38 protein-coding genes and 1 tRNA gene are annotated in these 48,360 nt (G+C 43.4%); 25 read left to right on the top strand and 14 right to left on the bottom strand.

The features are described from left to right. The 6 genes from Q5866_RS16135 to Q5866_RS16110 form a co-directional block, all read right to left on the bottom strand. Positions 1–283 (bottom strand): hypothetical protein (locus Q5866_RS16135; RefSeq protein ID WP_303181318.1); only part of this gene is annotated, 283 nt, incomplete at its 3' end. A gap of 11 nt (positions 284–294) precedes the next feature. Then, positions 295–3,984: a SusC/RagA family TonB-linked outer membrane protein gene (locus Q5866_RS16130; protein WP_303181317.1), complete on the bottom strand. Its 3,690-nt coding sequence runs from the start codon at positions 3,982–3,984 to the stop codon at positions 295–297. A gap of 98 nt (positions 3,985–4,082) precedes the next feature. Continuing rightward, positions 4,083–5,285, bottom strand: coding sequence for a FecR family protein (locus Q5866_RS16125; protein ID WP_303181316.1), 1,203 nt, complete (start codon positions 5,283–5,285; stop codon positions 4,083–4,085). A gap of 65 nt (positions 5,286–5,350) precedes the next feature. Beyond that, entirely contained in the window at positions 5,351–5,923 is a 573-nt protein-coding gene (locus Q5866_RS16120; protein ID WP_303181314.1) for an RNA polymerase sigma-70 factor, read from the bottom strand. 82 nt (positions 5,924–6,005) lie between these two features. Then, positions 6,006–6,608, bottom strand: coding sequence for a lysine exporter LysO family protein (locus Q5866_RS16115; protein ID WP_099290685.1), 603 nt, complete (start codon positions 6,606–6,608; stop codon positions 6,006–6,008). A 9-nt stretch (positions 6,609–6,617) separates the two neighbouring features. Beyond that, a complete protein-coding gene (locus Q5866_RS16110) occupies positions 6,618–6,887 on the bottom strand; it encodes a LysO family transporter (protein ID WP_303181313.1) in 270 nt (89 codons plus the stop codon). Between the two features lie 138 nt (positions 6,888–7,025). Here Q5866_RS16110 and Q5866_RS16105 point away from each other — a divergent pair, with 138 nt between their 5' ends. Continuing rightward, positions 7,026–7,463 carry a DoxX family protein gene (locus Q5866_RS16105; RefSeq protein ID WP_099290683.1) on the top strand — a complete coding sequence of 146 codons (438 nt, stop codon included), beginning with the start codon at positions 7,026–7,028 and terminating at the stop codon, positions 7,461–7,463. Between the two features lie 24 nt (positions 7,464–7,487). Here the strand turns inward: Q5866_RS16105 and Q5866_RS16100 are convergent, their stop codons facing one another. Further along, positions 7,488–7,637 carry a hypothetical protein gene (locus tag Q5866_RS16100; RefSeq protein WP_303181311.1) on the bottom strand — a complete coding sequence of 50 codons (150 nt, stop codon included), beginning with the start codon at positions 7,635–7,637 and terminating at the stop codon, positions 7,488–7,490. Between the two features lie 235 nt (positions 7,638–7,872). Between Q5866_RS16100 and Q5866_RS16095 the strand changes: the two genes are divergently transcribed. After that, positions 7,873–8,358: a hypothetical protein gene (locus Q5866_RS16095; RefSeq protein ID WP_303181310.1), complete on the top strand. Its 486-nt coding sequence runs from the start codon at positions 7,873–7,875 to the stop codon at positions 8,356–8,358. Here the strand turns inward: Q5866_RS16095 and Q5866_RS16090 are convergent. The 3 genes from Q5866_RS16090 to folB form a co-directional block, all read right to left on the bottom strand. Next, positions 8,326–9,309: a DNA adenine methylase gene (locus tag Q5866_RS16090; protein ID WP_303181309.1), complete on the bottom strand. Its 984-nt coding sequence runs from the start codon at positions 9,307–9,309 to the stop codon at positions 8,326–8,328. The two genes, Q5866_RS16095 and Q5866_RS16090, sit on opposite strands and share 33 nt — an antisense overlap. A gap of 114 nt (positions 9,310–9,423) precedes the next feature. Then, positions 9,424–9,494 (bottom strand) — tRNA-Cys (locus Q5866_RS16085). A gap of 64 nt (positions 9,495–9,558) precedes the next feature. Continuing rightward, positions 9,559–9,912 carry a dihydroneopterin aldolase gene (gene folB, locus Q5866_RS16080; RefSeq protein WP_186976953.1) on the bottom strand — a complete coding sequence of 118 codons (354 nt, stop codon included), beginning with the start codon at positions 9,910–9,912 and terminating at the stop codon, positions 9,559–9,561. Positions 9,913–10,336: 424 nt separating this feature from the next. Between folB and Q5866_RS21110 the strand changes: the two genes are divergently transcribed. From Q5866_RS21110 to Q5866_RS15990, 17 genes are all read left to right on the top strand, one after another. After that, complete coding sequence (locus tag Q5866_RS21110; protein ID WP_368502043.1) at positions 10,337–12,526, top strand: M18 family aminopeptidase; 2,190 nt, start codon at positions 10,337–10,339, stop codon at positions 12,524–12,526. 68 nt (positions 12,527–12,594) lie between these two features. Further along, a complete protein-coding gene (locus tag Q5866_RS16065) occupies positions 12,595–12,975 on the top strand; it encodes an MmcQ/YjbR family DNA-binding protein (protein WP_303181307.1) in 381 nt (126 codons plus the stop codon). 53 nt (positions 12,976–13,028) lie between these two features. Then, complete coding sequence (locus Q5866_RS16060; protein WP_099290814.1) at positions 13,029–13,580, top strand: RNA polymerase sigma factor; 552 nt, start codon at positions 13,029–13,031, stop codon at positions 13,578–13,580. Between the two features lie 75 nt (positions 13,581–13,655). Then, positions 13,656–14,801, top strand: coding sequence for a FecR family protein (locus Q5866_RS16055; protein WP_099290677.1), 1,146 nt, complete (start codon positions 13,656–13,658; stop codon positions 14,799–14,801). Positions 14,802–14,877: 76 nt separating this feature from the next. Further along, positions 14,878–18,465, top strand: coding sequence for a TonB-dependent receptor (locus Q5866_RS16050; protein WP_303181306.1), 3,588 nt, complete (start codon positions 14,878–14,880; stop codon positions 18,463–18,465). Between the two features lie 11 nt (positions 18,466–18,476). Next, positions 18,477–19,904, top strand: a complete 1,428-nt coding sequence (locus tag Q5866_RS16045) for a RagB/SusD family nutrient uptake outer membrane protein (RefSeq protein WP_303181304.1) — start codon at positions 18,477–18,479, stop codon at positions 19,902–19,904. A gap of 22 nt (positions 19,905–19,926) precedes the next feature. Next, a complete protein-coding gene (locus tag Q5866_RS16040) occupies positions 19,927–20,829 on the top strand; it encodes a hypothetical protein (RefSeq protein WP_141560887.1) in 903 nt (300 codons plus the stop codon). 194 nt (positions 20,830–21,023) lie between these two features. Beyond that, a complete protein-coding gene (locus Q5866_RS16035) occupies positions 21,024–21,605 on the top strand; it encodes an RNA polymerase sigma-70 factor (protein ID WP_099290673.1) in 582 nt (193 codons plus the stop codon). Between the two features lie 54 nt (positions 21,606–21,659). Beyond that, positions 21,660–22,820, top strand: a complete 1,161-nt coding sequence (locus Q5866_RS16030) for a FecR family protein (protein ID WP_303181303.1) — start codon at positions 21,660–21,662, stop codon at positions 22,818–22,820. A 91-nt stretch (positions 22,821–22,911) separates the two neighbouring features. Next, entirely contained in the window at positions 22,912–26,199 is a 3,288-nt protein-coding gene (locus tag Q5866_RS16025) for a SusC/RagA family TonB-linked outer membrane protein (protein WP_176554933.1), read from the top strand. Positions 26,200–26,210: 11 nt separating this feature from the next. Next, entirely contained in the window at positions 26,211–27,647 is a 1,437-nt protein-coding gene (locus tag Q5866_RS16020) for a RagB/SusD family nutrient uptake outer membrane protein (RefSeq protein WP_176554932.1), read from the top strand. A 10-nt stretch (positions 27,648–27,657) separates the two neighbouring features. After that, positions 27,658–28,413, top strand: coding sequence for a DUF4843 domain-containing protein (locus tag Q5866_RS16015; protein WP_176554931.1), 756 nt, complete (start codon positions 27,658–27,660; stop codon positions 28,411–28,413). 17 nt (positions 28,414–28,430) lie between these two features. Beyond that, the gene (locus Q5866_RS16010) at positions 28,431–29,936 is read left to right on the top strand and encodes a hypothetical protein (RefSeq protein WP_099290668.1); all 1,506 of its coding nucleotides are present in this window, start codon (positions 28,431–28,433) and stop codon (positions 29,934–29,936) included. Positions 29,937–29,958: 22 nt separating this feature from the next. Continuing rightward, positions 29,959–32,025: a hypothetical protein gene (locus Q5866_RS16005; protein WP_303181301.1), complete on the top strand. Its 2,067-nt coding sequence runs from the start codon at positions 29,959–29,961 to the stop codon at positions 32,023–32,025. Positions 32,026–32,133: 108 nt separating this feature from the next. Continuing rightward, a complete protein-coding gene (locus tag Q5866_RS16000) occupies positions 32,134–33,222 on the top strand; it encodes a peroxiredoxin (RefSeq protein ID WP_303181300.1) in 1,089 nt (362 codons plus the stop codon). Beyond that, entirely contained in the window at positions 33,219–34,472 is a 1,254-nt protein-coding gene (locus Q5866_RS15995) for an amidohydrolase family protein (protein ID WP_303181298.1), read from the top strand. The genes Q5866_RS16000 and Q5866_RS15995 overlap by 4 nt, the downstream gene beginning before the upstream one ends. Before the next feature lie 17 nt (positions 34,473–34,489). Continuing rightward, complete coding sequence (locus tag Q5866_RS15990; RefSeq protein ID WP_303181297.1) at positions 34,490–35,170, top strand: hypothetical protein; 681 nt, start codon at positions 34,490–34,492, stop codon at positions 35,168–35,170. A 10-nt stretch (positions 35,171–35,180) separates the two neighbouring features. Here Q5866_RS15990 and Q5866_RS15985 read toward each other — a convergent pair whose 3' ends face one another. Together Q5866_RS15985 and Q5866_RS15980 are read right to left on the bottom strand one after the other, a co-directional pair. Beyond that, entirely contained in the window at positions 35,181–35,819 is a 639-nt protein-coding gene (locus Q5866_RS15985; protein WP_303181296.1) for a hypothetical protein, read from the bottom strand. Positions 35,820–35,927: 108 nt separating this feature from the next. Continuing rightward, on the bottom strand, positions 35,928–36,572 hold the full coding sequence (locus Q5866_RS15980; RefSeq protein ID WP_099290663.1) for a hypothetical protein: 645 nt from the start codon (positions 36,570–36,572) through the stop codon (positions 35,928–35,930). Between the two features lie 555 nt (positions 36,573–37,127). Here Q5866_RS15980 and Q5866_RS15975 point away from each other — a divergent pair. Then, entirely contained in the window at positions 37,128–37,268 is a 141-nt protein-coding gene (locus Q5866_RS15975) for a hypothetical protein (RefSeq protein ID WP_303181294.1), read from the top strand. Positions 37,269–37,378: 110 nt separating this feature from the next. On the opposite strand, the gene Q5866_RS15970 is transcribed toward Q5866_RS15975, so the two are convergent. After that, positions 37,379–38,311: an Rpn family recombination-promoting nuclease/putative transposase gene (locus tag Q5866_RS15970; RefSeq protein WP_303181292.1), complete on the bottom strand. Its 933-nt coding sequence runs from the start codon at positions 38,309–38,311 to the stop codon at positions 37,379–37,381. Between the two features lie 444 nt (positions 38,312–38,755). Between Q5866_RS15970 and Q5866_RS15965 the strand changes: the two genes are divergently transcribed. After that, positions 38,756–40,099, top strand: coding sequence for a site-specific integrase (locus Q5866_RS15965; RefSeq protein WP_303181290.1), 1,344 nt, complete (start codon positions 38,756–38,758; stop codon positions 40,097–40,099). Positions 40,100–40,454: 355 nt separating this feature from the next. Here the strand turns inward: Q5866_RS15965 and Q5866_RS15960 are convergent, their stop codons facing one another. After that, positions 40,455–41,330: a helix-turn-helix transcriptional regulator gene (locus Q5866_RS15960; protein ID WP_303181289.1), complete on the bottom strand. Its 876-nt coding sequence runs from the start codon at positions 41,328–41,330 to the stop codon at positions 40,455–40,457. A 349-nt stretch (positions 41,331–41,679) separates the two neighbouring features. Between Q5866_RS15960 and Q5866_RS15955 the strand changes: the two genes are divergently transcribed. From Q5866_RS15955 to Q5866_RS15940, 4 genes are all read left to right on the top strand, one after another. Beyond that, a complete protein-coding gene (locus Q5866_RS15955) occupies positions 41,680–44,880 on the top strand; it encodes a fimbrial protein (protein WP_303181286.1) in 3,201 nt (1,066 codons plus the stop codon). Positions 44,881–44,882: 2 nt separating this feature from the next. Further along, positions 44,883–46,577, top strand: a complete 1,695-nt coding sequence (locus Q5866_RS15950; RefSeq protein WP_303181285.1) for a hypothetical protein — start codon at positions 44,883–44,885, stop codon at positions 46,575–46,577. Between the two features lie 25 nt (positions 46,578–46,602). Next, positions 46,603–47,175: a DUF3575 domain-containing protein gene (locus tag Q5866_RS15945; protein WP_303181283.1), complete on the top strand. Its 573-nt coding sequence runs from the start codon at positions 46,603–46,605 to the stop codon at positions 47,173–47,175. 9 nt (positions 47,176–47,184) lie between these two features. Continuing rightward, positions 47,185–48,360 (top strand): DUF3868 domain-containing protein (locus Q5866_RS15940; RefSeq protein ID WP_303181281.1); only part of this gene is annotated, 1,176 nt, incomplete at its 3' end.

Below are 48,360 nucleotides of genomic sequence, written 5' to 3'. Positions count from 1 at the left end.
CCGGGTTCGCTTCCCAGTTGTAGAATTTCAAGTATAGTTGGGTGGAAGTCGAGACGGCGGTTACGGTTCGGGTGTATTCCACGTCATCGTCCATGAGATTGAGCCATTTGCCGATGTCCCATCTGGTAGGTCCGGAGAGGTAGCCGTCGCCGATGAGAAGTTCATGGAAATCGTCGGTGCAGGATGGGTACACGGTATCCTTCGGGTATTTGGTAAGAAAATCGTGACAGGAGGTTAGTACCAGCACGATGATGAGCGATATGTAAAGTATTCCTGTTTTCATAAGTGGTTTGTTTAAAATGAAATATTCAGGTTGAAAGAATAGGTCGGACACAAGGACATGTTGATTTGTGGTGCCGAACCGTTCTGTGTTGCGGGATCTTGCCCTTTGAGTTTTTTGCTACAGAAAGTATGCAGGTTTGTTGCCGAGAAGCCCACGTAACAGTTTTTTAAATTTAGTTTGTTGCATAGTTTGTCGGACAGGTTGTAGCGTAGTGACAGCGATTGGATTTTGACGTAATTGCCGTTTACGACTCTCAGATCGGAGTTGTCGTACATTTGCCATAGGTCTGATGCGAAGCTGTATGAGATTCCCGCTTCATTTTTGGCGTTGTAGTTGTTCCACCATACTTTGTCATGAAGCGTGTTCACGAATTCGGGACCGGAAACAACTCCCGGGATGTCCGTGCGTAGTTCGTCACCGGGGACTTGCCAGCGTTTCAGAAATTCTCGGCGTACGTTTTCCGTCGGTCGGGGTGCGATGGTGCCATATCTGGAGGATACATTGGAATACATTTTTAACAGACGGATTTTAGCTCCGAAGCTGTAAGCCACGTTGATTGCCATGGTGAAGCGTCGCCATGCAAACGTGTTCTGGATTCCTCCCTGTATGTCGGGTACCCGGCTTCCGGAGTAGACCATGATTTCTTGCCACACGTCTTGCCGGTCGCTCGTTTTGTTGAATTTTTCCATGAGATCGGTTTTTTTGCCGTCGATGTAAGTGGTTTGATCGGAACCGAAGAATATGGGTAGCCCGTTTTCCGGTTCGAGCCCGATGTATCGGTATGAGAAGAAGGAGTTGAGCGGGCGACCGGCGATGTCTGCCGAGCCGTTGAGGTACATATCGTATGTGACGGTTTGTTCGAAGGATCTGTCCTTGCGTGACCGCCGGTTTACGAGTTGGTTGACGACTTGCCCGATGTTGGGGTTGAATGTCCAGCGAAATCCGTTGATGTTGACGCTCCGGGTGTCTATCGGGGTAAAGTTCATGGAAACTTCGATACCCTGATTGGTGATGACTCCTTGGTTTACCGTCCAGTTGTTCAGCCCGTTGATTTTGGATACGTTTTTAGTAAGGAAGGCGTCTTGCGTTCTTTTGTAGAAGTAGGATACGGAGCCCCGGAGGAAATTTTTGAAGAAGGAGAAGTCGAGCGTGGCGTTGTAGGAAGCTGTCTTTTCCCATTTCAAATCCGGGTTCGGGTAGTTTTGCACGGTGGAGTAGAATTCTTTCCACGTGTCTTGTATGCCTTCTTTACGGATGACGAGTTTTGCCGAGGCGTTGTCTAGCATATTTCCCTGGTAACCGAATGAAGCTCTTAGGTCTAAGGTGGTGATCCAATTGGCTTTTGGCAGGATGCTTTCTTTGATGTTCCAGCGTCCGGATACCGACCAGATGGGAGCTAGTTTCTCGTTTGCCCGGGAACCGAAACGATTGGAGGCGTCTATGCGGATGTTGGTATTTAGGGAATACATATTTTTGTAACTGTAGGAGATGGTGCCATAGAAGGAAGCCACGTTGGTCAGTTTATCTGTCCATTCGCCTATAGCCGCAGAGGTCTTGCCTCTCCATTTCATGAAATCCTCGTATTGGTTCCAATCGGTGATTTCTGCCATCTTTTTTCCCCTTTCCCGCAGATAGCCCCGGTAGGTTTGATTCAGCCCGTAGTATTGCGTGGAAGATATTTCTCCCCCCGCGGAAGCGGTGATGAGGTGAATTTGTTCGGAATCGATGAATTTGTTGAAATCCAGTTGCGCCCGTATCACGTAGGAGTATTTTTCGGAGTTTTGATAGATGAGTTCTCCCCCGAACGGAAGTTTGTTCTGGATTTGAAGAGATTTGGCGTAGAATGATTTTTCTCCATGCCAGGTTTCCTGGGTGGTGTTTGCCGTGGAGTAAGAACCGGTAATGGCGGCTTTTAACGGTTCGAGGATTTTGTAGTCTACGGTTGCCCGGATAGTCATGCCCGTGGAACGGATGTCTTGCGAGGTATTGGCTACGTCCTCGAGGATGTTGAAGTCTACGGGTTGGTTATTTGACGTGTAACGCTGGTAGTACCATAGTTCTTTGTTTTCGTTGTAGACGGGAAGTGCCCGCGTGGTGTTGTAGGCATACGTGGTGACGCCGACGTCGCCGGGTGTGTATTTCCGTTTACCCACGTCTGCGGTTATTCCCATGCGGAAGGTGAATTTGTTGTAGTTTGCTGTCAGGTTTATGTTTGCCGTGTAGCTTTTGTTGTTTTCTCCTTTTATGCTTCCGCTGGCATCGCTGAAACCGATGGACGCGTAATACCTTAAGCTACTGCTGCCCCCGGAGATGCTTAGCGTGTGTTTGTGGGTGAAGGAGTTGCGCATGAGCAGGTCGAACCAATCGGTGTTCACGGATTCGTAGTACCCGACTTCTTTCTGCATTTCTTCGAAAGTTATTTTGTTTTCCCAATAGTCCCGGAGCGGTTTCTCGTATCCCATCCAAGTTTGTAAATCACCGAAAGGTACTCTTTTTTCGATGAGTTCCCGGGAATAGGCGATTCTTTCGCGGGAGTCCATCATGTTCACGCTGTTGTCCCCGTAGTGCGGGCGGCGCATGAAGCTTCCCGATAAGGAGTAAGAGATGGTGGGTGGTCCGGGTTTGCCTTTTTTGGTCGTGATGACGATAACCCCGTTGGCGGCACGAGCCCCGTAGAGTGCGGTTGCCGAGGCGTCTTTCAGTACGTCGATTTGTTCGATGTCTTCCGGGTTAAGTCCGGATATGGCGTTGCCGACCAGATTGACGAAGTCTAGATCGTTGATTTGTTCCGGATCGACATCCACGGGGTTCTCCTGTACGATGCCGTCGATGACCCACACGGGTTCCTGTGAACCGAGCACGGTGGATGTTCCTCGGATGCGGATGCGTGGTGCGGCTCCGATTTGACCTGAGTTTTGCATGAAGGTCATGCCGGGAATGTAGCCTTCCAGCATTTGGTCAATGGATTGCAATCCGGCGACAACGATGTCCGAGGCTTTGATGGATTGTATGGCACTGGTCGTTTTGCGCAGGTCGATTTGTTGGTAACCGGTGTTTACGATGACCTCGTCCAGCATTGCCGATGATTCTTTCATCACGACGTTTATGGTGTCCTTGCCTTTGTACTTGATTTCTTGGGTTTCCATGCCGATAAAGGAGTAAACCAAGATGATGGAATCCAGTTTCGGAAGTACGATTTGGTACCACCCGTTGATGTCGGTGGAGGTGCCCATCTGACCGGGTTTCAAGCGAACGGTTACACCTGCCAGTGGGTGTTTTTGTTGATCCGTTACTTTTCCCACGATACGGATTTCTTTTTTACCTTCCGGTTCGATGGGTTTTTCACGAATGATTACCACGTTGTCGTCCCACAAGTATTCCAGCCCGAATTCGGGTAGGAGTTCGTCCAGAATCTGTTTGAGTTCTTTGTTTTTAGCAACGAGGTTGACTGTTCCTTTGTTTTTGATGAGGTTGTGATTGTACAAGAAATCACATTTTGCCTGTTTCCCGAGTTCTTTGAACACGGCGGTCAAGGATACATTCTGCATATTCGCGTTAATTATCACTCGTTGAGAGAAGACGTTTGCTTGTACTGTCATGAATGTACAACATAAGATGAACCATGCGAATTTCATAAAGATTAACATTTTACGCAACGAAATCCAAGGTATGGTTTTCGTTCCCATTCGTTTTTTTTCCATAAATTTGTAGTTGATAGTTATACATGTTACACCTATTACTTGCAAGGCTATAAGTGTAATTTAACTTGGAGATTGGGAATTGATGGATTCCCAATTTTTTATTTTTTCTTTATCGTTACACTCCTTTCTTTAATAATGAATTCAATTTCGTTGGTTTGTTCAAATTTTTTCAAGAGGTTTTCTACATTCTCGTATCTTTTCAGTCGACCGGTGAAGAGAATGTCTTTTGTTTCCGGGTTTTGGTAGAATATATTCAAATCATACCATAATGCCAGCGTGGACATGATCTCTTGCAAAGACATTTGTTCGAATTTGTAGTACCCTGATTTCCATGACGTGTAGAGTTCCGTGTCTACTTCTTTTATTTCGGTTTTCCGGTTTGTCGTGTTGTAGGTGATTTGATTGCCGGGGGTGATGTCATAGCTTTTACCCCGGCAGGTGACTTGTATTTTCCCTTCTTCCAGTGTTGCTGCCATTTGTTCCTGTGTCGGGTAGGCTTTCACGTTGAATGAGGTTCCCAGTACGCGGATGGACATCTGTCCTGTTTTCACGATGAAGGGGTGAAGGGTGTCTTTGGCAACTTCGAAATAGGCTTCCCCGATAAGGCATACTTCTCTGTTTTTTCCCGTGAATCCGGTGGGATAATGGAGTCCCGAACCGGAGTTCAAATATACTTTTGTCCCGTCGGATAGTATCACTTTGTATTCGGCTCCCATGGGTACGGAGAGGGTGTTGTATGTGATATTCTTGGTCGTGGAGTCCTTTGTGTCGTAAATTAGGGTATGGGCTTGGTTTTTGATCTCAAAAGTGCTGTCAACCACGATGTATTCCTGTTGCTGGGCGTCTAATGGTATAATTTCTCCCGTAGCTAGTTGTAACAGGGCTTTGGATTCTCCCGGTTTTATTTGTTGGGCTGCGGGTGTGGGTGTTTTTATTTCGGGGTGATGATTACTACTGAAATAGTAGAACATTCCCAATGTGATGAGGATACTTGCTGCCGCGGATAACCAGGCAAGATGTTTTTGTTTCTGTCGTTTTGCTTCTTGTGTCTTGATTCTTTGTTGTATTTGTTCAAAAAGGATTTTTCTGTCGTTACCCCGCAGTATGCCTGAATTTCTTTCCATGAGTGAACGAAATTGTTCGTATATGGCTTGATTTGCCGGATGGGCTTGTTTCCATGTTTCGAGTAATCGGTTTTCTTCGGCGGACAATGGTTCTCCGGACAGGTTACCTGCTAATATTTCATAGATGGTTTCCGGTATATCCAAATAATCCGTGTGTTCGTTATTTTGATTCTCCATATTTGATGCTTTTTATGGAGATAGCACCGGAACTTTGGTTTTGTGTGACAGGGAAAATTATTTTTTTACATTTTTTTTCTACACTTTGTCCAAAGAAGGAATAGTGTGATAAAGATATTCTTTTGTAATTTTTCCCGCAGGAATTTGAAAGAACGTCCCATTTGTTTTTTGACGGTATTGATGCTTATTTGTAGTTTTTCTGCAACTTCTTGATATTTCATGCCTTCCATACAGATCATGAGGAATATTTTTCTCCGTTCTTCCGGTAGTTCGTTTAATGCTTTATATAGCGCTTCGTCGTTCCACTCTGTTTCGTCGGCGTTTAAGTTTTCTTGCTCATCTTCTTTTGCGGCAATATAATATTTCTTTCTCCTTTTTTCTCCACGAAGATGATTGAGGGCGGCATGTTTGACGGATTGAAAAATGTATTGTTCCAGTCCGTTGGGAAGATTGGCGAAACGGCGGTGTACCCAAAAATCGACAAAACAATTCTGAACGACATCTTTTGCTGCTTCCGGGTCATCGAGCATTTGATTGGCGAACAGCAGCAATGTGTCATGATAGGTTTCAAAAAGCAGCTTGAAGGCTCCTTCTTCATTTTGTTTAAATAGAGATAATATGGTTTCCGCCTGTCCCATAGTACGTGTTTAGATTCTACAAATATAAAGAATAAAATTATCTTACAAACTTTTGACTTTTAAATTTAACGTGATGGTGTTTTTATATCGTGCAGAAGAAAGTGACGAGAAAAGGTACACTCAGGTCGACGGTTATCCCGTGGATGATGGAGATGATCACGAACTCTTTGCCGCAGAACTTGGTGATAATAGGTAGTGTGGTGTCGGCAGTGGTGGCGCCTCCCACGGAGATGGGGGCTAGTTTTCCGAAATAGCGGATTAGGAGAGGGGCTGCCAATAGGGCAAGCAGTTCACGCATGATGTTTGAGACAAGGGCGATGGTGCCTAGTTCGGCTCCTTTGTATTGGGTGATGAATATGGAGGAGAGGGAGTAATAACCGAAGCCCGATCCCACGGCAAGGCAATCCGTGATGCTTCTGTCGCTTAGGGCAAAGCTGATGAGGGCAGACCCGATGAGGGTGCCGATGATGGTTGCCAAGGGGACAAGTATGATTTTTAAGTTTTGTTGTTTTAAGGCTTGCAGGGCTTTTTTGTCACTCCCGATGCTGATGCCTACAAGGAACATCAAAGCGTACAAAGCGTATAGGGTAGGGGCTTCCGCGGTTAATATGGCGGGAATATCAATGAAGCGTCCTAGCAATACTCCGGCGATGAAGAATGAAACAATCGTGATGCTGCCTTTCATGAGTTGGTTTTATTTAGACGGAACAAAGAAAAAATGATAGATGCCCCACGCGCAAAGGACACTTCCCGCCACGGAGGCGAGGGTGATTAATAGGGCGTCGTAACCGATAGTAGCCAAATTGTTCATGATGTCCCCGTTGGCGCCGACCGTTATCCCCAGTAGAAAAAGTAATAAAAAAATAGCGTAGTTGATCAATTTATACACGATCTTCAAATTCCTCTCCCGGAAGAGGTATCCCAGAATGATCCCCGTGACCATTAATCCGATAACAATACCCATAGTTTGACAATTATTTTATCGCGAAGCTACGATTTATTTTTAAAAACACTATCTTTACGAGGGAGGGGGTCTGGAAATTGAAACATTCATGAAAGAATGTTCGTTACTAATACAGTTTTAATTTTAAAAAATGTTGTTATGAAAAAAGTGATTTCGTCGGTTATATCACCTAGCCAGAAGTTCCTGAGCTTGGGATTGCTTATATTGCGTGTGCTTGTGGGAATAACCATGTTGACTCATGGACTTGCTAAATTGACTTCGTTCTCGGAATTGTCCTCGACGTTTTTCGATCCGATCGGGTTGGGAAGTACGCTTTCGCTGATCTTGATTATCTGCGCCGAAGTGGGGTGTTCCATATTTCTTATTGTGGGGGCATTCACCCGTCTGGCGACGATCCCGTTAATTTTTTCCATGTTGGTGGTAATCCTTATCGTACATGGTAATGATCCTTTTCAAGTGAAAGAGTTACCTTTGATATACTTGGGAATTTACATTTTCCTGTTCTTCGCAGGACCGGGAAAGATCTCTTTGGATTCGATTCTTCTGAAAAAGATAGACACGAGTATACCTAAATAAAGAATGAATTGAGGCAGGTGGTTCCTAGGGAATCACCTGTTCTGTTCCGTTCAGTATTGGGACTACGTTTTCATCTTCTTCCAGTACGGTGGCTGCCAATAACCAATAGAGCAGCAACACGATGGCAATGATGATTCCCACGATTGTCCACACGTTGTTTTTTCTTCTTTTCATGATTCTTTTTGTTAGATTGTTTGTATGAACATAAACGGGAAATGGCAGGGAGAGGTTCTGTTTTTGTGAAAAATTCAAGATAAGTACGTAAGTTTTTTATTTGTTCCTTGATTAATTCTTTTGATTGGTATTAAATATAAATGTTAATTATTCATTTTGTTTTACTATATTTGTATTGATTGCGGCGCTTGGAGCTTTGATGTTTGTCAAATAATTTAACAAAGAAACTAATTTTATGGCTACACGGGTTACAGATTTTTCTGATGGCAGTTACTTGGAGTACGCTCGGGGAAGCTTTGATGAATGGTGTGTTTATTTATCTCGTCCGAATACCGCAAGATATGCACCGCGAGATTATCAATATTTTCAGCGTCTTGTTAATTACGTTTCTAAATATGGTAAAGATGCAATTTATCAAGATTTTGTGTCTATTTATAATAAGACGACCAAAGACTTGGATAACTCTACCATTCAATACATAAAGGATATGACTTCTAAGTATGGGGTGGATGCCCTTGATATAGCCATTGATTTCACCATTATCTATATGGGGATGATTGCCGAAGAAAACAAAGAGAACGCGATATTAGGCAAAAGAGTTAAAAGGCTTGGTGTATATCAGACCATCTATGATGAGCTGTCACCGGATGAAGCTGCAAATTTTAGCCGCGGGAAGAAATGGAGAGAGTTAGATGCTATTTGTCGTGGCAGAGGATTTTAAATAGTTTGTTATAAGAAGTTCTTTAATAGTTCCCCTTTTATCTGATTTAGAATTTATATTTCTTTTGGCATCTACACGCGTAATGTTGTATTCCTGATATAATTCATCAAAGAAATTATTGTCAGGATTGATGCTACGCGGATCGGAGTTGCTTAGCATGAATTTGGCTCCCGTTGCTGATATTTCGTCACAAAACTGTTTCAGCCGGTTTTGTTCGTTGTCGTCAAAATCAAATTTAGTATATGAGTTAAAATTTGAAGTTTCACTGATTGGCTTATATGGCGGGTCAAAGTAGAAGAAAGTTTTTTCGCTTACGTACTCTTTGGTGGCAGTGTAATCGCCACAGAGAATTTCAACTTTTTGTAATAATTCGCTATCCCGTAATATCGTTTCCCTGTCACAAATTTTAGGGTTTTTGTATTTGCCAAATGGCACATTGAATTTGTTTTTAGAGTTGACACGATATAAGCCATTGAAGCATGTACGATTTAGAAAGATGAATAGTGCTGCATTTCTTACAGACCGCGATGATGAATTTCGCTCGTTATACTCTTCCCTAAGGGCTAAATAAAGTTCTTTCTGGTTATCGTATGAAGTTAGATTTTTGTAGTTTGTATCTATGCGTTCTAATTCTGAAATTAAATCTAAAGGTTCTTTTTTGATAACTCTATAAATATTTATCAAATCAGAATTAATATCATTTATAACGACATGTTTTATATTGTCGTATGCTGACAGCAGCCAAAACATGATAGCACCACTACCTATAAAGGGTTCTATATAGGTGTCAATAGTTGAAATATTATCCGGGAGATAGTTGTTAATCTGCTGGATAAGCTGTCCTTTACCTCCAGCCCATTTTAAGAACGGGTGCCCTGTAATTTGCTTTTTTATTGATTGATTCATATCGCAAAAATAGTGTTTTTTAAGAATAAAAGATTGTTCTAACATCTGCTTGCGTGTACTTCTCGAAGATTTTCCCGTTGAGTCTTTTTTATTTCGCACCCCTTTTGAAAATCAAAAACTCCGAAACCTTTTATTTGTTGGGGTTTCAGAGCTTTGCTGAGGTCGGTAGCAGATTTGAACTGCTGTACGCGGTTTTGCAGACCGCTGCCTAACCGCTCGGCCAACCGACCCTGTTGCGATTTTGCAGTGCAAAGATAAAGTGAAATTTTGGATTCTGCAATACCTTACTGCAATTTATTTCGATAAAGTAACACTTGTTGCCGCGATTTTACCACCCAAGGGGGGATTGAGCTTTGATACTTTAATAGTTACGTGCGTGATTTGAGGGAATGTCCGGTAGAGGGCATCGATCATTCTTTGTGCCACGTGCTCCAGCAGGTGGGATTTGATCATCATTTCACGGGCAATAATTTCATAGGCGGTCAGGTAACTGAGGGCGTCGTTGATGTCATCGCTTTGGGCGGCTTTGCTGCAATCGGTTTGGATGCGGGCGTATACCATGAATTTGTTTCCCACGATTCGTTCTGTTTCGTAGCACCCGTGGTAGGCGAAAAATTCCATTCCTTCGATTTCTATGATTCCTTCCATGATTGTTAATTTTTGTGTTTCATGTTTTATTCTTATCTTGCGGCTTTAAATACAAAAGAGCCGACAGGGGATGTCGACTCTTAAGATTACATTACTAACTACTAACCTAAACCATACAAACTTATGAAAAATCTTCAATCTCTTAAAGACGGTGCAAAGATAGGTGTAGTTTGTGAATCCAACTAATGTTTGATGTTAATAAAAGTTGTTGTTGAGGTTAATGTAGGTTAATGAAACGGGCTTGGATGGCTTGGTAATGGTGTGTCGTGAAAATGTTGTATGGTTAATGTATTGGTTTGTAGAATGATGTGATATATTCTCGTGTAAATACTCTTTGTTAATTATTAATAAGTCTTTATCGGATGGTGTGAAAATCGAATATTATTTGTATGTTTATCAGATAGATTTTTTTAGGAAAAGTAGTATGTTAGATTGGATTAAAGTGTCAGATATACAAGACATTATTTGTGAAGCAGGATGTCTGGTGTCGGATATATACGAGAAAAGAAATTTTCATGTAGAAACAAAAGGTGACATGACTCCGGTCACGGAGGCGGATAAGGCGTCGAGTGAGTTTATCGTGCGGGCGCTAAAAAAGCTCTATCCGGATATTCCCGTGATTAGTGAAGAGGCGTCGTTGCCTTCTTATGATGAACGGAAAAAATGGAAGTACGTGTGGGTGGTTGATCCGCTGGACGGCACGAAGGAGTTTATTTTTCGGAACGGACGTTTTTGTATTAATATCGCTCTGGTGGAAGACGGGCGTCCGGTGTTCGGGATGATTAATAATATTTGCGATAAGGAAATATTGTGGGCTTTCGCGGATGGAGAGCGCGGGATAACACGAGATGGGGAGGAAAGCGTGTTGGAGGCTTCTATGGAAGTTCCGTCCCGTTTGAGAGTGGCGGTGAGCCGTTTTCATCTGACGGAGAGTGAGATGCAGTATATTGATGGGTTGAAGGCGGCGGGGTATGACGTGGAATTAATGCCCTTGGGGGCTTCTTCCAAACAGTGTATGGTGGCAGTGGGAAAAGTGGATATATGCCCGAAATTCGGAAAATGCTCAGAATGGGATGTTGCGGCGGGACAGGTGTTGGTGGCGGCTACCGGGGGACTTGTCGTGAACGCGGAGACGGGGGGAGAGGTGTTGTATAATAAAGAAAATATTCTGAGTTCGCCTTTTATCATGTTCAGCAAGCGGATACATGAAGAAATTAAACGGGGTAATCGTATTTTTTTGACTCCTGACGCGGAGGTTGAGGTAAAAAATGATTATCTTGGGGCACAAAGAAATGAAATAATAAATCAAGATATAATGGAGAAACAATTAGCAAAAGAACTGATTGAGTTTATACATGAAAGTCCGACAAATTTTCATGCAGTGGCGAATGCCAAAAAAGAGTTGCTGGATCATGGTTTCAAACAACTGTTTTCCGGGGAAGCGTGGCAAATAGAAAAAGGGGGTAAGTATTTCGTGACGAAGAATCACTCGTCCCTTTTCGCTTTCGAGATCGGAAGCGGCGAGATTGCCAGTGACGGGTTCAAGATTATTTGTGCCCACAGTGATTCTCCCACTTTCCGGATCAAGCCGAATGCGGAGATGCCTGTTGCCGGACAATACTTGAAGTTGAATACCGAGGTTTACGGGGGACCTATCATGTACACGTGGTTTGACCGTCCGTTGTCTATGGCGGGGCGCGTGATGCTAAAGAGCCTGAACCCGTTGAAGCCCGCGACGCAATTCGTGAATTTCAACCGTCCGTTGATGGTGATTCCGCATATTGCTATCCATTTCAATCGTGCCGTGAATGATCAGGGTAACCCGTTAAGCAAGCAAAAAGATATGTTGCCGGTGATTGCCATGATTAATGAAACGTTCGAGAAGGATAATTATCTGGTAAAGTTGATTGCCGAGGAGATGGGGGTGAACAAGGAGGATATTCTTGATTTTGATCTGACGTTGTATGAATTCGAGAAAGGATGTCTGTTCGGTGTGAACGAAGAGTTTATTTCTACCGGGAAGTTGGATGATCTGGCGATGGCATTTGCGGGATTGAAGGCATTTGTAAATTCGGAGAAATGCCGGAAGACGAAAGTGCTTGCTATTTTCGATAACGAAGAGGTGGGAAGCGGGACGAAACAGGGAGCCGGTTCCCCGATTCTGCGTACTATCGTGGAGCGTATCGTGTTCGGGTTGGGTGGTAAGCCGGAAGATTTGTACCGGGCTATTCATAATTCCTTCATGATTTCTGCCGATATGGCTCACGCTCTTCACCCGAATTACGTGGAGAAACATGACCCGACGAATCATCCGGTGTTGAATGGCGGTCCGGTGATAAAGATTAACGCTAACCAGAAGTATATTACCGATGGTGATTCCGCTGCCGTGTTCAAGACGATTTGTAAAATGGCCGGAGTGCCGTGTCAAGAGTTTGTCAATCACTCGGATATGGCAGGAGGTTCCACGTTGGGAAATATTTTGCTTTCCCAAATGGAAATGCGCGGTGTGGATATTGGTAATCCGATGTGGGCTATGCACTCCGTTCGCGAGACGGGCGGCGTGAAGGATAATGTTTACGTGATAAAAGCTTTCACTACGTTTTATAATATTTAAGATTGTTGTTATTAATTGGGAAGGGTTGTCTGTAATCGGCAGCCCTTTCTTCTTTATATCCGGATGCAATGAATATTGAGGAATTTAGAGAATATTGCCTGTCATTTAAGGGCGTTCATGAAAAAATGCCGTTTCCTAATGTAGCTGATCGGTATAGTCGTGATGTCTTATGCTTCTACGTGCTGGATAAATGGTTTTGTTTCGTGAATATTGAGGTGTTTGATTTTTGTTGTATTAAATGTGATCCCGGGGAGGCGGGTGAGTTGAGGGCTCAATATATGGGGATAAAGCCGGGATGGCACATGAATAAGAAATATTGGAACAGTGTTTATTTTAATCAGGATGTACCGGATGACAAGATAAGGGAATTGGTCGCTGAATCTTATCGTATTGTTGTTCAAAGTTTGACAAAAAAGGAGCGGGAGATGCTGTTACTTCTTGTCAAGTAAAACTATTTTCTTTATTTTTGTTTCTTCGGTGGTTGTTTAGAACGTATTTATATATGGTGATGCCGGATGAGAAGGAAATATTAATAAAGCTCAATCAAGGTGATGAAGCCGGATTGGAAGGTTTGTTTTCTCTGTATTATAAGCCCTTGTGCGTTTTTGCTTTGAATTTTATTGATTCTTACGAGGAGGCAGAGGATTTGATTCAGGAGCTTTTCGTGAAGTTTTGGGAGCGGCGGGGAAAGATGGAGTTCCAAGGGTCTTTGCGGGCGTATTTGTTTTCTTCCGTGCAGCATAATTGTATTAAATTAATAAAAAGTAGAAGAAGGTATCATTTTGACGGTATCGAGAATTACGAGGATTTGCTTGAAGATAGGTGTACTCCCGGTGAGATGGAAGAGGAGAAGGAGAGGTTGTACGCGGAGATTGAGAAATTGCCGGAGCAATGCCGGAAGGTGTTTGAAGCGATTGTTCTGAAAGATATGAAGTATAAAGAAGCCGCCGAACAGTTGAATCTATCCGTGAATACGATAAAAACACATCTTGCAAGGGCGATAAAACAATTGCGTACTTCATTGAGTATCATTGTTCTGATGATGATTCGGTAAAATATTTCTTTTTTTTTGCTTTTTCGTTCACCCATTTTTGCCTTTTTAGGCTTTAGGTAGTAAAAAGTACTGCTAATGGATGATAAGAGAATTATTGAGTTGGTTATTCTATATTGTAAGGATGAATTGACGGCTTCGGATTGTTCTGAATTAGAGATCTGGTTAGATGAAGACCAAAGGCATCGGGAGATTTTTCGGGATTATCTGGGAAAGTACCGGAAGGTGAGGCAAACTGTGTTTTATGATACTCTGGACGAGCGAGAGGCTTGGCATCGATTGACACGAAGAATAACGGGTACGGGAAGGAAAAAGCGTATTATGCGTTATTACCCGTATGTGGCCTCGCTGGTGTTATTCATGGTCGTAAGCGTATTTTTATACATGAGGGGTGGGATGTTTTCAGGTAGAGATGTAATTACGGTGGAGCCCGGCTCAACCAAGGCCGTGTTGCAGTTGTCGGATGGAAGGTGTGTGCGGTTATCGGCAGATTCGATGATGTCCTTGAAGGAGGTAAACGGGGTGGTTATAAGGAAAGGAGAGGAAGGGGGGATTCATTATTTAGAGAGTGAAACGGCGGGAGAGAGCGTGTTGAACACGATACGTGTACCCCGGGGGGGAGAGTATTACCTGTGTTTGGCTGACGGGACGAAGGTATGGCTTAATTCGGAGTCCGAGTTGACTTATCCTGTTTCTATGGGAGGGATTTTTAGGGATGTACGATTGAAGGGGGAGGCTTATTTTGAAGTCACTGGAAATGAAAGCCAACCTTTCCGGGTAACATGTGGAGATTCCCGGATCTCGGTATTGGGAACGAAGTTTAATATCATGGCATATGACGGGCAGAAAGATGTTGTCACGACACTGGTCAACGGACGGGTGCAAGTGTTCGCGAGCGGTGATTCCTTGATATTAAATCCGGGGGAACAATCGTTGTCCGGGGCGAACGGTATTGACGTAAGGAAGGTGGATGCAGGTATTTTTATAGCGTGGATCTCGGGAATATTTGAGTTTGAAGAGATGAGTCTTGGAGAGATCACGGGACAATTGGAACGCTGGTATGATGTGTCATTTGTTTATACCGATTCGTCACTGCGGGAGATTACGTTCACGGGAGCTGCCGATCGTCATCGTCCGTTGAATGTCGTCTTGGAGATGATAGAGAAACTTTCGGGGGTGCGTTTCGAGCTCGGGAAGGAGGTGATTACGATTTATAAAGAATGAAAGGAGTGCGGCTAACACTCCTTTGAAATATCCTGTCGGCTAAACAGGAATAGATTTAAATGTAAAAAACAAAGTTATGAAAAAAAGAAGTAAGTGGTATGAATTTGCACGAGGGAAATGTGCAAATAAAATCATGAGGATTATGAAATTAACGAGTTTACTAATGCTTGTTTTTGCTTTGCATCTTTCTGCCGGAAGTGTGGCACAGCAGGTTGTAAGTGCCAAGTTTTCGGATCAGACGTTGAAAGAGGTGTTTCGTGAAATCAAAGCGCAGACCGGTTTTTATTTCATGTATAATAGCCGGGAAGTGGATGTTCGGCAGAGGGTTAGTGTCGAACTGAATCAAGTGTCGCTGGAAACAGCGTTGGAAAAAATATTTGAACATTTGCCTTACGGGTACGAGGTGACACAAGGGTACGTGTTGGTCATTACCCGCCCGAAAGCGGTAATGGAGTCTAAAGCGAAGAAAAAAGAGGTGCGGGGTATGGTGGTTGATGAGAAGGGGATTAGATTACCGGGAGTAAGTATCGTGATCAAGGGAACGGGAATGGGTACGGTGACCGATGTCGAGGGTGCTTTTAAGCTGGATGTGCCTGCCGGGGAAGATATCTTTCTGGTATTTTCTTTTGTCGGGATGGAGAGCAAGGAGGTAAAAGCGGATACAACGTTCATGAAGGTTGTGTTGAAGGAGTCGGTGGAACAGATGGATGAAGTGGTGGTGACGGGGTATCAAGAGATCGACAAACGGAAATTATCCAGTTCTATTGCCTCGATCAAGGGGGAGGATTTGATAGGGGGAAATGCTATTTCCATTGATCAGATGTTACAAGGGCGTCTGGCAGGAGTCGCCGTTTTGAATCAAACATCGACACCGGGAGCCGCCCCGAAAATTCGGATTAGGGGATCTTCTTCTATCACGGGAAACCGGGAACCCGTGTGGGTAGTGGATGGTATTATTCTGGATGAACCGGTACAACTTTCTACGGAGGAATTGAACAGTATGGATCGGGTGAATCTGATAGGGAACGCTATTTCCAGTCTGAACCCGAATGATATTGAACGGGTTGATATTTTGAAAGACGCGAGTGCTACGGCTATTTATGGCGTGAAGGCAGCAAACGGCGTGATCGTGGTTACCACGAAAAAAGGAAAAAGGGGAAAACCCAGAATTAATTATGCCGGGGGAATTTCGGTTATGACGCCGCCTTCTTATAAAGTGATGCGCTTGATGGATTCGGAAGAACGGGTGGAGTTGTCGGAGGAGATGCATCGGAAAGGATTACAGTTTTACACGTTCCAGCCAACAAGCATGGGGTATGAAGGTGCATTGATGGATTTGTGGAACGGTAAGCTGTCGTATGATGAGTTCCGTTATAAAGTGAAAGATTTGAAAGAATTAAACACGGATTGGTATGATTTGTTGTTCCGGACGTCCGTTAGTCATCAACACGCGATAGCTGTATCCGGGGCAACGGATAACACGGATTACTATTTCTCTGTCGGTTACGCGAATGACCAGAGTGTAAACAAAAAAGAGGATCTGGATCGCTTTAACGCGTTGATTAAGGTAAACACCCGGTTTACTCCTAATTTTAAAGTGGGAATGAATATGAGTGGGGCGTTGACAAACACGAAACGACCTCATAATTCCATTGATGTCTACCAGTATGCGGCACAAACATCAAGAGCGATTCCCGTGTATGACGGGGAGGGGGAATTGTTTTATTATGACAATGCTTTCGGGATTTCGGAAAATATTCCTTTTAATGTTTTAAACGAGTTGAAGGAAAGTGGTTCGACCGTGAAGAATCAAGCTTTGAGATTTGATATTTCCTTGGATTGGAATATTATGCCCAGTTTGAAATTTAGTTCTATTATCGGGTTGACGACGAACAATAATTATCAGACTTATTGGGCAAGCGAGAAGTCTTATTATGTTTCTCAGCAACGGGGTACTCCTTACGGGACACCGCTCCCTGCGGAGGTAAGCAGTGATTTTGCCGCAAAGTGTTTGCTCCCGATGGGAGGAGAGTTGGTGAAGGAGGATACAAGAAACACGAGGTACACGATACGTAACAGTTTTGCTTATCATGAGTCTTGGGGAGAACATCAGTTGTCCGCTATGGTCGGGAGTGAGGTTACTTCCTCGAAGTACGATGCGCTGAAATCCACGCAATGGGGATATTTGCCGGAACGGGGAAAGAAGTTTGTGAATATAGACTTGGCTACATGGAAAGGATATGCAGAGAAGGTGGCTAAGACTCCGGATGTGATTACGGATAACCTGACGAATATCGTGTCGTGGTACGGTACGTTCACTTATTCCTATGGCGATCGTTATATCGCGAATTTTAATATTCGTACAGACGGTTCCAATAAGTTCGGACAAGATAAAAGTGTACGTTTCTTGCCGGTTTGGTCTGCTTCCGCCAAGTGGAATCTGCATAATGAGGTATTTATAAATTCTGTAGAATGGCTGGATGAACTGGCATTCCGTCTGTCTTACGGGATACAGGGAAATGTGCATCCGGATCAAACGCCGAATCTGATTGTCAAGATGGGGGCTTTGGATAATATTTCTAAAGAGTATGAATCCACGTTATATAAGTTGCCCAATGACAATTTGAAGTGGGAAAAGACAAAATCTTATAATTTAGGTGTCGATTTTTCTTTCTTCCGCTCCTTGTTGTCCGGTACGGTAGAAGTGTACAAGAAGATAGGCGAGGATCAAGTCGTGCAAAAAACGTTGGCTCCGTCTACTGGTGCTAATTACGTGGCGATCAATGATGGTGATGTGAATAACAGCGGGTGGGAGTTAAGTGTTAACGTGAATCCTGTCCGTGGAAAGGATTGGAACTGGAGTTTTTCGTTCAACACGGCAAAAAATTATAATAAAGTGAAGAATGCGGGAGAAGAGCTGTCCGTGACATGGAGTGATTACGTGAACGGGACTTTGGTTCGTAACGGGAAATCAATAAATAGTTTCTACGCTTATCGTTTCAAGGGGTTGAATGACGAGGGATTACCCACGTTCTACGGGGAGTCGGAAAAGAATGAGGACGGGGAGGTTGTTATTGTTACGCAGGAAGAGGCTTTCGATGCGGCATTCGTGTATGCGGGACGGCGTGAGCCGACTCTGTCGGGTGGTTTTTCAACGAACTTGAGATTTAAACGTTTGACGATGAATGCAAACTTTTCCTTCGCTTTGGGGAATAAGGTTCGGTTGAATAATCTTTATTACGAGTCGGGACAGGCATTGCCGTTTCCGCAGCAAAATATGTCCAGCGAGTTTGTGCATCGTTGGCGTGAACCGGGGGATAAGACGGTTATCCCGGCATTGTCGGATGATGCAATGGCATTTACTACTTACGAGAGAAAATATCCGATAGCCAATAATCGTTGGGATATGTATAATAAAAGCGATTTAAGGGTGGTTTCGGGGGATTTTCTCCGTTGCCGTTCTTTGAGTCTACGTTATGATGTTGTCCCGGAATGGTTACAAAAGTTTTATATCTCGGCTGCCAGCTTAAGTTTTGACGTGAGCAATCTTTTCGTGATTAAAAGCAAGGATTTGAAAGGACGTGATCCGGAACAAGTAACCATGGGTTCGGGTACAGTCCCGCCACAGAGGGGATACTCGTTGAGATTAAATGTTTCATTCTAAATAGGTTTGTGATGAAGATACTTATATATATTATCGTAACGGGAATGTTACTGGGTGGATGTAGCGATTTTCTGGAGGAAAATTCTCAAGATTTGATGATTCCCAAGACTGTGCAGAATTACAAGGAATTTTTGTATGGTGAAGGTTTGAACAATAAGGTTGTCCTTTGTGAATATCTGGATATTATGACAGATGATGCCGACGAAATTATTAATATAAAAAGACCTTATGAAACGAGTGTGGATGCTCGTAAATTTTGGTCTTATTACACTTGGCAGGAATATCCAGAGATTCAGCAGGACAATTCTTTGTTGGAAGACAATGCATGGGGTGAATATTACCATAGAATATTGATTGCTAATATTATATTGGAGGCTTTGGATGAAATGGAGGGAACACATGTGGAGAAAATGGATTTGGCGGGTGAGGCTTATTTTTTGCGTGCTTGGTCTTATTTTATGTTGGCTAATTTATATGGCAAGCCGTATGTTGATGAAAAACAGGCAGCTAAAGATTTTTGTGTACCAATCAATCGGGCTACAGGTATTGAAGAAAAATCATTGTCCCGTTCTTCGATAAAAGAGGTGTATGACTTAATGGAGGCGGATATAATATCTTCAATTGCAGCTTTTAAGGTGTCGACAGTCGAGAAAACAATTTTTCGTCCGAATTTGCCGACTTCTTATTTGTTGGCTTCCAGAATAGCACTTTTCCGGAAGGATTATGACAAAGTGATTGCTTATGCCGATTCTGTGCTGCTCTCGACGGAAAAGGCGTTATTTGATATGACGGCGACCTATGCAATCCCTCGTTTTTTGAATGTCGGGAATCATGAAATATTATTTTCTTATGGTGAAGCTCCTTCTGGTGGTTTGGCTGCTTTTCAGTACTCTTCTTTGAGGCGTGCTGCTTTTATTCCGTCAACGGATTTATCGGATTTGTATGCGGAAAATGACGAACGGAAGACTTCTACTCTATTTTTTAGTGCAGGAGGAATGAAGCCGATGAAATATTATGGCTCCACGTCAGATGGTATGTATCCTCATGCTTTCCGTTTGGCAGAAGTGTATCTGAACCGGGCAGAGGCGTATGCGGCAAAAGGGATGACCACCGAGGCGCTTCGGGAGATTAATGCTCTTCGGGAGAAGCGAATTTCCGAGAATTACGAGGTCACGGCGACGACGGCTGAGGATGCCTTTACACTGGTAAAGAACGAGCGGCGGATGGAGTTCTGTTTCGAGGGTTTCCGTTGGTTTGATTTACGCCGGTGGGATCGTCCGAAGATTACACATCGTTTTTCTTCAGCGGAGAATCCGAGTAATTATATTGAATATGTCTTACAAAAGGATGATCCTGCTTATACTTTGCCGATACCACAGAAAGAACGGGAGATGAATTTATCAATAGAGAATATCGATCGCCCGCGACGGGATAAGTAGATAAATTTAAAAAGAAGAAGTTATGGAACGAATAAGATTAATGATTATATGCGTGTTGTTGCTTGGCTTTTACGCGTGTTCGAATGAAGATGATATTCACGCCAAGGTGGAAGACAGTTGGTATAACTTGGAAGACGATCCATCCGATCCCGTTCAACATTATATCTATCAGTTTTATCAAGATTACCGGACGATTATCATTAAAGATCCGGAAGTAGAGGATTATCGATACAATTTTAAAAAACGTAATAATATCAAGATTGTAGCGCCTGTTCAAGAAGCTGTTTTATTACAAAAGGGGTTGGATATGGTGAAAGATGTCTTTATTGATATTTATCCGGATAATTTTAAAAAGAAATATTTCCCGTATTCTATTATTATGGCTGATTCGGTTCTTTTCCTCGGGATGGAAGATCAAATACCTTCTTATCATGCTTACGCGAGTACCAATTTTGTCGCTATTGCCGGGATTCGTACGGAAATGAACAATTATACGGATAACGATATCCGGGAGATTCGAGGAGAAGTGAATGCTAAGTTCTGGAGTGATTATTTGGCTGCTGTTAAAGGTGTTTTTGTTATTCCGGATGATTTTTACGAGGTGAGTAAGAAGTTTTACGGGCAGAGTGATTGGGACTGGGATGTGGTTTATACTCCGGATGATGTGGATTGGCACGAGATGGGATTTATTTCGTACGATCCGGGTAACACGAGTTATGATGATGATCCGATTCTGGGAGGATGGTGGATTCAAGCTCCCAATAAAAGCATCGATGTTTCGCAGTGGTTGGAGTTCGTGTTCCGTGTGACTCCGGGAGAACGGGATATGTTATTGGAGAAATATCCCTTGATGAAAAAGAAATACCGGATATTGCAGGAAGCAATGAAGCAATGTGATGGTTTTGATATTTCCAACTTAGAATGAAATATTTATATAGTTTTTAGGACAAAGGAGGAGGTCGCTTGGCTTCCTCCTTTGGTGTATTTTTGTCATTACGATAATTTGTGTGATTGTTTGGCTTTAAAGATTATTCTTTATATTTGTGCATTCGGAGAGTATTTTATGTCGTCTTGGGATATAAAAGATGTGGGGAATTAAAACGTGTAAAAAATGGATCTATGATGCAGGCTGTTCCGATCGATATGGGTCGCTTGATAGATGGTGACGAGAAGATATTCAAATGTCTGTTCGATTCTTCGTACGTGGGAATGGTGCAACAAGCCGTTTATTATACGAATGATCCGGACGTGGCGGAAGATGTCGTGCAGGAGGTTTTCGTGCGGTTGTGGGAGAAGCGTGAGGAACTGAGGGGGATTGAGAATATTCAGGGATATTTGTCATTCAGTGTAAAGAATAGATGTCTGAATCATTTGGAACACCAGCAGGTTGTGGATAAATACAGGCAACATTGTTTGATGTCGGAGATGTCGGAAACGGATGAAAGTCCGGAAGTTCTGATCGAGGAGGTGAGTCGTTTGTTGGAGAAGTTACCGGAAAAAAGACGAAGGGTGCTGGAGATGAGTGTGCTCGATTCCAAGTCTTACGCGGAAATAGCGGGGGAGTTGGGGATATCGTTGAACACGGTGAAGGATCATATAAAAAAGGCATATTCTTTTCTGAGGGAAGAGGCACGGAAGAGTATTTCCTACTCTGTTCTTTTTATCGCGTTATATCGGCAAAAAGAAAAAAATAAGGAATAGGTGATTTTTTTTCATTTTTGAACCACTCGTTTTAAATTCTTACCTGTCTTTAGTATGAAAATAACCATAACAATGCAGGAAGAAATAGAAGATATAATCATGAAAAAGCTCTCGGGAGAGAGTCTGTCCCAAGAAGAGGGGGCGTGCTTTGAAGCGTGGTGTCAGGATGAGGAACATCAGGAGTATTTTGAAGACTTGCGTAAGATTCGCTCCGGGATTTTAGCTTCATTGGTGGCGAAAAAGGTAAACAAGGAGAAAGCATGGCGTAAGGTGCGTCCCGCTAGAAGAAGAACTTTGGTTTATCGTGTGGCGGGATACGCGGCAATGTTCGTGTCGGTTCTGGGGGTGGCTTTGGCGCTTCTTTCACGTGAAAAGCAAGATGAAAAAATAACTTACACTCATTCCGTGGTACTGCCCGGGAAGAAAATGGCGACCTTAACGTTGTCCACGGGAGAACAAATCGTGTTGACGGACACGTTGCCTCAACTGAAAGAAAAAGGTACCGTTATTTCCCATTCGGAGGAAAAGGCGTTGGTATATAATCAAGTGCAGGATTCTGTTCCGGCGGGCATCGTTTATAACGCGGTAACGGTTCCCCGGGGCGGAGAGTATAAATTAGCTCTGTCGGACGGAACCATTGTCTGGTTGAATTCCGATAGCTATATTCGTTATCCGGTGAGGTTTTTCGGTGATATGCGTCAGGTTGAGTTGCGGGGGGAGGCATATTTCGAGGTCGCGAAAGATGGCGGGAAGCCTTTTGTCGTGAGGATGAGGGAGTATAATATCCGGGTGACGGGGACTCAATTTAACGCCCGGAGTTATTCCAACGAAGGGACAGCCACGACTTTGGTGGAAGGTTGCGTGCAAATTGAAAGAGGTAAGACAGTGAACAAGTTGGTTCCGGGACAACAAGCCATATTAAAAGACGGGCAAGTGGATGTGCGGAAAGTGGATGTGGAGAGCCAGATAGCGTGGAGGGACGGGAACTTCTCGTTCTCGCAATGCCGTTTGGAAAATATTCTGGATGAGCTTGCCCGCTGGTATGATGTCGATGTGTTCTACATGAATCAGCAAGTGAAAGATTACCATTTCTCCGCGTGGTTTAAGCGGAGTTCCTCGATAAGCGAAGTCATCGCTATTCTTGAAAAAACGAAAAAGATAAGTTTGAATTTAAAAGGAAGAATGCTTACCGTAAAAGACAATAGTAGAAATTAAAAATAAAACATGAGGCATATTTGCCGTATACCTCATGTATATAAAACTCCTCGCCAAAGGAATTTTAATGTTAAACTTGAAAAACAAAGTTATGAAATTTTTATGTAGAAACCTAATCTGGATTATGATTAAAATCAAGCTGGTATTCCTAGTGTTGATTTTGGGCTTCTCCAGTTTGAATGCGAAAGTTTGGTCGCAACAGGAGCGAATTGATTTTGTGTTCGAGAACATGAACATGGTTCAGTTTTTTGAACAGCTTCAGAAGAAGACTAATTTAAAGTTCGTGTTTAATCATGAAGATGTCCAGAAGTACACTGTAAATGGAAAAGTACATGACAAGTCTGTGGAGGAGATATTAGATATCGCCCTTGCAGGTAAGCCCTTGCGTTATGACATCACGAGTGATCACGTGGTGATTTATTATGCCGCGATTCCCGTTAAGGACGAGAAGCCGAAGGGGATTAAGATTAAAGGAACCGTGACGGACGAGGAGGGATTGACGCTACCCGGTGTTACCGTGGTAATCAAGTGGACAACTATCGGTACGGCTACCGATGTCGATGGTAAATTTGCCTTGGAGGTTCCCGAATCCGATACCACGAAACTGGTATTCTCGTACGTGGGGATGCAGACCTACGAGTTGAACATCTCGAAGAAGAAAACGGAATACAATGTTGTTATGAAGTCCGACAGTAAGGCATTGGAGGATGTTGTCGTGACCGGATTTTTCACGAAAAAGAAGGATAGTTTCACGGGTTCCGTGAAGACGATGACGGTGGAAGAACTCAAGGCTGTGTCGAACACGAATCTCGTGAGTGCGATTTCGATGTTGACCCCGGGTATGCGAATGGTGGAAAACAATGCTTTCGGGTCGAACCCGAACCGGATGCCGGAGATTGTTATCCGGGGTACTTCGTCTTTATCCACGGAAGCTGACCAGAGTGCCAATCAGCCGGTAATTATTCTGGATGGAGTGGAAATCACGATGCGTGATTTGTATGACCTTGATATCAATGATATCGAACGTGTCGATGTGTTGAAGGATGCTTCTGCCACCGCTCTTTATGGAGAGAAAGCCTCCAATGGAGTTATCGTGATCGAGAGGAAGAGAGTGTTGAATGACCGGTTGCGTTTGTCTTATAATTTGGACGGGGCGCTGGAGGTACCCGATTTGAAATCTTACGATTATCTGGATGCCAAGGATAAATTGGAATTCGAGCGTTTGGCCGGATTGTATAATTTCGAGTTGTTGAATGATTTTGAAGAATATAACCGGAAGAAGATATTAATATCCAAGGGATTGGATACGGATTGGATGTCCAAGCCTTTGCGTTCCGGCTTCACGATAAACAATTCTATCGGCGTGAGCGGTCGGGGTAATGGTATGACGTACCGGGTAAACGCGAACGTGAGAAACGTGAAGGGTGTCATGAAGAAAGACTACCGTAACACGATCGGCTTGACAATGTTCCTCTCTTATCACGTGGACAATAAATTGACGGTATCTTTCCAATCCAGTTTCTCCGATTTGAAATGGAAAGAAAGTCCTTACGGGAAATTCTCGGATTACGTGAGAATGAATCCTTATGATGCGCCGTACGATGAATACGGGCGTTTGAATAAAACAGGTTCATGGGAAATGGCGAATCCGTTGTATGAGGCTGAATGTGGGAATTATGACGAGGGAAATAGTCGTTCGTTCACGAATACTTTATCTTTCCGTTGGGATGTTTTGCCCGGTCTTTTTATCAATGGAAGCGGGTCTATCGTGACTTCCAAGGATCGGACGGAAGTGTTCTATTCTCCGGAGTCAAACGTGTTTAACGGTGTTTCTAACCGTTCGGAGCAGGGAACATTGGAAATTGTGAATGAAAGATATTTGAAATACGAGGGGAAGATTATCGCGAATTACGCCCAAAATTTCGGGGAAGATTTACTTCTGACGCTTCATGCGGGGGCTGATATTATGAAAGAAACAACTACAAGAGACGGGTACACGGCTTATGGTTTTTATAAATCGTCCTTGCATGCTCCTAATTTTGCAGCCGGATTCGGTACGGGGACTAGACCTGATGGTTCCGAAGATGTCAGTACTAAAATAGGTCCGTTCGTGAATGCTAACTTTATTCTCAAAAACCGTTATTTCGTGGATGGTTCATTCCGTCGTTCCGGTTCTTCGAAGTTTGGAGATGAGAATAGATTTGCTCCTTTCTGGTCAGTGGGGGCAGGTTGGAACATTCATAACGAGGAATTTGCAACTCGTTTCGGATGGGTGAATACTTTCCGTTTACGTTATTCTTACGGTGTAACCGGAAACGTGAGTTTTGCACCTTATCAAGCCGTGACAACTTATTTTTATAATGGGGATAATTTTTATCTGCACGGTATTGGTGCTATACCCAAAACGATGGGTAATAGGGATTTGAAATGGGATTTGACGAAAGCGCACAATATCGGGTTGACTGCCGATTTTTGGGATGGACGTATTAATTTAACTTTTGATTATTACAGGAAGACGACGGATGATGTACTGATAGATATGTCTGTACCGCCTTCCGTGGGAGAGAGTACCGTGCGGAATAACCTCGGGCAGATGCGCAATGTCGGATTCGAGTTTGACGTGACGGCCTTGTTACTCTCGACCAAAGATTGGCGTTTTAGTATAAAAGTAAACGGTGACCATAACAAGAACGAGATTTTGGGTATCAGTAATAGTTTGGCCAAGTACAACGAGGAGGCAAACGCGGATGGTTCTTCATCACCGAAGGTATTGTATAAAGAAGGTGAATCCACTACCGCTATTTATGCCGTTCGTTCCGCGGGAATTAATCCGGCTACCGGAGAAGAAGTATTTATCAAACGGAATGGGGCATGGACATTGGAATATGATCCGAATGATAAGGTGGTCGTGGGTGACGAGAATGCATGGTTGAAAGGGGCCTTTTTCCCAATGTTGTCTTACCGGGGATGGCAGATTAATCTTTCTTTCGAGTACAATTTCGGGGGGCAGATTTACAACACAACCCGTGCCGATAATGTTGAGAACGTGAATCCCCGGCATAATGTAGACCGACGGGCATTTGAAGAACGTTGGAAAAATGTGAACGATGTTCCGCCTTATCTGGACATTGCAAATGCTGATTCGCGCACCAGTTATCATACCAGTCGGTTCGTGGAGGATGATAACAACGTAATATGCAGAAGTATAGAACTTTCTTATGAATTTAATCAAAACTTGTTGAAAAAGATAGGTTTCAAGCGATTGAGATTGAGCGCCGGGATGAAAGATCCTTTCCGTATGTCGACAGTTAAATTCGAGCGGGGAACATCATATCCGTTCAGTCGCGGATTTACTTTTTCAATTAGTCCGACTTTCTAATAAATATGGTTATGAAAAGATTGAAATATATATTGTTTATCCTGTTGATCGCTTGCTTTTCCTGTGATGATTTCTTGGATGTAAAGCCAACGGGAGAGATTGTGAATAACAAACTGTTTGAAACCGCCGAAGGTTTCGAGGAAGCTATTTACGGTGTTTATTCTTTTCTGGCGAGAGAGCCGTTGTACGGGAAGAATATGACTTACGGGTTGGTGGATGTCGTGGGGCAGTATTTTTCAGGCAGATGGGATAAACACTGGTCAAACGAGTTACGATTGTATAATTATAAGCACATGGAAGTGCGTCCCGAAATTGATACGATATGGATATCAATGTACAGGGGGATTTCTTACGTGAATAACATGCTGGAGAATTTGGCGGAACGTGATCCTTCCGAATTTGCCTTGTATAACGTGTATAAGGCTGAAGGCTTGGGATTGAGAGCTTTCATGCATTTCGAATTGTTGCGCTTGTTCTCGGAGAGTATTATCCAGAACCCGAACGCGACGGGTATTCCGTACCGGGAGAAATATTCTTATCAGGTTACCCCGTTTGACCCGATCAGTGAATCGTACAATAAGATTATCCGGGACTTTAAGGAGGCGGAGAGATTATTAGCGGAACATGGCGAATATTTTGACCGAACGGATGAGAATGCCGGAGGATTCGTGAAAGACCGGGTGATTCATATGAATCTGTATGCGGTGCAAGCTCTCTTGGCACGAGTGTATTGGGAGAAAGGAGATCTGGAAACGGCTAAAAATTATGCCATGAAGGTAATAGAAGCTCCCTATTTCTCTATGGAGGCGAAGACTGATGTCGAGGATATTATGAATGGAGTGATTTCCGATAAGGAAACAATTTGGGGATTGTATTCAGAAGAATTTCCGAATTTTACCCGTGATGTTCTTTACTCTAGCGGAGGAAATCTTTCTTATGATCCCAAACCGGATTATCGTGATATTTATGAAATAGATCAGGACGGGTTCGATTATCGCTTGGATAAATGGTTTCAGACCTTGTCCGATCATGGTGCCGAGGGGTTGCGGTGTATGAAAGTGGTCGATCGTTTCAAGGTGCGTCTGAATACGCGTCCCGTGACGAAATTGAGCGGTATTAATATGATTCGTTTGCCGGAATTGTACTATATCGTGGCTGAATACTATTTATTGCAGTCCGACATGGAAACAGCTGCCACCTATTTGGATAAGGTCGTGCGTGCCCGTGGTTTGAATGGTTTTAACAAGGGGGATGGGATGGTCGTTGTGACTCGTATGAATATCAATAATGACAGGCGGAAAGAATTGGTTTGTGAGGGACAGTGGTTCCAGATATTGAAACATTATAATATGTCTATATATGAGGCGATTACTGACCAGACTTTCCAACCTTCAAAGGATATTTACGTGTTCCCCGTGCCTGATAGTGAATATGAATACAGAGATTAATTTGAATGTTATGAAAAAGATATATATTATTGCCATATTGTTATTCGGGGCATTGTTTTCGTGCACGGATGATGACTATCAATTATATAACACGTCGTTGACAAATAAGATTTATTTCGATAGGGATTCCTTCTTTTTCCAGTATGGACCAAGAGAAGATAAAGATGTCGATCTCGAAGTCCCGATTAGTTTGATTGGGTTGGCGAATTTTGACCAAGACGTGGAGTTCAAAGTAAGTGCTGATATCCGTAATTCGACTGCTAAACTGGGCGTCCATTATGATATGGACGAGATTCAAGTTTTCATGAAAGATTCGGTGACGGCTGCTATTAAATTGGATTTCAAGAGAGACAATCTAGTGAAAGACATCCAGTACAAGCTCTACTTGAATTTGGAAGCGAATGACGATTATATACCGACGAACAGGACGAGATGTGTCGTGTTTTTTGGGGATATCAGTTTAGAGCAGCCGGAATGGTGGCGTCCTGATCGTTTAGGAACATATAATCAGGATAAATTGATTCTGTTTATCAAATATTTCCATGCCACGAAAGAATCACTTCCAGTGCTTTATGATGATATCGTTTCCAAATGGGGCGAGTATCTGGATAACACGGCGCATGATCGATTCGAGTACCTGTTGACGACCTATGTTTATCTGGGTTTCTTTAAACAACATGTTTATACTCCCATGTACGAGTATTATATCCAATCCGGAGATGATCATTACAAGTTACCGGATCCGGCAACAACAGAGTATGAATGATTGAAAAATAGGATATTATGAACAAGATAAAATATATATGGAGCATGATTGTCATCTTGTGCGGCTTACAGGCATGTTATGATGATAATTCAAAATTGGCGGATCAACCGATTATCGAGGTGAAAATTAATCAAACGGCAAAAGATTCGATCAATATCTATTTCAATAATACATTGGAAATTAAAGGGGATATAGAGTGTGAAACCGACGCGTTAACTTACCAGTGGGATATGGGACTTTACTCGATGGATTCGCAAACGGGCGAGTCTATGACAGTTTTCAAGAATATCTCTAAAGAAAAAGACTTGAGTTATGTGGTACGTGATTTGGGACACTATCACCTGCGGCAAGTGGTAACTAGCGAGGATGGAAGCACGATCAAATATTACCATGTTTTTGTGAATTCCCAGTTTGAAGAGGGATATACCATTCTAGGACGTCGCCCGGACGGGAAAGGGAGTATTGCTTTCATGAAAACTCTTACGCCTGAAGAAATAGAACAAGGAATGCAACCGACGTTTATGCAGAATGCTTATGCTTACGCGAACGAGGGGGAGGAATTGTTTATGGATCCCGTGGACGTGGATAAGGTGGGAAAGTTTTTGTATATTTTGCATGGGACGTCACAGAAAATGCTCCAGATAGATGCTAAAACATTCAAGAAAGTGTATGAATATGATTTTAAATATTACGCTTTGGATTTTCTGCCGGGGAGATTAATGGCTTATGACGGTAATTTTAGCAGAGAGTTTGAAGTTGTTTCCAAAAATGGGGGTGTTGCGATGGTACAGACGGATCAACAGGCGATATTCCCCTTTCCCGGTCTTCCGAAAGAAACCGTGTACACGGATGCTTATGATCGTCCGAGCTGGAAGAATAGCATGACGAGAGTATTTATTGGTAAAGATCGGGATGCCGTGTGTTGGAATGGTGCGAACGGGTACGATCCTTTTTTCTCTTATCAGGACTGTTTTGATTATTTTAAAGGCCGGTATGTAGTCAAATTGTTTCAGAATGAATCAACGGACGGTAATGATGTCTACGTGATCAATCGCACGGGAGGGCAAACTGTCATCACGGGTGTTAAAGCTATGATGTACAATTTTGCCGGAGGAGGAGGTCTTTGGGTACTTTTTGAACGTCCGATCCGGGAAGGTATAGTTACGGAAGATTCACAGATATTACCGAATGATTATTACTCTTGTGCTTTTGTTTCCAATGGGAATAAGGTATACAAATGGTTCTATACCCAACATGATTTGGAGGCGAATCCTTTTATCACCTTGCCTGATGGAGAAGAAGTGCGTTGTATGAATCATTACCAGTGTTCCCGAAGCGTTAGTGATGCAGAATATCAAGATTATTCGCGGCAGAAACAATTCTATATTGCCACTTACAATCCGGATCGGGAAGGCGAGTACAAGGGGTCGTTGTATATCTATGACGCGGATACGGGAGCCTTGGTAAATAAATACGAGGGGATCTCTGATGAGCCGGTGGCATTACTTTATAAGATTAAGTAAGAAAATATTAATAATGGAGATTATGAAACGATATATTATCAGTTGGATGCTATTGGGCATCATGTCGCTTTGGATATTTTCATCTTGTGAGGATTATAACTTCAAGGATATTCCCGACCCGGTTGTACCGGAAGACATGACTCCCGGGTTGAAATTGTTGAATAACGAGATTCTGATAGACGCTTTCGGGAATGCTCAAGGATTCGAGTTGCGTGCTATCGGGGGAAAGTGGAGTGTGGAGCCGGAGAAAGAAACACCTTGGCTGTTGGATTACGAGCCTAAATCAGGCGATGAGGGAAATGCCGTTGTTGGCGTAACGTTGAGAGTGAACGAGGGGATGGAGGAGCGTTTTTGTAAACTGATTGTTCGTCAAGAAAATACCGGGAAAGTTGACACGGTGTACGTGAAACAGTTTACCTACGAGTCGAAATATAACCGGAGAACCGATAGCTTGGCAATGCTTGCCGTGTATAAAGCGCTGAAGGGTGAGGACTGGATGAAGCCTTGGAATACGAAAAAACCGATGACCGAATGGACGGGCGTGATATTGGAAGAAATAGAAGGAGAACAACGGATTGTCGGCTTATCGTTGAATGATTTTAAATTGAGTGGAGATCTGGCTAATGAGATTGGGAATTTACGAGAATTGAGGTCTTTGAAAGTCGGGGGAATGGGAAAAGTGTACAAGTGCCCGAACAGTTTGATTAATTTGCGGAAATTGGAAACGCTGGACGTGAATTTTTCCGATGGAACGGAATGGTTCCTGCCGAATGACATGTCTTCCATGCTTTCATTAAAGGTGTTTAAACCTGCTGCATTGAAAGTACCGATAGAATCGTTTGCCGGGTTCTATACTTTGCCGGCATTGGAAGAATTAAATCTTTCCACGATGTATTTGATCGGGGATTTACCGACGGGGATTTCCAAGATGAAAAGTTTGAAGTCGTTGAGCCTTGCCGGAACGAATATTTATAGCTTGCCGGATGATATCGGTGAACTGGCAGAGAATCTTACCACGTTGGATTTGAGAGGGTGTCAATCTTTGGCTTCTTTAGGAACAAGTTTTAGTAAGTTGGTGAATTTGACAAGTTTGACTTTATCCGGTTGTAAAGTATTGAAAGAGCTGCCCGAAGGTTTTGGTAATTTGAGTAAATTGACAACATTGGATTTATCCAATTGCGAGTGGTTGGAGCGCCTGTCAAGTGATTTCGGGAATCTGCAGATAAGTAGCTTGACTTTAAGAGGTTGTAAATTATTGAAAGAGATTCCGGAAAGTTTTGGTAATCTGGCTAAATTGACGTCGTTGAATTTCTATGAATGTACTTCTTTGGAGGCTTTGCCGGAGAGTATCGGTAGTTTAACCGGGGTGACATCAATTGATTTGAGCCATTGTGAGGCATTAACTTCTTTGCCGGACGGAATCGGACAAATGACAGGTTTGAAAAAGCTGACTATGCCTTATACGGGGTTGACGCAATTGCCTGCCGTGATATCTACTTTATCCGGTTTAGAGGAGTTGAATCTAACGGGAGCGTCCGGAAAGTCCGGTATCCAAGGTGTAGCTGCTGATGTTTTCTCCGGGTTGACGAAGTTGAAGAAACTGGAAGCAAGTTATAATTCATTCTCGGGTAATCTTTCTTGGTTAAGGAACTTGCCGGAATTGCAGACTTTGAGATTGGAGAATAATCAACTGTCCGGGGAGATTAATTTGAGCGAGTTCAGTCCGGCTTTGACGGATGTTTATCTTGCAAACAATCAGTTGGAAGGAACTTTGAATGGTATTTCTACTATGACGAAGTTACGGAATTTGTATATAAACAATAACTTGCTGTCCGGAACATTACCCGCCGAGTTGAGAGATTGTACCGCGTTGAGTTATTTGATGTTAAATGACAATAATATCACCGGAACGATTCCTGTTGAATTGGCGAAGATGAACTTGGGATACGGCGGATTGAAATTGATAAATAACAGGATGACGGGAGAAATTCCCGCCGAGGTATTATCATCTGCCGTGTGGAAAAAGTTATACCCGGAAAGTAACATTTACAAGCAACAAGATGGCTACGGCTTCACGAATGTGCCGTAAATTGTTTTCGTGTATGTATATTTAGGAGGATAGTCAAAAGTCTGTAAGGTCAGAGTTTGCTGCTGGCCTTATGGACTCTCCTTTTTGAATTAATCAAATCAATTTGTTATGGGGAGATTAGTGTATTTCGGATTCTTGTTCGTTTTGTTGGGGTGTAAACAGGAATCCGTACAGATATCGGGTGAAATCGAGAAACAATGGAGAAGTGATAGTGTTGAAATCACGCTGCCCGATGCCCGACGGGGAGAATATTTGATCGCGGCTCCCATTCGGGAGGACGGAACGTTCTCGTTAGCGGGGAATATTCCGTTGAAAAAGGTCGTGTTGATAAACTTCCCGAAGGATTATCTTCGGATACCGTTGTACACGGAAGAGAAACGTTACGTGCTGGTCGAATCGAACGAGCGGTATTATGCGCTTTCGGAAGGGGCATCCTTGCAGAACGAATACGTGGAATTGCAAAAGAAACTGGATGAGTTGAATCGGGATTACGAGAATTCATGCCAAGGATACGATACGATTACCGATATTCACCGGAAAGCAATGATCTCGGAAATGCTGGATAAAAAGTTCAAGTACAAAAATAATGTATTGCTGGAAGGAGTACGGAGATTCGCGGGAACAGAGATTGCCCAAAATCTGGTACATGACATTCTTTTTTATTGTGAGGTGGATTTCGAGTTTTTTACCCGGGCGGTAGAGGCCTTGGGGAATGGCGGACCGGAAAGTGATATGCGGGAACGTATTTTTGAGTTGTACGAGAAAATGAAAGCGAAGCAGTTGACAGGGAAAGCACCTGAATTTGAATTGCCCGACGCGGAAGGGCAGAAAATACAATTGGCGGCTTTCCGGGGAAAATACGTGTTGTTGGACTTCTGGGCTTCGTGGTGTGCGCCATGTAGAAAAAAGAACAAAGAATTGAATAAGCAATACCCGGAATTACGGGAAGTCGGGCTAGAGGTAATTTCAGTGTCGCTGGATAGCAAGAAAGAGCTTTGGTTGCAGGCTTTGAAAGAAGATGGGGTATCGTGGGTACAGCTGATAGATAGTGACGGTTTCGAGAATAGTCGGGTGCGTGACGCTTATAAGGTAGAGCAGGTTCCGACGGTTTACCTGATAGATCCGGAGGGAAATATCGTGTTGAAGAATCCCGATTTGGAACAAATCCGAAAAATCATAAAAGAGAAAAAATCATGAGAAAGATATGTGGCTTGTTTGCCGTACTGTTTGTGTTGTGGCTGAACGGGACGGCTCAAGAGAAAGCGATTATTTTGAAAAACACGAATGTTGTCGATGTCGTGGAGGGAAATATCCGTGAGGGGGTTGATGTCGTGGTGAAAGGCGGGTATATTCAAGCTGTCGGGAGGAACGCGGGGAACGGGATTGACGGGAAAGTGAAGGATATGACAGGAAAGTACGTGATGCCGGGATTGATAGATGCTCACGTGCATATTGCCAATGATCCCAAGGAAACACAGGCAGACCGGGCAAAACATCTGGAATATTTCTTGCGTCACGGTATAACTTCTATCCGGGATGCTGCCGGGGATGCCCGTGTGTTAAAAGATTTAAAGGAAGGCGTGGAGCAAGGGAAATATATAGGACCGGACATTTATTATGCAGCCTTCATGGCGGGTCCCGCCTATTTCGAGGGTAACGATCGGGAGAAAAGTATGGTGGAAGGATGGGCAGAGCCCTTCGCCCCGTGGATGCAATGCCTCCGTCCCGGTGACGATTTGGATAAAGCCATGCGGGAAGCAAAAGAGTGGGGGTGCACGGGAGTGAAGATTTACGGTGGATTCGACCGGGAGGCTTTGTTGCCGATAGTGCGGAAAGCCAAGGAACACGGGTTGCAAGTATGGGGACACGCCACGTTGTTTCCCGCTAAACCGTGGGATGTGGCAGATGCCGGGGTGCAGGTGATCTCTCACGCGTATATGTTGGAATGGGAAGGCGTTTCGGAAGGGTTGAGCGGTAAAATATTCGAGAATTACGAGAAATATTACGATAAGATCGACCACGAGAATATGTCCGTGGAGCGTTTCTTGCAGACGGTGAAAGCGAAAGGATTGATTTTCGACCCGACTCTTTTCCTGTGCATGGAGAACAAAATGGATTGGTCGGTACGTTTTGTAAAGAGAGCACGTCAAATCGGCGTGAAAATTTGTGCCGGAACAGACTATATCAACGATTTGAACCGCCCCTTTCCTTTTCTGTTCGACGAACTTGATCTCTACGTGGAGAAATGTGATTTCTATCCCATGGAAGCAATTTTCTCTGTCACGAGAGTCGCCGCGGAAGTGCTGGGCATCGCCGATAAAGCGGGAGCGGTGGAAACCGGAATGCAAGCGGATTTACTCGTGCTGAACGGCAACCCGTATGATAATATCAAGGAGTTGCGGGATATTCAGATGGTGATGAAGCGGGGAAAAATTCTCGGAGAGTGAAAGTTACAAAACATGAAATGATGAGGAAAGTTATTTTGTCGCTTTGTTCTTTATATCTTGCCTCCTGTGCTTGTTATTACGAGGATATACGTCGGGAAGGGGGAGAGGTATTGAATCCCACGTCTTACGTCTATGATTTCCCGCGACCGGTAGTGAAGCGAGTATTGGACTCTTGTTTTGTTTTATCTCGCTATGAACTTCCTCCCGATGCGCGTGAAAGGTATCGGGAAAAATTGAAATCTTTACAAGTCTTACCCAAGGGGGACGGTATTCCTTCACGATTTTCGGGTAACCAAGATACTTTATATCCGGTATCTTTCCCGCAACGGTCTTACGTGTTTAGGAATCGAAAGGGGCAATTCCTTTGGGCTTACTCGCAATATATTTTGCGGGTTGATTCGCTTGGAAAGGATAAAACAAAGATTGAAGTTTTTTTACATGATAACGATGTAACTGTTGGACGTAAGCTCGGTTTTAATCCGGTTTCGAATGGGTTGCTCGTTTCGAGGTGTATAAAATCTACTTCTACAACGATAGAGGAATACGAGATATTAAAGTATGTCGGTAATAAACTAGGACAAAAGGGTATGCCACCAATTCATTACCCCAAAGCAATGACGAAAGAAGAGATACTGGATCATTTCCGGTATGACAAATCTTTAGATTTTCCTTTTGTCGAAGAAGATATTTATTGGTGAGGGAGGCGTGTCACTCGTGCCTCACCTCGATGAAAATACTCCGGGAAGCCCTGTCGTTGACGGAGGAGTGGGCGAAGGCATAGGCGAGCGTGTTCCCGGGGGTAAATTTCTTGTGCAGCGGGAATGCCGTTTCTCCGGGCGTTCCCCGTTTGCCTAGGGGGTAAACACGGGATTTTTGTGTTACCGTGTCGAAGAGGACGAGGGTGATGTCATCCGCGTCTTTTGCCACGGGCGAAAGGGCTTGCCGTTGCCATTTCACGTGAACTTCCCGGTTCTCGTGATGTATGGTTACTTCCACCGCGGGAGGTGTCAGGTTCCCTTTGGAGAAAGTGAGGCGTTCCCGGTGTACCGTGGCGGCGAGCGTTTCCTCGTCGATTTCCACGCTTTTCTGGTTCATCCCGATGAAGAGGGTGCGGGCTTCGGAATATGATTTTCCCGGGAAGCCGGCCTGAACTGCCGGGCAAAAATAGCGTGCCAGAGCGGATAAGATGCTGAAGCGAGCCTGTTGCACTCGTTGCGCGGTGCTTTGCTTCTTGCTTTTGAAGCTGATTTTAGCTTTTACCACGTTCCGGTTCCTGAAGCGGCACATGGTGACGTTCCCTACCGAACCCGAGGCGTTATCGAAAAGATGTGAATCAAATATTGCCATAAGATTATGTTTTAAGTTTGAAAAAAAGGTGTGATTGTCATCCGGCAGTCCGCCCTGCAAGCGGACTGCCGGATGATTGAGTCTTTGTCGTGTTTCGTCGGGAACGGGTTATTCCAGTTTCACGTTGAAATACACGTTGTTCGTGAAGGCGTCTCTTGCCTCGTTCGTGAAGAAGGCGTAGACGTGGGCTTTTCCGGCGCCCGCTTTGGCGAGCGGAATGGTTGCAGTTCCGTCGAGGCGGGTGATGCCCGTGTTCTCGATAATTTCCACGCGAAAGGGTTCGTCGTCATAGATCACGGCGAGCATGAACGTATCCTTGTTTCTCTGGCGGCTGACCCACGGGGAGGCTTCCCACGTGATGGAAAGCACGCCTGCTGGGGCTTCCTGTTGCTGCATCCGGAAAGGAACCTGAAGGGCTCCCGGTATCAGCGTCAGCAGTCTGAAATCTCCCACGGTGTAATCCGTGTTGTACGCTTTGATGTTTTCCTTGAGGAATAGGTTGTACCCCGAGATCACCTCCCGGCGGGTAGCTTCCATGCGCCACGCGTGATAAAGAAACGTTTCCTTTATCGTTTGATAATGAGTGACGGCTGCCGCAAGTCGTGCGTTTTGGACTTTCCGCGAGGGAGAGTCCGCGTTTCCGTCGTACGAGGGCAATGCTCTCCCGTACGTTTTTTTGCCTTTTTGGAATATCACCATCCCTTGGTAACGCCCGTGGGCGCCGAGAAGTGCTCCTGATTTAATTTCTACCATGGTTGTTAAATTTTAAATGTAACCTAATACCCTACCGTTCTGTCCCGCTTGCTTTTTCGCAAGTAAATCAAAGGTACTGCCGGCGGGAGCCTTTGTCAAGCCAAATAAGATTAATGTTTGTTAAAACGTGGGCGAAGAGTGGGCGAGGAGTAGGTGAATAGTGGGCGATGCCGCCTATTTGTCAGCCAACTGTCGCCTTTTAATCGCTTAACAGTATAGGAAAACCCCGGTTTGTCGGGGACATAAGGGGAGTAAATACCTGAAAATATTCGATATTTAAAGTATTTAGAGGCGTGTTGTACTTTTTATGAATTTATTTATATCTTTGTCACACGAGCGATGGAGATTTCGCTCGATAGAGTTTAGAACTTTTAAATGTACTAAGACCAAAAATCATCTCCACCGCTGGAAACGAAAAGGTGATCTTTTGGGGACGGAGTGCGTATATATAAAAATTTACGCACCCGTCTTAGTTTTACATCCTCTTTCGTTTCCAGCGGTGGGAGGTGTATGCTAAGATTGGGTGCGTTTTTTTTATGCTCAAAATATTTAGTAATGATAGTTTTTGATCTGATTGTCTGTGATGTACGAGTGGTGTTGTACAAGCAAGACAGCGACCGCCAAATGCAACCAATTCAATTCAAGACGGCGGCGGGGGGAAGGTGGACACTTCCCCCCCTTTCTTTAAGGGGCTAATGTTGATAAGTTAATTCGTGAAGCTCTCTCGTCGAGTGTATAGTATAAAAATAATCTTGATTGCATTATCCGTTTCCAAAAACGAATCAAATATGTAAATCATTTTTTGATTACAATTTTTCAATTTCTTCTCTCGTGAGTCCCGTGAGTTTTGCAATATCCTCGACCGACATACCCATTTTCAGGGCTTGTCCTGCCATTTTGATCCGTTCTCTCATTTCTCCTTCTGCTAATCCTTCTGCTAATCCTTCCGTGCGTCCTTCCGCTAATCCTTTCGCCCGTCCCTCGGTAAATCCCTCTGTGAGTCCTTCCAGTTTAGCTGTATTCAATACATCGTTTTGGATCATAATGGCATCGATATGACGATCGTAAGCCTCCCGTTCGGCTGCATCCATGTTGTAGTAGACTAGTTTTCGGCGGGCTTCTTCCAATCCCGGGGCTTTCGTGTCCGGGCGGATGTATCCGCTCTTGAGGTAATCGATCCACTCTTCCAAGGGGGTTACTGCAACTTTATCAAATTCATTTACCCGAATTAAAAAATACTCGGGGAAGATTTCTGCCGGAAGTCTTCGCACCAGGGCATTTTTTTCTTTTGACGTTACTTGTAAGAAATCCCCCGTGTGTACCTCGGTGAAGATGTTTTGCCCGTGATACAGGTAATCATCTCCTTTCCCGATGTCGAAGTAAAGTATGCTGACCGAGTATACCTTTTTTACTTCCGAGTAGATGTGTCCCAGTTCTATGTGTTCGGTGATGGCTTTTGCCACATCGTACAGGATTCGTTCCAAGTAATACAGTTCCCGTGTGATTTGTACTTCGATGATGATAATATCGTCGTCCCGATCCCGAGCCTTGATGTCTACACGGTTGAACTTGTCGTCTTCGTTCTGCTGGTTTCCCTCGCTCTCCAAAATATCGAGAATGTGTATCTCCTTGTTGAGTAACACGGTCAGAAAACCTTCCAGCACCCCGAAATTTGCCTTGTTGCGCAGCAATCGCTTGATTGCCCAGTCGAAACGGATATACCTGTCTTTGTTGCCCATGGCGTTAATGCATTTGATGTTTTACAAAGTTAAGGTTTTCTTTTTGAAAAATATAAATACCGTCGGAGAACTTTTGGGATAAACCGATTTGCGGGTGGTGGTCGGCACGAAAATCAGGAAAGAGGTGAAGATTGCACTTCTATTGTGAATCTTCAAAGAACATGAGTAAACGGACAGAAATTACAATGCTTGTGTCGAAATTCTCATTGCAATTGATGAATAATTTTCCAAGGGATAGCTTGTTTTAGATGAAAAATAGCTTAAAAAAACATTGAATACTTGAATAAATCTAATGTTGGACTATACTTTGTATTATTGTTAGTCTATATATTTGTTTTATACACGAATGATGCCTTAATTTGCATATAAGAAGTTATCGGATTTTATTCCCGTTGGTAATTTCGGAATGTATTATTTACGATAAAATATCAATAATATAACAGTATGACAAGCATAAATTTTGTGTTGCGTCCTTCTGCTCGTGAAGGTCGCCACCCGGGAAGTCTGGCTGTTCGTCTAATTCATGAACGTCGAGTAAAAACTGTCACGTTAAGAGGATTTCGCCTTTACCCGGAAGAATGGGATAGAGAAACTCAACAAATCGTTTATCCTGAAAGCGATTCGCGTCGGGTAAAGTACTTGGGAGCGTTGGAAAGTAAAATTCATGATGGGGTAGAAATGTTGAACCATCATTTGCTTGTTCTTGAAAAGCAGGGGCGATATTCGGTGGATGACCTTTTGTGTCGGTGTCGTCAGCACATTGATGATGGTAAAATATTGAGATTTACTCAAATTTTGGCTGATAGATTGGAAAAAAGAGGACAATACCGGACAGCCAGAGCTTACCGGACTGTTACCAGAGGGTTAGTCAGATTTAATAAAGGGAAGGATATCCCATTGAGACAAATAAATGCCTGCCTGATCAGGGATTTTGAGAAACACTTGAAAGATACGGGTAGATTACCTAATACCGTGTCTTATTATATGCGTAACCTTCGGGCAATCTATAATAAGGCTGTCGCTGATAAACTTATCCCTAAAGCTAAAGAATGTCCTTTTATAAGCGTGTACAAAGGAATAACCAAAACGATGAAACGGGCTCTTGCATTGGATGAAATTCAGAAGCTATATAATCTTGATTTTGAGAATCTGCTCGCGAATAAAAAAACGGGAAGCAAGGAGTATCGAATCGCGGAAAATCTTTATCGCGCCCAACGCTATTTTGAATTTTGTTTTTATGCCCGAGGCATGAGTTTCGTGGATATGGTTTATCTCCGGAAAGAGAATATCCGGGGTGGTTTTATACGTTATGTGCGAAAGAAAACCGGTCAGCAGATGGAAATAAAGATAACGGCTAAGATGCAGGAGATTCTGGATAGCTTCTCTACAGAAGTACAAGGTTCTCATTACGTTTTCCCTATAATCAAGGAGAGCAGTGGGCGCCTTCCATATTTGCAATACGAGACCGCCCTTCGCTTACAGAATAGCCGACTTAAAAGATTGAGTGTTATGGTAGGAATAAAAAAGCAGATAAGTACGCATTGGACGCGCCATTCTTGGGCTACTATTGCCAAGAAAGAGAATGTACCCATAAGGGTTATTAGTGAATGTCTGGGGCATACTTCCGAACATACAACTCTTATTTATTTGGATTCGCTGGATAATTCCGTGTTGGATGCTACCGGTGAATTGATAGCACATATTGTCAGTTCTCATGTACCCGAACAAATTGAAGGAACATTAATCTCAAAATCTCTTTTACAAACGAATTATAGACTTAGTTATTAGCGAATAATTTGTGACGAAGTATAATGTCATAGTATTCGAGTTTCTTGATTGTATTTTCTTTGCCTCTGTTTCCGGGAAAGCAGTGGTCGAATTTGTCGTGTCCATCAAATAAAAAGTTTACTGTACATGAAGTTTTGCTTGAGTGGATAGGAGGTACATGAGAATAATAAAATGAAAATAGCGGTTTTGTAATTTTTTTTTGTTAACTTTGTATCAGTATATAATATGGATGCAAGCTTATATAAACTCTGACACTTATCAAGTGCCGGAGGGGTGTTATCTCTTGCCAGCTTGATCATAGCAAAAGTAGTGTGTATTTTTTACATAACACTTACCAATGTTTGACTTTCTTTTGTCAATTTCCTCTTTTGGGTATAATATTTTCTTTACGGATTTGGGTTGGGGTTTTTCCTAATTGTCTTTTACAAAATCGAGTAAATTGTGGCTCTGAACTAAAACTGTTTTCATTCGCTATTTGCTTGATTAACTTTGAAGTGAAGATTAATTCTTTAAGGATACTGCTTGCGCGGGATTCTTTCATCCATTGTTGGGGTGTTTGCCCGAACATGGAAATAAATCGTTTGTAAAATTGTTTGTGTGTCAAGTTCATTGATTTGGCCATCTCGTTGACAGAATGGAATTTATTCCAGTTAAGCCGTATGTATTCTGAAAATGCAGTATCTTGAGTTAATATCGAGTAAAAAAATTTATATAAGTCTTCTTTTGAATAGTAAACATACAACATCAATAATAACTCTTTTGTTTTTATATCAAAGTAACAGTCGCATTTTATTCCGTCTGTAATACAAGCGTTTAATTCTTCCGATAAATGCCATAATTGTGGCTTTGCATCTAACACTCCAATCAAACTTCTCGTGTAAGAGTGATAATCATCTTTGTTTTCTCGATTAATAAGGAGTTCTTCTATTCTAAAATTCTCACGCAATTTGATTGGCGTGTCCGGTCGGAAAATAATCATTTTGGTATCGGTAAGAGCAAGATACGAATAAGTTCTTCCGGCCGGCAAGAAAAGAATTTCTCCTTTCATGGTTTCGCGACTTAGAACATCATTGAAAATAAGGCGAAGATGTCCTTGCATTAAAAATACAATTTTATTATCCGTGGTGAATAACTTTCGCTTTTCTCCTTTGTTAATTTGTATAATCTGTACTTGTTTCTCTTGCTCTTGATTATAGCAATCAAAAAGTTTATTGAAATTAGAAATATACATAATGTATTGATAATTAGTTTGTTTTACAAATGTTTTACTTCCAGACAACGGGTTAGTTCTATATCTTGAATAATTCAACTATCTGTTAATGACAGAACTTACTTGCTACTCCAAGTGAGGAATATTCTCCTTTCTGCCATTCATGTTTTACAAATATTGTACAACTGCCATTTTGTAGCAAATAGATTGAGTGACAAAAGATTGAATATAAACCTACTCTAACTTTATTTTTTAGTATTCCGGCACTTGATAAGAGCCGGAGGGGTGTTATCTTGTATCAAGTATAAAAATACTTGTGTGATTAAGGGAGAGAATTATGGAGTATTGTAAAATGTGAAATTCAAAGTAAATGTTTATAAGCAAATATAAATTTATTGTACAGCGGGTAGGGGAAGTTGCATTCTACATGAAAATGTATTTTTATCTTTTGATAGTAGTAGGAGGGGTGCTATGTGCCTGTAAAGACGATTTGGTTTCTTCTGATCTGGATGATGCCTATGTGTACATACAGTTGAATGGCATGATGTCTCAAGCACGTTCTTACGAGGGTGAAAAAAACGGAGAAAACTTGGATAATAAGGTTTTTACACTTCGTGTACTGGTGTTTGATAAGAATGGAAATGTACTCGATGCCTTTGACGAGCCTACTTCGGGTAATGCCAAGTACACTATTTTTAATACATCTGTTGATGTAGTGCGTCACCCTGTAAAGGTAAGTGTCGCCCCCTACACGATGGTGTTCATCGCGAATGAACCGGAAGGGACTACGTTTTTCGATAATATTAAAAAACTGGCTGATTTACACGAGATAGCTTTTCCAGCGAGTGCTTTCGATAACAATAAAATGATACCCATGATGCAGGTGATTAAAGATGTAACGGTACAGGCTGGGGGTAAGGTGAAATTGGGTAGCGGGACATTGACGGATATTAATGACTACACGAGAAGTGTCTTGCCAGATGAAGGGCTTTACGCGCCCGATGCCGAAACCTCGCTTTTGATATTGCGCCTTGACCGCTTGGCGGTGAGAATGAACGTCACGTTAAAGTCAAGGTTTAGCACTATGGCTGAAGACTTTCAAGGTATCACGTTGACGGAGATTCCGGATAAGGTACCTTTGTTTAAAAACGATTATACCGGAACAATCAACCTGAATGGGACGAGAGAATACCCGGCAAGCCGTTTCTCTGACGGAACGATCGATGCAACCATATTGTGGTCAAAGAAACTGGACAGGATCGTGCTGCCTGCTAATTTGCAACCCGCGAAAACAAATGCGGACAAAGCTACAGAGCTTATCGTCAATATGCCGGATGATAAATACAGTCCCTCGTGCAAATTGAAAATACTTGATTCCGATTACAATTTGCCTTATAATACTTGGCTTGATTTCGAAGGTACACTTAACAAATCCCTTGAGGTGAATATTGAGGCAAAGGATTGGACGGATGTAAGTAATAATTGGCAGATAGGTGGTGTCCGTATACTTAATGTGTCGCAAACGAAGGCAGATATTACCGATTATAACGGGGTGCGGATTACGTTTTATTCGAGTATGCCGGTTGCGAGAGTGAAAAACACGGTAACTGTTCTATCCGGAGGTCCCACGAAAAGCGTGACTTACGGATTTGTTAGTGATGGTTCCAGTGAGATGTACACGAATTATATTTTTAATGATTTGTCTGCCAATTCTTCTACATCGAATACGAATATATACTGGCCGTATAACCCGGAACCCACCCGTTTCTTTTATGATGCAACCACAGGTTTCGGGTATATGGATATATTGGTGAATGGATATACGGCTAGAGGCTTAACAACGCCCGACCCCGCAGTTGGATACGATAATGCCAACACCAAAGAGGCGGGCACTTATAGATTAACGCTTTTGGCAGAGGAAGCCGATGGTTCCAATCAGATGCAACGTACGATTGATGTTACGGTGACTCAAAACGGGTATCGTTTCAATTTTAGTCCGAATATAAGTAGCCCGACCGGATACGTGGGAGCCTTCTTCCGGAGTGATGAGACCGGAGAGAGAATTATCAGCGGGCAAAATATGGTATTCAAGTACGCGAGTTATAACACGCCTGCCGAATGGGAGGCTACCGTCGATTATGAAGGAGGCGGGGATTGGGTTGTGTTGAGTAGTACCCCGAGTTTCGATCCCGGTTTGGGGACAGATAGCCCGGGTGAGGCAGAAAACTACAAAGTAAATCCTAATCTCTACAAAGGGGAAAATGGGAAGAAGGTGAAAGGTACGGGACGGATTTACTTCAGGATAGGATGTAAGTCGGCAAACCCGAATAAAGGAACTAAACCCAGATACGCGAGGATAACACTTTATCATAGGAATCCGGCAGTTAGTGGACATGAGTTTATGACAACTTATTTGTACGTGCGTCAAGGAGAGGAACCGGATTATCTGATGCGTGCGACAGACGTGATGCAGATTTACCCTGCGGGGACAACATCCGGGGCGGGGACATTAAAAGCGCGAAGTAACACTCGCAAGTTTTCACCTTACAACGTGACAAGTTCGGCATTTAAACAAAATCCTGCCAATAAGGTCGCGTACGACATTGTCGGTCTTAACGCCGGGGCGCACGTGGATTACCCCACGCAAGGCGGGGCGTTTTTTCAGCTTGGAGTTCGGCTTGACAGAACTACGCTCCATAGAAGGGCTTTTTTTCCTGCATTTGCAAGCGGAAGCGTAGAAACCGAGAGCGGAGGATACATTAAAACAGACGGTTCGGGGGGGACATGGCAAGATGGATTGGACTGGTATGGTTATAATGCAAGATGGGGTAGTAACGCTAACAATTACTTGTATTGGGATTATAAAAACCCCGGTATCACTCAAGAAAAATTGAAAGACTATTTAGAGTCATGCCCCCCGGGATACAGGCGTCCCAATGACGGGAAAACGGGTTACGATGAAAGTAATAATGCGGCAGTAAAATTAGCACTAAACAACAGTCCCGAGCAAACCATGTTGTCCGAGTGGAGGACTTCTTTATTTGTAAATCCCCAGTCCGGAAGCGCAAGTGACCGTGCCAACGATAACGCAGAGCCCGCGGAGCGTGCGCCGGGGAAATTTAAGGAAGCGAAACTAGACGAGATTACGTTTGGGTTTTATGCCGATGGTTTTTTCGACAGGCGTCCGATAAAGCAGTATAGTAATATGAGTAATGTGGGTGGGACATTTAAATCTGTAAAATATTATGCCGTTTCGGGGGATAATGCCAATATTGCTTTTCGGGGGACTTTGTTTCATAATCCCAAGTCGGACAGTTACGCGTCGTTATTTTTTCCGGCAGCAGGACGTCGTTCCGCGGAATCAGGCGGTGGTCCGACTAACGGGCGTTTGGAATTTCGCTCCTCGGCAGGTTATTATGCCTCTGCCTCCACTGCCAATGGTTGGTCTGTAACAAGTTCCAATAGAAATGTTTATTGGAATATGTGGGGTATGGAGTTTAGTTACATGTCTTCTTGTCCTATGACAGAGAATATAATAGACGCTGTGAGCTTACGTTGCGTGTTAAAATAACAATGATGAACTATATACTAAAATACATATCAACTTTTTGCTGTAGACCACCCGTGGTGGTCGTGTGGATGTTGTTTGTATTGGCGTCGTGTATTGGTGAGAAAACCTTCGCTCCCGATGAGGGGGATGACCGGGTTACACTTGAATTATTCACGCGGATGAACGAGTATGCCTTGCCGGAGGCGCGAGCCGGTTCTGCCGATAGCGGTGTTGATACGGAACCTTATGTCATTGTGTTTAAAGATAACGGGAGTAGTAGTTATATTTTTGAAGAAGTGGCAAAATCATACCGTGTACCGGGAAAAAACAAAACTTATGTTGCATTAAAAAAGCAGACCGCGCTATGCAAGCTGTTATTATTTACCAATACGCAAGATAACTTTTATGCAAAGAGCGGAACTGTTTTTACTTCGTATGTTTTTAACGAGGAAAACTTGAAAACCGTCTTGGAGGGGAAAACTTTAGAGCAGGCTTGTGACATCCTTTATACCGAACCGTTACCGAATCCGATAACGGATGTGCCTTTTACCAATCCGCGAAAGAAGTTGCCCTTGAGTCTTGTTTACCAACCTTCCACGACGGGGATTAACGATAACACGACCATCGGTACCGATACGGACAAGCTACAACTTGGTCGTGCCGTGGCCCAAATAGTGGTAAAAAACACTGCCACCAATTTTACCTTACTTGCAGTTTCCGCGGTCGTCAACGCTCCCAAACGCGGGGTATTGCACAACCTGTCGACTACAGCCCCGCCCGCGATGGTCAGCGGTGACGCAGTCGTCAATTACAAGAAAACAACCGGGGACATTGCGTTAGCCACCGGCAACACCACCAGTAGTAATCCCGTGTACCTGTACGAATCGGAAACAAACAATAATACAAGTCTTGTAATAAAAGGTACATACCAAAGTAAGACCTATTATTACAAAATGGATTTGTTGGATAACAATAAAAACGAGATAAATATTTTACGCAATTATAGGTATACCTTTAATATAACCGAAGTAAATGATGTAGGACATGGTTCAGTGGAAGAAGCTATCAATGCTGAGGCTTTCAATCATATTATTAAAATCACCCTCACGATAGACAATACCGATGCTTATGAAACCACGAGGTTCGATAATTACTACCTGTCTGTAAGTAACTCTTGTTATATATTATATCACGCGACAACTACCGCGAGTTCAAATTTGGTCGCGTTAAAGTTGATTGTCAAGAACAGTGGTGGAGAGACCGTAACCGGAAACCTGTCGGCAACCGGGGGGATCACGGTGTCTCCAAGCAGCTTGTCGGTTACGCCCGGTAGCGAGCAAGCAACGAATGTGACGATAACCATTCCGGCAAACCTTACGTCGGGAACGGTCACTATCAGGTATGGAAATATTTATAAAGAAATAACGGTGGAGAAGAGAACAACTGCATGGAGTAATGGGAGTACAAAAGCCGCTAAACCATCAGGAGATTTCAACTATTACTGCGTATCGGGTACCGCTACTGGCGCTGTTGACTTACTGCCGTCCAACGGAACGGCGAGAGGCGATACTCAAAATATTACGGTTGACGATGGAATTATTCTGGTAAAACGAACCGGAACCGGTGTTGCCAGTTTTTACCTTTCGACTGCCATGGAACCGGGTTCCAGCAGTACGGGTGAGGATGTTTCCCGGCGTATAAAAGTAGAATTAAAGTAAATATATCTAATTGTCGAATATATAAATGAAAAAGAAGTTTATTCTCATATTATTGATACTTGGAGGTTGTACCGTGAAGACGTGGGCACAACAGGTTGGCGTGAAGAGTAACCTGCTTTATGACGCTACCACCACGATGAATTTAGGATTGGAAATCGGATTGGCACGTAAGTGGACTCTCGATATTCCTTTCAATTGCAACCCGTGGAAACCGGCCGATGGCAGGCGATTGGCGCATTTTGGCGTACAGCCGGAAGTGCGTTATTGGTTCTGCGAGCGCTTTACCCGGATGTTTGTCGGGGTGCATGCGCATTATGCCGATTTCAACGTGGGTGGGTGGCCTAACTGGTCATTTATCAGCAAGAATATGCAGAACCACCGTTACGAGGGAGAACTGTACGGCGTCGGGTTCAGTTTCGGGCGATCGTGGATATTGAAGAGACGCTGGAGTATAGAGGCTACCGTCGGTGTGGGATATGCTTATATAAAATATGACAAATATCCTTGCGCGGAATGCGGGTCAAAATTGAAAGACGGTCACAAGAATTACTTCGGTCCCACCAAAGCAGGAATTTCATTGGTGTATCTCATAAAATAAAGGAAAGTGATGAACAGGATATTAAAATACATAACGGTAATACTGGTGATATTCCAAGTGGGTATAGTTCATACCGCGGCACAAAACCGTTCTTACACGGGAAATGTCATCGTGAAAACCGCACGCATGGAACGAGTGGAAAACTTACTTCACGTGGATATAGATTTCATTTTCGACAGACTGAAAGTCAAGTCGGCGCATGGAATAGATTTGATCCCGCAACTGGTTACCCCGGAGCAGACATACGATCTCCCGAAGATATCTTTTAAAGGTCGGGACGAATACTTGGCACACGAACGGAAATTGGTGCTTGCCGGTTATAAACAGTTGGTAACCAAAAATGAATCCCACGTGATTGAAAAGGTTAGTAAAAAGAAAAACGGGATATTTAGTTACCATTATACCCTGCCTTACGAATCATGGATGGCATACGCCGCCCTTGATATGCAATATGACGAATGCGGGTGCGGTGACACGGAATTGATGAGAGTAGAGCGTCTTCTTGATCCGACTCCGCCTGTTGAAGAATATATTGTTACCCCTTACCTCGTGTACATCCAACCGCCAAGGGAAGAGGTCAAACGCCGGGAAATTCACGCCGAATGTTTCCTCGATTTCGAGGTCAACCAAACCGTGATTCGCCCTTACTACATGAATAATCCCAAAGAGTTGTCCAAGATTCATGATATGATTAACAGCTTGAAGGATGATCCCAATATCACGGTGAATCGTTTGGATATCACGGGATTCGCTTCGCCGGAGGGGACACTGGCGGGTAACCAACGCTTGTCGGAAGGACGTTCCAGGGCTTTGGCAAACTATCTTGCCATGCAATATGATTTCCCGCGTAACATATACCATATCTTTTTCGGGGGAGAGAACTGGACAGGTTTGGTTAAGGCCGTGGAAGCAAGTCACATGGAATACAGGAATCGGATACTTGACATTATCGAGTACACGCCATCCCCGGCAGAAAGGAAAGACAAACTGAAACGATTGGCGGGAGGCGTTCCCTACCGTCATATGTTGCGTACGATCTATCCGAGTCTGCGTGTTGCTATCTGTAAAGTTGACTATAACGTGAAGAACTTCGATGTTGAAGAGGCAAAGGTCGTTATGTTGACCAGTCCGCAAAACTTGAGTTTGAACGAGATGTTTTTGGTGGCAAATACCTACCCGTACGGG

The organism is uncultured Butyricimonas sp., from assembly GCF_959596855.1.
Taxonomy (GTDB): Bacteria; Bacteroidota; Bacteroidia; order Bacteroidales; family Marinifilaceae; genus Butyricimonas; species Butyricimonas muris.
This window is presented reverse-complemented; position numbering and strand designations above follow the sequence as displayed.

Bases quoted from the DNA above. Each gene is read 5' to 3' on its own strand.
- Q5866_RS16065 (WP_303181307.1), top strand. From the start codon at position 12,595: ATGAATATTGAGGAATTTAGAGAATATTGCCTGTCATTTAAGGGCGTT.
- Q5866_RS16040 (WP_141560887.1), top strand. From the start codon at position 19,927: ATGGAACGAATAAGATTAATGATTATATGCGTGTTGTTGCTTGGCTTT.
- Q5866_RS16005 (WP_303181301.1), top strand. From the start codon at position 29,959: ATGAAACGATATATTATCAGTTGGATGCTATTGGGCATCATGTCGCTT.
- Q5866_RS16045 (WP_303181304.1), top strand. From the start codon at position 18,477: ATGAAGATACTTATATATATTATCGTAACGGGAATGTTACTGGGTGGA.
- Q5866_RS16050 (WP_303181306.1), top strand. From the start codon at position 14,878: ATGAAAAAAAGAAGTAAGTGGTATGAATTTGCACGAGGGAAATGTGCA.
- Q5866_RS16090 (WP_303181309.1), bottom strand. From the start codon at position 9,309: ATGTTAGAACAATCTTTTATTCTTAAAAAACACTATTTTTGCGATATG.
- Q5866_RS16110 (WP_303181313.1), bottom strand. From the start codon at position 6,887: ATGGGTATTGTTATCGGATTAATGGTCACGGGGATCATTCTGGGATAC.
- Q5866_RS15965 (WP_303181290.1), top strand. From the start codon at position 38,756: ATGACAAGCATAAATTTTGTGTTGCGTCCTTCTGCTCGTGAAGGTCGC.
- Q5866_RS15945 (WP_303181283.1), top strand. From the start codon at position 46,603: ATGAAAAAGAAGTTTATTCTCATATTATTGATACTTGGAGGTTGTACC.
- Q5866_RS16025 (WP_176554933.1), top strand. From the start codon at position 22,912: ATGAAATTTTTATGTAGAAACCTAATCTGGATTATGATTAAAATCAAG.
- Q5866_RS16030 (WP_303181303.1), top strand. From the start codon at position 21,660: ATGAAAATAACCATAACAATGCAGGAAGAAATAGAAGATATAATCATG.
- Q5866_RS16095 (WP_303181310.1), top strand. From the start codon at position 7,873: ATGGCTACACGGGTTACAGATTTTTCTGATGGCAGTTACTTGGAGTAC.
- Q5866_RS15985 (WP_303181296.1), bottom strand. From the start codon at position 35,819: ATGGCAATATTTGATTCACATCTTTTCGATAACGCCTCGGGTTCGGTA.
- Q5866_RS16125 (WP_303181316.1), bottom strand. From the start codon at position 5,285: ATGGAGAATCAAAATAACGAACACACGGATTATTTGGATATACCGGAA.
- Q5866_RS16100 (WP_303181311.1), bottom strand. From the start codon at position 7,637: ATGAAAAGAAGAAAAAACAACGTGTGGACAATCGTGGGAATCATCATT.
- folB (WP_186976953.1), bottom strand. From the start codon at position 9,912: ATGGAAGGAATCATAGAAATCGAAGGAATGGAATTTTTCGCCTACCAC.
- Q5866_RS15980 (WP_099290663.1), bottom strand. From the start codon at position 36,572: ATGGTAGAAATTAAATCAGGAGCACTTCTCGGCGCCCACGGGCGTTAC.
- Q5866_RS15955 (WP_303181286.1), top strand. From the start codon at position 41,680: ATGTTTATAAGCAAATATAAATTTATTGTACAGCGGGTAGGGGAAGTT.
- Q5866_RS16120 (WP_303181314.1), bottom strand. From the start codon at position 5,923: ATGGGACAGGCGGAAACCATATTATCTCTATTTAAACAAAATGAAGAA.
- Q5866_RS16035 (WP_099290673.1), top strand. From the start codon at position 21,024: ATGATGCAGGCTGTTCCGATCGATATGGGTCGCTTGATAGATGGTGAC.
- Q5866_RS15975 (WP_303181294.1), top strand. From the start codon at position 37,128: ATGATAGTTTTTGATCTGATTGTCTGTGATGTACGAGTGGTGTTGTAC.
- Q5866_RS16105 (WP_099290683.1), top strand. From the start codon at position 7,026: ATGAAAAAAGTGATTTCGTCGGTTATATCACCTAGCCAGAAGTTCCTG.
- Q5866_RS16060 (WP_099290814.1), top strand. From the start codon at position 13,029: ATGGTGATGCCGGATGAGAAGGAAATATTAATAAAGCTCAATCAAGGT.
- Q5866_RS16055 (WP_099290677.1), top strand. From the start codon at position 13,656: ATGGATGATAAGAGAATTATTGAGTTGGTTATTCTATATTGTAAGGAT.
- Q5866_RS16015 (WP_176554931.1), top strand. From the start codon at position 27,658: ATGAAAAAGATATATATTATTGCCATATTGTTATTCGGGGCATTGTTT.
- Q5866_RS16115 (WP_099290685.1), bottom strand. From the start codon at position 6,608: ATGAAAGGCAGCATCACGATTGTTTCATTCTTCATCGCCGGAGTATTG.
- Q5866_RS16020 (WP_176554932.1), top strand. From the start codon at position 26,211: ATGAAAAGATTGAAATATATATTGTTTATCCTGTTGATCGCTTGCTTT.
- Q5866_RS15960 (WP_303181289.1), bottom strand. From the start codon at position 41,330: ATGTATATTTCTAATTTCAATAAACTTTTTGATTGCTATAATCAAGAG.
- Q5866_RS15995 (WP_303181298.1), top strand. From the start codon at position 33,219: ATGAGAAAGATATGTGGCTTGTTTGCCGTACTGTTTGTGTTGTGGCTG.
- Q5866_RS15950 (WP_303181285.1), top strand. From the start codon at position 44,883: ATGATGAACTATATACTAAAATACATATCAACTTTTTGCTGTAGACCA.
- Q5866_RS16130 (WP_303181317.1), bottom strand. From the start codon at position 3,984: ATGGAAAAAAAACGAATGGGAACGAAAACCATACCTTGGATTTCGTTG.
- Q5866_RS16000 (WP_303181300.1), top strand. From the start codon at position 32,134: ATGGGGAGATTAGTGTATTTCGGATTCTTGTTCGTTTTGTTGGGGTGT.
- Q5866_RS15970 (WP_303181292.1), bottom strand. From the start codon at position 38,311: ATGGGCAACAAAGACAGGTATATCCGTTTCGACTGGGCAATCAAGCGA.
- Q5866_RS15990 (WP_303181297.1), top strand. From the start codon at position 34,490: ATGATGAGGAAAGTTATTTTGTCGCTTTGTTCTTTATATCTTGCCTCC.
- Q5866_RS16010 (WP_099290668.1), top strand. From the start codon at position 28,431: ATGAACAAGATAAAATATATATGGAGCATGATTGTCATCTTGTGCGGC.
- Q5866_RS21110 (WP_368502043.1), top strand. From the start codon at position 10,337: ATGTTAGATTGGATTAAAGTGTCAGATATACAAGACATTATTTGTGAA.